Source organism: Methylobacterium sp. 142-1Y, assembly GCF_057747795.1.
Genome location: NZ_CM173224.1, coordinates 3602254 through 3656430 on the forward strand (window position 1 = coordinate 3602254; position 54177 = coordinate 3656430).

The window sequence follows — 54177 nt, forward strand, 5'->3', positions numbered from 1 at the left end:
CAGCATCACCATCGCCGACACCCTGCGCGGCTGGCGGGTGCTGGAGACCTCCCACCCGCCGACCTACTACCTGCATCCCGACGACATCCAGCCAGGCGCACTGGTCCCGGCCGGGGGCGGCTCCGTCTGCGAGTGGAAGGGCCGGGCCCTGTATTTCGACGTGGTCGGGCCGCACAAACGGGCGGAGCGTGTGGCCTGGGCCTATCTGCGGCCGACCCCGGCCTTCGCGGCACTCGCCGGGCACGTTGCGTTCTATGCCGGGCCGATGGACGGGTGCTTCGTCGGCGACGAGCGGGTCACGCCGCAGCCGGGCGGCTTCTACGGCGGGTGGGTCACCAAAAGAATCGTCGGTCCGTTCAAGGGCGAGCCCGGCACGATGGGATGGTGACCCCTCCCCTCACGCCGCCCGATCCGCCGGCCGCTCCTCGACCAACGCCACCACATCCTCCCACCGCGACAGGAACGCCGCGACGCAATCCGGATCGAAATGCGCGCCGGATTGCTCCTCCAGGAAGCGCCGGGCCCGCTCCAGCGGCCAGCCGGGCTTGTAGACCCGGGCCGAGATCAGGGCGTCGAACACGTCGGCCACCGCGGTGATGCGGCCGGGCAGCGGGATCTCGATGCCCTTGAGGCCCTGGGGGTAGCCGGCGCCGTCCCAGCGCTCGTGGTGGGTGAGCGCGATCTCGGCGGCGAGCCGCAGGAGGCGGGACGGGCTGTCGTGCAGCATGCGGTAGCCGCGAAGCGCGTGCTGCATCATCTCGAACCGCTCCGGCTCGGTGAGCGGGCCCGGCTTGCGCAGGATCGAATCGGCGACGCCGATCTTGCCGATGTCGTGCATGGTCGAGGCGAGCGCGATGTCGTTGCCCTCCTCCTCCGACAGGCCGAGCCCGTCGGCGATGGCGAGCACGCAGCCGGCGACGCGGGTCAGGTGGTCGCCGGCCTGGTCGTCGCGGAACTCGGCGGCGAGCATCAGGCGGCGGATGATCTCGCGCTCGCGCTCCTGGCTCTCGGCCGCCGCCCGCTCGACCTCGCGGGACAGCGCGATGGCCTGGCTCTCCACCGCCCCCTGCGCGCGGGCCAGCGCGATCAGGTTGCGGCCGCGGAGCGCCAGGTCCGAGGCGTCGAGGGGCGGCAGCACCACGTCGGTGGCGCCGGCCTCCAGGCCCCGGCGGCGGGTCTCGGCCGGGTCGCCCTCGGCGATGAGCAGGATCGAGGTATGGGCGAGATGCGGCTTCAGGCGAAGCGCGCGGATCAGCGCCGGAGCGTCGAGGTCGGGCCAGGACTCGATCAGCACCAGATCGGCGGTCTTGGTCGTCAGCGCGGCGAGCGCCGCGCCGGGCTCGGGCACCACCAGGGTCGGGATGCCCGCCGCGAACAGCCGTGTCAGCCCACCGGGATCGGGCCGGGCCGTGACGACCACGACGGCGGGATCGGCTGCATTGGTCATGGCCCCGGAGAATCCTTTCCGCACCGGATATGGTCCCAAACTACCGCGACTTGATAAAGCGTTCTTTAAGCTTCCGCACCCTGCCGGTCGGCGGAAGGCCCGAGGCCGAACTGACGCAAAACATTGATCCGGCGTCCTTTCCCCGACGGCATTCGGCCCTCCGGGAAAAACTGCTTAGATGGTGAAATCCGCCCCCGCCCGCGGGCCGGCGACCTTCGCGGCCTCGGCTCGCCCACAGAGATCCTCCACGGTCACCGAATCGAGCACCGCAAGGTACGCTCCAGCCGCCTCCGCCACCAGGGGGGCGACGACGAGGCCGGTCACGTCGTTGCCGGGGACGGCAAGGCCCGCGGCCGCCTCCCGGTCCTGCCCCAGCACCGCCCGGGCGATGTCGCCGGCGCTGATGCGGCGGCGCTCGCGGGCGAGCTCGTAGCCGCCATGCGGCCCGCGCAGGCCCTTGAGCAGGCCGTGATGCACCAGGGCCTGCAGCACTGCCTCCAGGTGCCGGGGCGGCAGGGCGTGACGCGCCGCCAGCGCCTTGGCGCTGACCGGCTGCGGCCGGGCATGGAGCGCGATGTCGACCATCGCGGCGAGCGCGAGGCTCAGCCGCGGCGGGGCCAGAGCCGAGCCCGTCGCGAGTCGCGGGGGATGGACGACCGCGTCCAAAAGCAGCCTCAGCCGCGGCCGGTGGAGCCGAAGCCGCCGGCGCCTCGCGCGCCGACCTCGGCTTCCGGGAAGGCGTCGACGACCCGCAGGGACGGCCGAACCACCCGGGTGAAGACTGCTTGCGCGATGCGCTCCCCCGGCCGCACCGTGAGGGGGGCGGTGCCCGGCGGGTTGCGGTTCCAGGCCGAGATCATCAGCGGGCCCTCGTAATCGGCATCGATCACCCCGACGGTGTTGCCGAGCACCAGCCCGTCGCGATGGCCGAGGCCGGAGCGCGGATGGATCATCGCGCACCAGTCGGGATCGCGGATCGACAGGGCGAAGCCGGCCGGGATCAGGGCGGGCGGGCCCTGCGGCTCCAGGGTGACGGGGGCGTCGAGGCAGGCATGGAGGTCGAGCCCGGCGGCGAGCGCCGAGCCCCATCGCGGAAACCCCCAATCGTGCAGGCGCGGATCGAGGATCCGGACCGCGACGTCGAGGCCGCTCATGCCCTGCTTCCTGCGCGGGCCGCCACCGCCTCGGCGAGGGCGACGAGCCGGCGCGCCTCGTCCGCCTCGCGCCGCAGCACCGTGCGGCCGAGATGGGCGATGCCGGCCTGTCCCCGCGCCTGCGGCGCGTCGAAGGCGGCGACGAGGGCTCTCGCCGCGGCAAGCGCCTCCGGATCGGGCGCGAAGGCCGATTCGGCCCGGCGGGCGCCGGCGGGCGCGGTCACCACCGCCCCGTCGAAGCCGAGCCCGCGGGCGCGGCCGATGTCGAGGCGGTCGGCGGGGTCGAGCAGCACGTCGAGGTCGTGGGCGCGGGCGGCGGCGAGCGCGGTGGCGAGCCAATTGAGGAGCGGGCCGGCCTCCGGCGCGCCGGGCGGCAGCCGGCCCTCGCGGGCGAGCGCCCCGGCATCGACGACGAGGCAGGCGAGCCGCGCATCGACGTCGCGCACCGCGCTCGCCACGGCTTCCGCGGCGAGGATGCCGAGCGGCGTGTCGAGGCAGGCCCAGACCCGCACCCGCTCCGGGGCATGGAGGCGGCGCAGGCGGCTGCCGAGACCGGCGAGGTCTTCCGGCTCCTCGATCCGCGGCACCAGCACCGCATCGGGCCCGGCTTGCGCCACCGCCGCGAGGTCGGCCTCGCCCCAGGGCGTGTCGAGGCCGTTGACCCGCACGACCAGCTCGGCGGCGGCAAACCCGCCTTCCGCGAGGGAAGCGGCGAGGTGGTGCCGCCCCGCTTCCTTCTCGGCGGGGGGCAGCGAATCGGCGAGGTCGAGGATCAGCGCGTCGGCGGGCTCGGATCGCGCCGCCGCGAGGGCGGTCGCGGAGGCCGGCACCAGGAGGGCGCTGCGGCGGGGGCGGATGTCGGTCATCGGTCGCGTGACTCCCCGAATGGCGGCGCATCTATGCCCCGGGGAAGGGCGGGATGGCTATAGGGCACGGGCCGGTGCGAACCCGGGATCCCCTCCGGGCGAGCCACCGGTCGTCAGGCGCGGCCTGCCAGCCAGTCCTGCGTCAGGCGGGCATCCTCCCCCGCCTCGTCCAGGCCGTGGCCGACGGGGAGGATCCGCGCGGCGACGTCGGCTCCCGCCTGCCGGAACTGTTCGGCAAGGGCGGGAGTGTCGGACGGGTGCCGTCGCGCATCGGCGGCGGCGCCGAGCAGCAGGACGGGATAGCCGTCGAGCGCCGGAAACCGCTCTCCCGGGCACGGAGAGAGCGGCCGGAGGAGGACGGCGCCGGACGACAGAGCCGGGGCCGCCAGAAGGGCGGCGACCGCCATGATGGCGCCGTTGGAGAAGCCGACGAGGACGGGCGGCCTGCCGCCGATCGCCCCGAGGTGGCGGAGGACACCGCAGAACTCCGCGCATCGTTGCGCGAGATCGGCCTGATCGAGGGTCCGATCCGGATGGCGTCGGAAGAAGGCGTACCCCTCCTCCCACGGCACCCGGCCGCGCACGAAGAGGCAGGCGCGGCCGCCGGCGACGCGGCGTCCGAAGCCTGTCAGCGACCTTTCGGATCCGCCGCTGCCGTGGAGCAGGACGAGGGGAGCGCGGCCTTGCGCGGCATCGCCGGACCGCACGACGTGGAATCCTGCCGTCTCCGCCATGCCTGTCTCCATCATGCCCGTCTCCATCATGCCCGTCTCCGGGCGCCCGAAGCCGGTCCGGCACCGGCAGCCTTGAACGACGGCTCAAGCCAGCCGCGATGCCAGGGTGCGGGCGAAGGAATCGATATGCGCGGTCATCGCCGCCGCGGCGGCATCGGGGTCGCGCCGGCGCAGGGCGTCGCGGATCGCAGCGTGCTCCTCCGCCACTTCCGCCAGGTGGTGGCCGGTGGCGAGCGACAGGGCCCAGAACCGGACCGAGCGGCCATGCAGCCCGGCCAGCACCTCGGCGAGCACCCGGTTGCCGGAAGCCTCGGCGAGCACGGCGTGGAAAAGCCGGTCCGATTCGAGGATCGCGTCGAGGTCGTCGGGTCGCGCCGCCAGGATGGCGTCGAGCTGCGCCAAGGCCGCCTCGCCGATCCGCCCGGCGGCCAGGGCCGCGCAGGGCGGCTCGGTGAGGCGGCGCACCTCGATCAGGTGGGCGAACTCGTCCATCGAGAGCGGCTGCACCAGCACGCCCTTGCGGGGCAGGATCCGCACCAGCCCCTCGTGCATCAGCCGGTGCAGGGCCTGGTTCACCGGCGTGCGGCCCAGCCCCAGCTCGGCGCACAGGCCGGCCTCGTTCAGCGCGTCGCCGGGCTTCAGCCGCAGCGAGACGATATCGTCCTTCAGCCGCCGATAGGCGCGCTCGTTCTGCGACACAGTTGGGCACGAACCTGCACGCGCTTTGGCCACCGACACCGCTCCGCTCACTCTTACGACTTCCGATCGCTCGCTTCGCGATGCGGAAGTCGGCTCCGCTCAAGCGCCGCGCGGGCTCGTGATCCGGCTCCCGGAAGATACCTCCCGGGAGCCGGATCATCGCCCCCCCTACCACGGGGTACGGCCAACTTGGACCGGCTTGTGAAATATCACAGGCATGGTACTTGCAGAACCACACGCCGGGCGGCCGGTTCGCGGACCGCGGGAGAAGAGCGATGTCGAGGGTGGATGCCGTGAGTGCGCACGAATTGGACGAGGGCTATCGCCGGGCGACGCTCCGGCTGATCCCGTTCCTGGTCTTCCTGTTCATCCTGGCCTGGATCGACCGGGTGAACGTCGGCTTCGCCAAGCTCCAGATGCTGTCGGACCTGAAATTCAGCGAGGCGGTCTACGGCTTCGGCGCCGGCATCTTCTTCATCGGCTATTTCCTGTTCGAGGTGCCGAGCAACCTGCTGCTGGAGCGCATCGGCGCCCGCAAGACGCTGGCGCGCATCACCATCCTGTGGGGGCTCGCCTCGATGAGCCTCGCCTTCGTGCAGTCGGAATGGGCCTTCTACGCCATCCGCTTCCTGCTCGGCGTGTTCGAGGCCGGGTTCTTCCCCGGCGTGGTGCTCTACCTGACCTACTGGTTCCCGAGCGCGAAGCGCTCGCGCATCAACGGCCTGTTCATGACCTCGTTCGCCATCGCGGGCGTGGTCGGCGGCCCGCTCGCCGGGCTGATCATGGGCACGATGGGCGGGGTCTCGGGTCTCGCCAACTGGCAGTGGCTGTTCATCCTCGAAGGCATCCCGTCGCTGATCGCGGGCGCCGCGGTGCTGGCCTTCCTGCCCGACCGGCCGAAGGACGCGCGCTGGCTGTCCCCGAAGGTCGCCGCCACGATGACGGCCATCGTCGAGGCCGAGGGCCGGGCCGCCGGCAAGGAGGCGAGCTTCAAGGTTGCGCTCCGCGACGGCCGGGTGTGGCTCTGCGCCCTGATCTATTTCTGCATCGTCAGCGGCAACGCCACGATCGCGTTCTGGACGCCGTCGATCATCAAGGAGATCGGCGTCTCGGGCGCCATCGCCATCGGCTTCCTGGCGGCAGTGCCGTTCATCGCCGGCACCATCGCGATGGTCTGGACCGGCGCGCATTCCGACCGCACCGGCGAGCGCCGGCTGCACTGTGCGGTTGCCAGCCTGATCGCCGCGGCGGGCCTTGCCGCCACGGGCGCGCTCATCGGCCACGCGGTCTTGGCCTTCGTGGCGCTGACGGTCGCGGCGATCGGTATCCTCGCGGCCTTCCCGGTCTTCTGGTCGCTGCCGCAGACGTTCCTCGCCGGCACCGCGGCGGCCGGCGGCATCGCGGCGATCAACTCGATCGGCAACCTCGCGGGCTTCGTCGCCCCCTACGTGGTCGGGTTGTCGAACACGCTCACCGGCACGTCGAGCAACGGGCTCTACGTCGTCGCCGGATTCGAGTTGCTGGCGGGCCTTCTGGTGCTGGGCTTCGCCCGCTGGCGCGAGGACAGTTCGGCCGATCTGGCGCCGGCGGAGTGACAGGGTCTTCACTCGACCTGTCCGAAGAGATGTAGAGCCCGTCTCGCACGCACATACACGAGAGGGAATCTCACGCTTTACTGATTTCGGAACGGATCAGAGCCTCTTTGACCGACCTCTACGGATCTCACATCCACCGCGTCATGCCGGGGCCGCGCAGCGGAGCCCGGGATGAGGCGGTGGGTGCCAGGACTGTCGAGTGGGTCAAACAGGCTCTCAGACAAAAATTACATAAAAGGATTTCCACACCATGCTGACCTTCCATCGCGAGGCCGCCGGCCGCCGGGACGTGATCGCCCTTTCCCCCGAATCCCTGGTGATCGCCGGCTGGGCCGGGCGGGACGAGGCGGCGATCCGCCACCACATCGACGAACTGGCGGCGATCGGCGTGCCGCCGCCCTCCTCGGTCCCGGTCTATTACCGGGCCGCCGCCGCGACCCTCACGCAAAGTCCCCGCCTCGAGGTGCTGGGACCGGATTCCTCCGGCGAGGCCGAGCCGGTGATCGTGTCGCTGGCAGACGGGCTCTGGCTCGGGCTCGGCTCCGACCACACCGACCGCAAGGCCGAGACGGTCGGCATCGCGCTCTCCAAGCAGCTCTGCGGCAAGCCGGTCGGCACCGGCCTGTGGCGCCTCGACGAGGTCGAGCCGCATTGGGACGAGATGATCCTGCGCGCCTACGCCACCATCGGCGGCGAGCGGGTGCTGTACCAGGAGGGCCGCTTGACGGCGTTGCGCACCCCGGGCGATCTCATGGCGCGCCGTCCCGGCGGTCCGGATCTGCCGCCCGGCACGGTGATGTTCGGCGGGACCCTCGGGGCGATCGGCGGCATCCGCCCGGCCGACCGCTTCGAGATGGAACTGGAGGATCCCGTGCTCGGCCGCAGCCTGACCCACGCCTACGACATCGTCGTGCTGCCCGTGGTGGCCTGACCCCGCGATGGAGGCCGTGACGACGCTCGCGGGAATCCTTGCCGGTATCGGTGCCGCCTTCTGGGCGGCGCTGCTGGCCAAGATGCTGGCGAGCGCCGCGATCGTGGTGCTCGCCTCGCTCGCGGTCGAGCGGACCGGGCCTCTCGTCGGAGCGATGATCGCGACCCTGCCGGTCTCGGCCGGGCCGGCCTACGTGTTCCTCGCCCTCGACCACGATGCGGGGTTCCTGCGCGACAGCGCGGTGGCGAGCCTGCCGGCCATCGCCGCTACCGCCCTGTTCATCGCCGCCTATGCGGGTCTGGCCCGCCGGCACGGCGTCGCGGCCTCGCTGACCGCGGCTTTGGCGATCTGGCTCGCTGCGGTGCTGCTGCTGGGCCGTCTCATGGGTGACGGTCTGGCGAGCGGCGGTCTCGCCGCCATCCTGGTGATCCTGGCTTGCATCGGTGCCTGTTACCGCTGGCGTCGAGGAGGCCCGCCGCCAGCGCGGCGCAAGCGGGCGAGCGACGTGCTGGTCCGGGCCGGCATCGTGATGGCCCTCGTCGTCGCCGTGGTGCTGGCCGGGCGTCTCGCCGGGCCGGGCGCCGCGGGCATCCTCGCCTTCGCGCCCGTCGTGATGGTGAGCCTGGCGGTGATCCTGCATCCGCGCATCGGCGGGACGGCGGTCGCGACGGTGCTGGTCTTGAGCCTGCCGGGGCTCCTCGGCTTCGTGGCGGCCCTGTTCGCCCTCGCCCTCACGGTCGAACGGCTGGGGCCGGTCCCGGCCCTGTCGCTCGCCCTTCTGACGACCTTGATCTGGAACGGCGGAATCCTGCTGGTGAGCCGCCGAGGACCTGCGCCCCTTCCTGCCTCCCTGGAGACGTAAGTGATGAGCACGATCCGCGACGACCTCGAACGCCGCCTCGCCCTGATCGAGGCGCCGGCGAGCCGGCACGTCTTCACCCGGCTCTACCCGGAGGCCGCCCGCGCCGCCGCCGACGCCGCCGACGCCCGGCGCAAGGCCGGCCTGTCGCTCGGGGCGCTGGACGGCGCCATCGTGTCGATCAAGGACCTGTTCGACGTGCAGGGCGAGGCGACCACCGCCGGCTCGTCGCTCCGGCGCAAGGCGCAAGCGGCACTCCAGGACGCACCGATCGTCGCCCGCCTGCGCCGGGCCGGCGCGGTGATCGTCGGCAAGACCAACATGTCCGAATTCGCGTTCTCGGGCTTGGGCCTCAACCCGCATTGGGGCAATCCGGGCAACGCGACCGACCCGAACCTGGTGCCGGGCGGCTCCTCCTCGGGCGCCGGCGTCTCGGCGGCGCTCGGCACCTCCGACATCGCCATCGGCACCGATACCGGCGGCTCGATCCGCATCCCGGCTTCGCTCAACGGCGTGGTCGGGTTCAAGCCGACGGCCAAGCGAGTGCCCCTCGCCGGCGCCTTCCCGCTCTCGCCCTCGCTCGATTCGATCGGCCCGCTCGCCCGCTCGGTCGAGGCCTGCGCGGCGGCCGACGCCGTGATGGCCGGCGAGGAAGTTCGTCCCTTGCGGGCGGCGGCGTTGCGCGACCTGCGGATCGGCGTGCCCCGCGGCCTCCTGTTCACCGAAACCGAGCCGGTGGTGGCGCAGGCCTTCGAGGCCGCCCTGTCGCGCTTGAGCGCGACCGGCGCCCGGATCCACGACACCGAATTCGACGATCTCCTCGCCCGCATGGCCGAGGCGACCGCGGCGGGCCCGATCGCCGCGGTGGAAGCGGCGGAAATCCACGCCGACTGGCTCGATGCGGAAGAAGCCGCCTTCGATCCGCGGGTCCATGCCCGCATCACCCGCGGCCGCACCGTGACGGCCGCTGCCTATATCCGGATGATGCGGACCCGCGCCGCGCTGATCGAGGCCGGCGACGAGCGGCTCAAGCCCCTCGACGTGCTGGCCCTGCCGGCGACCGCGATCACCGCACCGAGCATCGCCGCGGTGGCGGAGGACGACGCGGCATTCTCGCGGCTCAACCTCCTGATGCTGCGCAACACGATGGTGGGGAACCTGTTCGACCTCACCGGCATCTCGCTACCGTTGCCGGGCCAGGCGAAGCCCGTCGGCCTGATGCTGCTGGCGCGCCATGGCCAGGACCGGCGACTCCTGGAGATCGCGGCGGGTGTCGAGGCGGCGTTGAAGGGGTAAGTCTTCCGTTACGCGCTCGACGATCCTCTCACCCTCCTCGTCATTCCGGGGCCGCGAAAGCGGAGCCCGGAATCCAGAACCGCGGCATATTCAGGAAAGTGCGGCCCCCGTTCCGCTTCATTCTCGATCAACCGAGGGTCTGGATTCCGGGCTCCGCTTTCGCGGCCCCGGAATGACAATGAGGGTATGATACGCTTTCCGGTTGATTAGGCCAGCTTGGGCTTTGGCTTTGCGGTTTTGGGCAGCCAGTGGAAGCTTGTGCGTGAGCTGATGAGGCCGGGCTGTTCGCTTAAGGTCGCGCACCGCTGCTCGACCACGCGTTCCAACTCATCCAGGTTGGCGATGTACCGGTTGACCACCGGCTCATCGACCAGCGGCCACAACGTCTCGGCCGGCTGCAGTTCGGGCGTATAGGGCGGCAGGTAGACGAGCCGCACACCCTCGGGCACGCTTAGATTGGGCTGCGTGTGCCAGCCGGCATTGTCGAGCATCACCACCGCCCGGCAGCGCGTGCCGGCTCCGACCTCGCGCGCGAAGTCGGCCAATAGTCGCTCGAAGAACGGCTTGGACAGGCCGTTGGAGAGGTACCACACCGTCTCGCCCATGGCCGGCGCCACGAAGGCGGTGACGTGCAGCCACTTGAAGCGATGCTGGCCCAGCGCCACCGGCCGCTCTCCCGCCGGCGCCCAGACCCGTCGCGTGACCGGCTTCAGGCCGAGGCGGTGCTCGTCCATCGCGTAGACGACGACCGGCAGGCGCGGCTCACGGGCCTCCTCCTCGTCGACGGCCTGCGCCAACTTTTTTTAAAAGCCTGCGCAGCCTCGGGCGTGGCCGCGCGCGGGTTGCGCGGGCGCGGCCGTTGCAGCGACCAGCCCAGCGCCTTGAGCGCCTCCCAGCCGCGCTGCACCGCCACCTGCTCGCGCCCCAGGTCCTGGGCCAGGACGTCCGCCACCGTGCGGCTCGTCCACACGCCCCCGTCCGGCGGCGGCTCGGCCAGGCGCTGACGCAATCGCTCGAGGACATCTGGCGTCAGGAAGCTGGCCGCGGCCCCGTTGTGGCGGCGCCGATCACCCAGCGCCTCGACCCCCTCAGCGTTGTAGCGCTCGCACAAACGGCGCACCCAGCGTTCGCTGAAGGCGGTCGCCGCGGCGGCTTCTGCGAAACTGTGGCCCTTGGCCAGAAGCCAGATCGCCTGGGTCTGGCGGGCGGTGCGCGCGTCACGGCAGGCCGTGAAGCGCTCCGCCAACTCCGACACGCTCAGGTGGGCCACCGGGCCAGCCATCGCCGCCTCCTTCGACAAACAGCATGCCCAACAAATGCGCCAGCACACCCGTCAGTTCACAGCTAAGCTGATCGAATCATACGGAAATCGTATGAAAACCGTGAGAAAACCCCTGGAATGGATCGCCTCAAAAATCTGTCGAGGCAATCACGGGCCGGATGTTGCCTAAAAAATCCAATAAAAAACGCCGCGGACCGATTACGACCCACGGCGCCCAACTTCCGACAGATCAGGCCGCCTGACGGCCCAGATGCGCCGCCACCGTCGCGACCCGCGAGCCGACCAGCTTCACGGCACTGCGCAGTTCATCGCCGCTCACGCCGAAATGTCCCGCCCAATAGGCACGGTCATCCGGGCAATGGATGTCGATATGCTGCGCGAAACGCGGCTTGAGAGCGTCCTGGGAAACGGACATGGTCGAATCCTGAACTGTCGAGTGAGCCAGTCACCGCTGGCACGGGACGCACCGCGTCTTGTATCGGAAGAACGCTCGATTCCTGGAAAAGTTGCCGGCTCGACCTTCGGGCCGCTGCGGCATCGCGCGCAACGCTGGCGGGAACGGCACGAGGCTGGTACCCGCTCGGGCCTTCGATTCCTCCTTGCCAGGCTCCGACCCATGCACCGTCTCCGCCCCGCCCTCGCGGCCCTGATGCTCGCAGGCCTGCCGCTTGCCGGCCCCGCCCTCGCCCGCGAAATGCCGGGAACGGCGACGACCGCGCCGGCCACTCCCGCCAAGGCCAACGTGGTGATCCTCGCCACCGGCGGCACCATCGCGGGGGCCGGCGCCGATGCCAGCAACAGCGCCACCTACCAGGCCGCCAAGGTGCCGGTTGACAAGCTGATCGCCGCGGTGCCGTCCTTGAGCGGGCTCGCCAACGTGCGCGGCGAGCAGGTGTTCCAGATCGCCTCCGAGAGCTTCACCAACGCGCAGCTGGTGCAGCTCGCCAAGCGCGTCTCGGCCCTGTTGAAGCAGGACGACGTCGACGGCGTGGTCATCACCCACGGCACCGACACCCTCGAGGAGACGGCGTATTTCCTCGATCTCGTGGTGAAGAGCGACAAGCCGATCGTGGTCGTCGGCTCGATGCGGCCCTCGACGGCGATCTCGGCCGACGGCGCCCTCAACCTCGCCGATGCGGTCGCCACCGCGGCGAGCCCCGCCTCGAAGGGGAAGGGCGTGCTGGTGACGATGAACGACGAGATCCAGGCCGGGCGCGACGTGACCAAGCGCGTCAACATCAAGCCGAGCGCCTTCACCAGCCAGTGGGGCCCGCTCGGCATGGTGGTCGAGGGCAAGACCTACTGGTTCCGCGCGCCGGTCAAGCGCCACGGCACGGCGTCCGAGTTCGACATCGACGCGATCGACACCCTGCCGGAGGTCGCGATCGTCTACGGCTCGGGCAACATGAACCCGGCCGCCTACACGGCCGCCGTGCAGGGTGGCGCCAAGGCGATCGTCCATGCCGGCACCGGCAACGGCTCGGTGGCGGGCTACGCCGTCGATACCCTCAAGGACCTGCGGGCCAAGGGCACGGTCGTCATCCGTTCCTCGCGCGTCGGCGACGGCTTCGTGCTGCGCAACGCCGAGCAGCCCGACGACCAGTACGACTGGGTCGTGGCCCACGACCTGAACCCGCAGAAGGCCAAGATCCTGGCCGCGGTCGCGCTGACCAAGACCGGCGACACCAAGGAGCTGCAGCGGATCTTCTGGGAGTATTGAGCGCCTGCCGAGTTGCGAGACGCAACCCGCAGGAAATTTTCAGATATCATACCCTCCACCTCATCCTGAGGTGTTAGTCGATCGGAGATCGACTAAGCTTGAAGGAGAGCTTTCAGAGATCGCCGAGATTTCTGGAGCCCTCCTTCGAGGCTCCCGTTGGTCGCACCTCAGGATGAGGTTGCGGGTGGGATCGAGTCCGCGATCGGTCAACCAAGGCCGAGCGCCACCGGCCTTCTACCAACCGTTGATGCGCGGCCACACCGCCGTCACGCGGTTCTCGCGATCGATGACGTGGTAGCGATCGTACTGCGCCCCCGTCGCGCAGGCGTGGTTCGGCAGGATGCGGATTTGCGCACCGATCGGCAGGTCCGGCAGTGTGCCCCTTGCGCCCTTCCGCAGGGCGACGATGCCGTGCTCCTGGTTGGCATCGGCGACGATGAGGTCGGGATAGGGCCGGCCGGCCGTATCGCAGACGATGCCGTAGCCCTGGTCCACGGCTTGCCGCGCCGTGCCGCGGTCGCGCGACATCGCCATCCAGCCGGCATCGACGATGATCCAGCCCTTCGCCCGCTGGTGGCCGATCACGGTGGCGAGCACCGAGACGGCGATGTCCTCGACCGCCACCGAGCCGACCCCGGCCTGGAACAGGTCGCCGAGCATGTAGACGCCGGCCCGGACCTCGGTGATGCCGGTGAGGTCGCGGGCGAATCGCGCCGTCGGGGTCGAGCCGACGCTGACCACCGGGCAGGGCAGGCCCACCGCCCGCAAGGCGTCGGCCGCCGTCACCGCGGCGACCCGCTCGTTCTCGGCGGCTGCCGCCAGGGCTTCGGGATCGCGCAAGGAATAGCTGTCGCCGGCATGCAGCAACACCCCGCGCAACTCGGCGCCGCCCGCAACGAGCGTCCGGCCGATCGCCACCAGGGTGTCGCCGTCATGGGGCGCGACGCCGGAGCGGTGGCCGTCGGCATCGACCTCGATCAGGACCGGGATCGCGTCGCCGGTGGAGCGGGCATGGGCCGCCACGACCTGCGCCTGCTCCAGGCTGTCGAGGATGATCGCGAGGTCGGTGCCGCCGGCCCGGATCGCCGCGACCCGGGGCAGCTTCGCCGGTGCGATGCCGACGCCGTAGATCATGTCGCGCACGCCGCCCTCGGCGAAGTATTCGGCCTCCCTCAGGGTCGAGACGATGGCCGGCCCCTCCGGGGAGGCCATGGCGATGCGGCCGACCTCGAGGGACTTCGCGGTCTTCAGATGGGGGCGCAAGCGCACCCCGAGGCCGGCGAGATGGGCGCGCATCCGCTCGGCATTGGCGCGCAGGCGCGCCTCGTCGAGGAGCAGGCTGGGGGTCTGCAGGGTGTCGAGCGGCTCAGGCATGATCGCGTGCATCCTCCGGTGGCGACGAGTCCGGTTCGCAGGAAGCACGGGACGGGCGCCCTGTGCCATTAACGCCACCTGCCTCCTGCGTTAATGAATACCTTAATGCTCGGACCCGACGACCTCCGCTTCTTCCTCGCCATCGCCGAGGCGCCCTCGCTGGCCGCCGCCTCGCGGACTCTCGACGTGTCGCCGCCGGCGGTCACCCAGCGCCTGCGTGCCCTCGAGGAGCGGCTGGGGGTGCACCTCGTCGACCGGGCCGGGCGTCATCTCGCGCTCACCGACGAGGGCGAGCTGATCGCCGAGCGCGGGCGGCACATCCTGGCCTCGCTCGGCGAACTCGACGAGGCCCTGGCGGCCCGGCGCGGGCAGGTGGTGGGGCACCTGCGGATCGTGGCGCCCCTCGGCTTCGGCCGCCGCCACGTCGCCCCGGTCGCGGCGGCGTTCCAGGCGGCGCATCCGCAGGTCGCGATCGACCTCATGCTGTCCGACCGCCTCGGCGGCGTGCCGGAGGGCACCTTCGACCTCGCGGTCCATGTCGGCACGATCGCCCAGGCGGCGCCCGGCCTGATCGCCCGGCGCCTCGCCCCCAACGACCGGGTGGTCTGCGCCGCGCCGGCCTATCTCGCGGATCGGGGCGAACCGGCGAGCCCGCAAGACCTGCACGCCCATGCCTGCATCGCGCTGCGCGAGAACGACGAGGACGTGACCCTGTGGCGCTTCCGGCGCGGCGGCGCCGAGGCGCGGATCCGCATCGAGCCGCGGCTGGCCAGCAACGACGGCGAGGTGGTGCGCGGCTGGGCGCTCGCCGGCCGGGGCATCATCCTGCGCTCGGAATGGGACGTCGCCGCCGACCTGCGGGCGGGGCGCCTCGTCCGGCTGCTGGCCGACCACGCCCTGCCCGAGGCCCCGGTGATGGCGCTCCTCGGCGCACCCCGCCGCGCCCGCGCCGCCCGCACCAAGCGCTTCCTCGACGCGCTCGCCGCCGCCCTCGACCCCGCTCCCTGGCGGGTGTGAGGGCCGCATCACGCGAACGCGATCCGGCCGGCCTCGCCAGCGCCGCAGAGTCCGGCTAACCCGGACGGATGCCGCTCCGCCGCCTCGCCCTCCTCCTCCCCCTGCTCGCCGCCTGCTTCACCCTCGGCGCCGCCGAGGCGCAGGTGCCGCGGCCGTCGAAATACGCCGACCTCGTCCGGGCCGAGCTGGTGACGCAGGAGAGCGCCGTCGCGCCGGGCGCCACCCTCACCGCCGGCGTGAAACTCACGATGAAGCCGGGCTGGCACGTCTACTGGCGCAATCCGGGTGATTCCGGCCTGCCGCCGGAGATCGCCTGGACCCTGCCCGCGGGCTTTTCCGCCGGCAGCATCGCCTGGCCGGCGCCGGAGCGGATCCCGGTCGGCGACCTGATGAATTTCGGCTACGAGGGCGAGGTGCTGCTGACGGTGCCGCTCACCGCGCCGGAGACGCTCGGCACCGGGCCGGTCCCGCTGAAGGCCAAGGTCTCGTATCTCGTCTGCGAGCGCGAATGCGTGCCGGGCGAGGCGACCCTGTCGGCGAGCCTGCCGGTGGCGCCCGCCGGGAGCAGCCCGCGGCCCGACCCGCGCAACGCCGCCCTGTTCGCGCAAGGCCGCGCGCGGCTGCCCGAGCCGGCCCCCTGGCCGGTCCGGATGCGGGACGATGGCGGCACGCCGGTGCTCGACGTCGACGCGCCCGGCCTCCAGGCCCGCGACGTCGCGTTCTTCCCCTATTCCGAGACCGCCCTGGAACACGCCGCCGCGCAAGGCGCGACGAGCGACGCGACCGGCCTGCACCTGCGGCTCCAGCGCAGCAGCCAGGCCGCAGCCGACGCGCCCGCTCCGCAAGCCGACGGCGTCCTGACCTTCACGGAGGAGACCGGATCGGGCCCGATCCGGCGCGCCTATGCGCTCGGCACGGCGACGCCCGCACCGAGCGCCGTCGCGGCCCCCCCGGTCGCGTCCTCGGCGGTGCCGGTCCCGGTCGTGCCCGCCTCCGGGCCGGGGGGGGCCGAGGGCCTGTGGCAGGCGGCCTTCCTCGCCTTCCTGGGCGGGCTCCTGCTCAACCTGATGCCCTGCGTCTTCCCGGTCCTGTCGATCAAGGTGCTGAGCCTGGTGCGCCATTCCGGCGAGAGCCCGGGCCGGGTGCGGCTGCACGGCCTCGTCTACGCGGCCGGAGTGCTGGCGAGTTTCCTCGGCCTCGCCGGCCTGCTGATCGCACTCCGGTCCGGCGGCGCGCAGATCGGCTGGGGCTTCCAGCTGCAATCGCCCCTGGTGGTGGCCGGCCTCGCCTACGGGCTCTTCGCCATGGGCCTGAGCCTGTCGGGGGTCTGGCATCTCGGCGGCCGGGCGGCCGCCCTCGGCGACGGCCTGACCCGACGGGCCGGGCTCGAAGGCTCGTTCTTCACCGGCGTGCTGGCGACCGTGGTCGCCACGCCCTGCACCGCGCCGTTCATGGGCGCGGCGGTCGGCTACGGCCTGACGCAGGGGGCCCCGGTGGCGCTGACGGTCTTCGCGGCGCTCGGCCTCGGCCTCGCCCTCCCCTTCACGCTGCTGGCGGCCTGGCCCGCCCTGCTCCGGCGCCTGCCGCGGCCCGGCGCCTGGATGGAGACGCTCAAAGGTCTTCTCGCCTTCCCGCTCTACCTCACGGTGGCGTGGCTCGTCTGGGTACTGAGCCAGCAGGTCGGCTCCGCCGGGCTCATGGCCGGGCTGACCGGCCTCGTGCTGGTGGGCTTCTGCGCCTGGGCGATCGAGCGCGGCCGGGTGGCCGGCCCCCTCGCCCGGCGCGGGGCACAAGTGGCGGCACTCCTCGCCCTTCTCGGGCTCGCCGGCCTCGTCGCGGTGCTCGACCGCGACCGCGCCGGCCCGGTCACGGTCGCGAGCGCCGACGGGATCGAGCCGTTCGCCCAAGCCCGGCTCGACGCGCTCCTCGCCGCGCGCCGGCCGGTCTTCGTCAACATGACGGCGGCCTGGTGCATCACCTGCCAGGTCAACGACCGCGCCACCCTGCGGGCGGCCTCGGTGCAGGACGCCTTCAAGGCCCACGAGGTGGCGCAGCTCAAGGGCGACTGGACCAACCAGAATCCGGAGATCACCCGGGTGCTCGAGGCCAACGGCCGCTCCGGCGTGCCGCTCTACCTGCTCTACGACGGCCGGGGCGGCGTCGCGGTGCTGCCGCAGATCCTGACCGAGGCGATCTTGCGCGACGCCCTGGCGGCGCTCCCCGCCGGCACCGGGCCGCGGGCGGCCCTGCCGTGAGGCCCCGGTTCAGGCCAGCCATGCGCGAAACGGCCTGAACCCGGCACGACCTCCCGCCTTATGCTGCGATGCGGCAATGAGGACGGCGATGCAGCAGACGATCGAACGGGCGGTCCCCGCCGCGGCCACCGGGCGTTCCACGGCCCTCGCGCTCCTGGCGCTCGCCGCGGCCTCGTTCGGGATCGGCACCACCGAGTTCGTCATCATGGGGCTCCTGCCCGAGATGGCCGCCGATCTCGGCGTCGGCATCCCGAAGGCCGGCCTGCTGGTCTCAGGGTACGCGCTCAGCGTCACGTTCGGCTCGCCCCTGGTGGCGGTGGCCTTGTCGCGCCTCGACCGGCGCCGGGCGCTGCTGGTGCTGGTCGGCCTGTTCATCCTCGGCAACGCGCTCTGCGCGCTCGCGCCCGATTACCGCCTGCTGATGCTCGCCCGCATCGTCACGGCGCTCTGCCACGGCGCCTTCTTCGGCCTCGGCGCGGTGGTGGCCGCCGATCTCGTGCCGCCGCACCGCAAGGCCAGCGCCATCGCGATCATGTTCACCGGATTGACGCTGGCCAACGTGCTCGGCGTGCCCTTCGGCACCGCGCTCGGCCACGCGCTGGGCTGGCGGGCGACGTTCTGGGCCGTCGTCGGCATCGGCTTCGTGGCAGCCGCCGCCCTGGTGGCCTGGCTGCCGCGCGACCTCGCCCGGGACGGGGGCAGCCTCCTGTCGGAGATGCGGGTCTTGCGCCGCACGCAGGTCGTGCTCGCGATGCTCCTGAGCGTACTGGCCTCGGCGAGCCTGTTCAGCGTCTTCACCTACGTGGCGCCTTTGCTCGCCGCCACGGCGGGCGCCGGTCCCTCGGCGATCACCGGCGTGCTGCTGCTGTTCGGCGTCGGGCTCACCCTCGGCAACGGGCTCGGCGGCCGCCTCGGCGACTGGCGGCTGATGCCCTCGGTGATCGGTCTGGGGTTCGCCCTCGCGGTCGTGCTCATGGCCCTGGTGCCGGGAAGCGCCGCGCTCCTGCCCGCCACCGCGCTCATCGGCCTGTGGGGCATCCTCGCCTTCGCCCTGGTGGCGCCGCTGCAGATGCGGGTGCTCACCGCCGCCGACGGCGCCCGCAACCTCGCCTCGACGGTGAACCAGGGCGCCTTCAACCTCGGCAACGCCATCGGGGCCTGGCTCGGCGGGATCGCGATCACCGCGGGCGTTCCGTACGGCCACCTCCCGGTGATCGGAGCGGTGCTGGCGCTCGCGGTCGCCGGAACCGGCGTGGTGGCGCATCGGCTGGACCGGTGAGCGAGGCACCTCCCGACGAGAGAAGCCCCGCCGGCGGGGGCCGGGCGGGGCGCGAAGTCGAGGTCCAGAGACACGGAGCCTAACGCCGTCGGGAGGGCCGGCGCATCCTCCGTTTGCGGGACGGATCAGGCATGCGGGCGGGGCCGTCGCCGCGGCATCGCCCGCGCCGTCGCGGCCGGCGCACAGCGCCGCCAGCCCCAATGATCGTACTCGGTCGTGGCACGGGCCTCGCACCAGCCCTGGCGGCGCAGGGCGGTGGCGTAGCGGTCGCGATCCTCGCAGGCCTGCTCGGCGAGCGGCGAGGCCGGCAGGCCGCAGGCGGCATCGGCCCGCTGCCAGCGCGCGACGGTATCCTCCGCCGCCAGGGCGGGAGCGGCGCCAGCGACCAGCAGGGCGAGGACGAGGAGCGAACGCAGGGGCGACATCACGCAGGGCCTTCGGTGGAGGACGGGACGATCGATGAGTGTCGATCGTGGCGGTGATCGGACGGACTCGCACAATCCCGTCAAGAAAATACGCACCCTCGACATCAGGCTTAATCCTTTCGGTCGGGAGACCCGGCGTATCCCGGCCGCACTGTCCTAGCCGGACGATGCGGATCGACGCCTCTCCTCTGCCTCGCCGCCCTCCCGTCGGGGGTTATCGCCGATGCCCTCGCCAGCGCCGCAATCCTGTGCTCAAAGGGCCGCGACCTCATCCCGGACGGGTGTTTCCCACGATGCTGCGCCGCCTCTACGAGTGGATCCTCGCGCTCGCCGCGCGCCCCTCGGCCCCCTACGCGCTCGGCGCGGTCTCCTTCGCGGAGAGCTCGTTCTTCCCGATCCCGCCGGACGTGATGCTGGTGCCGATGGCGGTGACCCGGCCCGAGAAGGCCTGGACCTACGCGCTGATCGCGACGCTCACCTCGGTGCTCGGCGGGATCGCCGGCTACGCCATCGGGGCGCTGCTCTACGATTCGATCGGCGCCTGGCTGTTCCACCTCTACGGGCTCGACAAGGGCGCCGACGCCTTCCGGGAGGCCTACGCGCATTACGGGCACTGGGTGATCCTGCTCAAGGGTCTCACCCCGATCCCCTACAAGCTCGTCACCATCACGTCGGGCTTCGCCGGCTACGACCTGTTCTGGTTCATCGTCCTGTCGCTGATCACCCGGGGCTTGCGGTTCTTCATCCTGGCCGGACTGGTCGGCCGCTACGGCGTCGGCATCCGCACCGTGCTCGACCGGCACCTGAACGCCGTGGCGGCGGTCTTCGGGGCGGTCTGCATCCTCGGCTTCGTCGGCTTCCGCTACCTGTTCTGAGGCTTTTCGCCATGGCCCAAGCGATTCCGGCGCCCGCCCTCGCCGCGCGGCTCACCGCCCCCCGGCCGGCGGCCCTGCTGGTTCTCGTCGGCGCCGCCGCGACCGTCGGCGGCGCGCTGATCTTCCAGCACGGCCTCGGCTACGTGCCGTGCAAGCTCTGCCTGACCGAGCGCCAGCCCTACTACCTCGCCCTGCCGCTGCTCGCCGCCGCCCTGCTGCTGCCGCGACGCATCGCGGGCCTGCTGCTGGGACTGGTGGCGGTGATCCTCCTGGTCGGGGCCGGGCTCGGCGCCTACCACGCCGGGGCCGAGTGGGGCTTCTGGCCCGGCCCGAGCGATTGCGGCGGCGGCGCCGGCCCGGCGCCGGCCGGCGTGAACGACTTCCTCAAGTCCCTCGAGGCCACCCACCCGGTCGATTGCACCGCGGCGGCCTGGCGCTTCCTCGGGATCTCGCTCGCCGGCTACAACGTCCTGATCGCGCTGGCGCTGGCGGCGCTCGCAGGCACCGCCGCAGGGCGGGCGCTGCGCCGCGCCTGACGGGCAGTCAGCGCTTCGGCTTCATCACCGTCGGCTCGGCCAGCAGCGCGGCCAGGCGCTCGGAATCGAGGGCCGGCTCGGGCTTCGGCTTCGCGACCTTCTTCGGCTCGGGCTTGGGCTCGATCCTGGGCTCGATCTTGGCGAGCCGGGCCACCTTCGCGGCGGGCGGTGCCGGCACGATCGAGCCGGTGGTGACCGGCTCGTCGAGGGGCATCGGCTTGGCCGCGGCCACGAGCTGGGGCGGGCGCGGCGGCTCCCGGTCGAGTTGCGCCGAGCAGACGGCGCACACCGTGGCGAAGCCGAGGCCGGCCATCGTCGCGAGGGTGAGGTTGGAACGCAAGGACACGGTCGGTTACTCAGGAACGGTTGACCATCGGCGAGCCTAGGCGCCGATCCCTTAACGATCTCCTCGGGCCCTCGGCGAAGCCGTTCAGGATTCGCACACCACACCGGCAGCGCCGAACGAACCTAGCAGAGCTTGACGACTTGCCTCCGGAAGCTGGAGGACGATGGATGTTCTTTACCATGACGGCGGCGATCGGCGCGGCGATGACCGCGGCCGTCTGGTCGATCGACGGCGGCCTGACGGTCGCGGGCCTCGCCGCCGGGGCGGCCGGCCTGGCGAGCGCCGCCGCGGCCTCCCTCGTGATGATCCGGCTCGATCGCCGCGGGCATGCGATCGAGCCGGAGGCCGGCACGTAATTCCGGCCCGTCGATCTCCCGCGCCTGAGGCGCCCGCGTCGCGTGCGGTGCGCCCCGCCGCGGCAGGAGCCATGCGTCCGCGGCGGATGACCTACATCGCTCGCTTCGGCGCGGATTGCAGAAAATCCTGGAGCTGCTGCTTGTAGAAACGGGCGAAACCCGTGGTGCCGTGGCCGGACGTCTCGGGGCTGGCCGGGATCAGGTACAGGCGCCCGTTCTTCAGCCGCTTCATCTCGCGCTCCATGATCCCCGTCTCGGGCGGGTTGCGCTCGTCGTCGGCGGAGTTGATCGCCAGCACGGAGGCCTCGATCCGCTCGAGGCCCGGAGAGGGATTGTAGCCGCGCGACGAATCCCACTGGTAGATGTAGTCGTTGGCATCCGCGTTGAACGGCTGCGCCAGGCGGGCATCCACGAGCTTGTCGGCCAGAGCGCCGGTCGGCGCCTGCTTCTGCAGCGCCAGCGTGCCGCCGCTGGTGGCGAGGGCGAAGAAGACGTTGGCGACCCGCAGCGTGGGCGGCTGGGTCGTGTACTCGCCACCCGCATAGGCCGGGTCGCGCCGGATGGTCTCGGTGAGGAGCCGGCGCAGCATCCAGTTGCGGCTTCCCATCTCGCTCGGCTGCGCCGCCATGGGAACGAGGGCATCCATGAACCCGGGATGTTTCACGCCCAGGATCCAGGTGTGCATGCCGCCCATCGAGTTGCCGATGACGAGGCGGACGTGATTGAGGCCGAGATGCTCCTTGAGCAGCCGGTACTGCGCCTCCGCCATGTCGTCGTAATTGTAGCGCGGAAACTTCGCCTTCAATCCATCCGACGGCTTCGACGATCGGCCGTGGCCGATCGCGTCGGGCAGGACGATGTAGTACTTGGCGGCGTCGAGCGGCTGACCGGGGCCGAACAGCTCGCCGGCGAAACCGGGCGTCAGCATGCTGGCGGCCGAGCCGGTGGTGCCGTGCAGGACGACCACCGGCTCTCCCTTCGGATCCCCGATCGTGGTGTAGTGCAGGCGCAGCTCCGGCAGGACGTCCCCGGTGTGGAACGTGAAGTCCTTGATCGTCCAGTCACCCTCCTTGGGCGCCGGGTAATCGGCGGCGATCGCCGCGAGGGCGATCAACGACAGGGCCGCGCCCGCGGTCGCGGTTCGCAGCAGCCTCAAGGCTCGCATCGGGTTTCCTCCGCAGCATCGTCCTTGTTGGAAGAGTTTTGTTGGACGAGCCCGGCGAGTATCGCGTTCCCGACCCACGCGGGCAACCGGCGCCGGGCAAGCGGAACCGGTCAAACGCCCCCAGGTTGTCGCTCGCTCGAAGCGAGAGGACACGAGAGACCCGCGTGCGAGAGACCAGCGCCCCTCCGCCCTCCCCTCCCGGCGGGCTCGCCCGGCCGAGATTTGGCCGCGTGAGATTTGCCCGAGCGAGCACGGCGCTCTTCGTCCCCGCGACCCTCTCGGCGATCCTCACCGCCGGCACCGCTCAAGGAGCCGGGATCGGCTCGGGCGGCGGCCCGTCCGAGGTGGTGCTCGTCGTCCAGATCGTGCTGCTCCTCACCGTCGGGCGCCTGCTCGGCGAGGCGATGCTGCGGATCGGGCAGCCGGCGGTGATCGGCCAGCTGCTCGCCGGCATCCTGCTCGGTCCCTCCTTCCTCGGGGCGTTGTGGCCGGAGGCGCAACACTGGCTGTTTCCGCCCGGGCGCGACCAGAAGGCGCTCCTCGACGGCATCGCCCAGCTCGGCATCCTGCTCCTTCTGCTGATGACCGGCATGGAGACCGACCTCGCCCTGGTGCGCCGGGTCCGGCGGGCAGCGCTGAGCGTCTCGGTCACCGGCGTCGCGGTGCCGTTCGGCTGCGGCTTCCTGCTCGGCTGGTTCCTGCCCGAAGCGATGCTGCCGCATCCGGAATTGCGCCTCGTCACCGCGCTCTTCCTCGGCACCGCGCTCGCGATCTCGTCGGTCAAGATCGTCGCCATGGTGGTGCGCGAGATGAATTTCCTGCGCCGCAACGTCGGCCAGGTCATCGTCGCCTCGGCGATCATCGACGACACGATCGGCTGGGTCATCATCGCGGTCATCTTCAGCCTGGCCCAAGCCGGCACGATCGACCCGTGGGAGATCGGTCGCAGCCTCGCCGGCACGCTGGTCTTCCTCGGCATCAGCCTCACGGTCGGGCGCCGCCTCGTCTTCAGGCTGATCCGCTGGGCCAACGATTCGCTGCGGAGCGAGGCCGCGGTGATCACCGCGATCCTGGTGCTGATGGGGGTGATGGCGCTCATCACGCAAGCCATCGGCGTGCACACGGTGCTCGGCGCCTTCGTGGCCGGCCTCCTCGTCGGCCAGTCGCCGATCCTGACCAAGCGCATCGACGGGCAGCTGCGCGGCATCGTCACCGCCCTGTTCGCGCCGATCTTCTTCGGGCTCGCGGGCCTGAGCGCCGACCTCACCATCCTGCGCGACCCGCGCCTGCTGCTCCTCACCCTCGGGCTCATCGCCATCGCGAGCCTCGGCAAGTTCGCCGGCGCCTTCGCGGGCGGGCTGATGGGGGGCCTGCGGCGGTCGGAATCCCTGGCGCTCGCCTGCGGCATGAATGCCCGCGGCTCGACCGAGGTGATCGTCGCCTCGATCGGGCTCGGCATGGGGGCGCTGAGCCAGGACCTGTTCACCATGATCGTCGCCATGGCACTCATCACCACCCTGGCGATGCCGCCGACCTTGCGCTGGGCGCTCCACCGTCTGCCGCTGAAGGGCGAGGAGAAGGAACGGCTGGAACGCGAGGCGGCGGAGGAAAGCGGCTTCGTCGCCAACCTCGAACGCCTGCTCGTCGCCGCCGATGACGGCCCGAAGGGGCGCTTCGCCGCCCGGCTCGCCGGCCTCGTCGCCGGCTCCCGCGGGATGCCGGTGACGGTGGTGCGGCTGGGAGCGGCGACGGACGAGGCCGTCCTGGCCGGAGCGGTGACGGAGGCGGCGCGGCGCGCGCGGCAGGGAGACGAGAACGACGAATCCGGGGCGGTCGAGGTGACGGAACTCGTCCGCGAGGCGCCCGCCGCGGAGGCCGTCGGCGAGGAGGCCGCCAAGGGCTACGACCTCCTGATCGTCGGCATCGACCCCACGGTGGCGCCGGATGGCGGCCTCGCCGACGCGGTGGCGGGAGCCGCGGAGCGGTTCGACGGGCCGCTCGCCATCGCGGCGGCGCGGGGGTCCCACCGCGACGATCCGGAGCGCGCCGCCCTCTCGGTCCTGGCGGTGATCGACGGCACCCGGGCCGCCCGGCGCGGTGCCGAGATCGCCGTCACCCTGGCCCGCGGCGCGGGCGCACCCTTGACGGTCCTATTCCTCTCGGAGGCCGCCGGGACGCGGCGCCTCACCGGCTTGGGCACGGGGGAGTCCCAGGCGCTTCGCGACGTGCTCGACCTCGCCGAACAGGCGGGTCTGCAGGCGCACGCCCAGGTCCGCGCCACGCGGGCGCCCGAGCACGAGATCCTGCGCCAAGCCCGGGCCGGCGATCACGATCTGATCGTGATGGGCGTCACCCGCCGCTCCGGCGAGGGTGCGGCGTTCGGGCCGCTGGCCGAGACGGTGCTGGAGGCCTCGGACCGCTCGGTGCTGTTCTTGGCGAGCTGAAAACTTGTTTGACCGATCGGCAGATTTTATCCGCTCCGCGACCTCATCCTGAGGTGTTAGTCGATCGAAGATCGACTGACCTCGAAGGACGGCTCCAGGTCTCGCTGAGATTTCTGGAGCCCTCCTTCGAGGCCGTTACGCGGCACCTCAGGATGAGGTTGTGGCATGGACAGAAATGTACCCGCCGATGCAGTCCGAGTGAGTCAAATAAGCTCTGACAGACCAACGACCCGATCAACTCAATTCCGGTCATCCGGCAAGGACGGCAGCGGCTGTACCGCGATCCCTTCCTCCAGGAGCGAGCGCGCCTCGGTCAGGCTCGCCTCGCCGTAGATCGCCCGCTGCTCGGTCTCGCCGTAATGCATCTTCCGGGCTTCCGTCGCGAAGTTCTCGCCGACATGGTCGGCGGTGCGGGCGACGTGCTCGTGCAGGGCGCGGATCATCGCGCGCAGCTGCCGCTCGGGCTCGGAGACCAGGCTGACCGGCGCCTCGGCGGGGGCCGGCGCCGCGGGCACGTTCGGCGCCTCGACCGGAGCGGGAAGGTTCGCCGTGCGGCCGAGCGACGGCGCCATGATCTGCTTGGCCACCTTCGGGCTGTTGCAGAACGGACAGGTCACGAAGCCGGCCAGCGCCTGCTCGTCGTAGGACTCGCTCGACGGGAACCAGCTCTCGAAGCTGTGGCCGGAATCGCAGGACAGGGCGTAGCGGATCATGCGGAGGATATCGGTGACCGGGCCAGCGGCTGCGAGGGGCTGCGACGCTGCGAACCCTCCGTGTGGCGGAAATCCGGCCGCAAGGGAAGCCTGTCGGCCGTGACGCCGGTCAGGCGCCGGCGGTCTCGATCACGATCGGACGGGCGTGGCGCAGGGCCGGGATGCGGGCGCGCGCATCGGCCACGAGGGCCATGTCGATCTCGGCCAGGATCACGCCGGGTTCGTTGCCGTCGGCCTCGGCCAGGACCCTGCCCCAGGGATCGACGATGAGCGAGTGGCCGTAGGTCTCGCGCCCGTCCTCGTGCCGGCCGCCTTGCGCCGCCGAGATCATGAACGAGCCGGTCTCGATCGCCCGGGCGCGCTGGAGCACGTGCCAATGCGCCTCGCCGGTCTGGCGGGTGAAGGCAGCGGGCGCCGACAGGATCTCGGCTCCGGCCTCGGCGAGCGCCCGGTAGAGGGCGGGGAAACGCACGTCGTAGCAGATCGCGACGCCGAGCCGGCCCCAGGGCAGGTCGGTGACGACGGCCCGGGCGCCGCCGGTATAGGTGGCCGATTCGCGGTAGCTCTCGCCGTTCGGCAGATCGACGTCGTAGAGGTGGAGCTTGTCGTACGCGGCGGTGATCGCGCCCTCGCGGTCGATCACGAAGGCGCGGTTGGCGACCTTGTCGCCGTTCTTCACCGCGAGCGATCCGACATGGACCACGACGCCCCGCTCGCGGGCGACGTCGCGCAGCGCCCCGAGGGTCGAATCGTGCTCGGGCTCGCGGATCTTCTCGAAAAGGCTCGGCCGGTCGCGCTCGAGGAGCGAAGTCATCTCCGGCGTCTGGACGTAATGCGCGCCGCGTTCCGCCGCCTCGCGGATGCCCGCCACCGCGGCGTCGCGGTTCTGCGCGGGGTCGCGGCCGGAGCGCATCTGCACGCAGGCGGCGACGAAGCGGGGAGCGGTCATGGGCTGCAACTCCGGGAAGACCCGGCCAGCTTACGACGGCATGCCAGACGCCGCAAAGGCTTCAGCGCAACGGGCTCAGCCGGCGAGCAGCGGGTCGAGGCGGCCGGAGCGGTCGAGGGCGTAGAGGTCGTCGCAGCCGCCGACATGGGTCTCGCCGACGAAGATCTGCGGCACGCTGGTGCGGCCGCCGGCCTTGTCGGTCATCTCGCGCCGGGCGCCCGCCTTGGCCTCGACGTCGATCTCGGTGAAGGCGGCGCCCTTCTCCTGCAGCAGCGACTTGGCCGCCGAGCAATAGGGGCACCAGCTGGTGGTGTAGATCGTAACCGGCTGCATCCGTCGGCTCGCGCTGCTCGGGAGGGCCCATGATCGGGCTATGCCCGATATAGGCGCCCGCAACGGAGCGCGCCAGCCGCGTTCAGGCCATGATCGAGGCGGGGAAGCGGCCGTCAGGCCGCCATCAGCTTTTCGACCTCGGTGACGAGCTCGCGCAGGTGGAACGGCTTCGACAGGACCTTGGCGTCCTTCGGGGCCTTCGAGTCGGGGTTGAGCGCCACCGCGGCGAAGCCCGTGATGAACATCACCTTGATGTCGGGATCGAGCTCGGTGGCGCGGCGCGCCAGCTCGATGCCGTCCATCTCGGGCATCACGATGTCGGTGAGCAGGAGCTCGAACGGCTCCTCGCGCAGGCGGTTATAGGCCGAGAGGCCGTTGTCGAACGAGGCCACGTCGTAGCCCGCGTTCTGGAGCGCCTTGGCGAGGAAGCGACGCATGTCGTTGTCGTCTTCCGCGAGGAGGATCTTCATGAACGGGAGTCCCGGATACCGATTCGCTGTGTTCATTCCATAAAGCGGCCGCGTGGTAAACAGAGTGTTGACGCGCCGCTCCTCGGAGCGGGTTCCCCACGGGATTCGTCGGGCGGAATCCGGGCCGGACTTGCGGGCGCGCGACACCCTCGCGGCAGTGGACAGGGCCGGGCCGGAGCGCCAGATTAGCCGGATGAAGGTGCGACCGCGTCCCATGCCTCCTCCCCTCCGCTTCCGGACGACCGGATGAGCCGGGTTCCTCCCGCCAGCCTGTTCACGCCGCCCTTCCGGGTCGACGAGCCGGAGCGGCAGACCCTGCCGTTCGTCTACAACACCGGCCATTCGGGAGCCGTCTATCCGGCCTCCTTCGTGGACGCCTCGCGGCTCGATGCGGTGGCCCTGCGCCGCTCGGAGGATGCCTTCGTCGACCGGCTCTACGCCCCCGTCGTCGGTCTCGGCGCGCCGCTGATGCAGGCCGCCTTCCCGCGGGCCTATCTCGACGTGAACCGCGAGCCCTACGAGCTCGACCCGCGGATGTTCGACGGGCGGCTGCCGCCCTTCGTCAACGTGCGCTCGATGCGGGTGGCGGGCGGCCTCGGCACGGTGCCGCGGGTGGTGGCGGACGGCCAGGAGATCTACCGCGGCCGCCTGCCGGTCGAGGAGGCGATCGCGCGGATCGAGGAGCTGTACAAGCCCTATCACCGCACCCTGAAGGAGCTGGTGGCGCGCACCGCCCGGACCTTCGGCCACGCGGTCCTGATCGACTGCCACTCGATGCCCTCGACGAGCCTCGGGCGCGACGAGGGGCCGGCGATCGACGTGGTGCTCGGCGACCGCTTCGGCACGGCTTGCGCGCCCGACCTGATCGACTGCGCCGAGGCCGCCTTCCGCGGCCACGGCCTGCGGGTGGTGCGCAACAAGCCCTATGCCGGCGGCTTCATCACCGAGCATTACGGCGAGCCGGCCTTCGGCCGCCACGCCCTGCAGATCGAGATCAACCGCGCCCTCTACATGGACGAGCGCAAGCTCCTGCCCCGCCCCGGCTTCGACGCCCTGTCGCGGATCCTGACGGCGGTGGCGGAGACATTGGGACATGCCTCCCTCGATCTCGCCCCCCGGCGCATCGCCGCCGAGTAGGCGCCGCCGAGGGCGGGGTTCAGCCCCTGCCCGCCCGTCGCATCGAGACGGTGGCGAGCGCCGCCAGATCCTTCCCGCCGTCGCCATGGGCGAGCGCATCGAGCAGGCCGTCGCGCAGCACGCTGGCGAGCGGCATCGGCACCCGGGCGGCTTCTCCCGCGGCGAGCGCCAGGCGCACGTCCTTGGCGCCGAGCGCCAGCCCGAAACCCGGGGGCTCGTAGCGGCCGGCGGCGATCGAGGCGCCGTAGTTCTTGTAGACCGGGGCGGCGAAGATCGTGTTGGTCAGGAGGTCGAGGAGATCGGCGGCCGCGACCCCATGCGCCTCGGCGAGCGCCGAGGCCTCGCCCATCGCCTCGATCGCCGCGACGATCATCATGTTGCCGGCAAGCTTGACGGCGTTGGCCCGGGCCGGCGCCTCGCCGAAGCGCCAGGTCTTCGCCCCCATCGCCTCGAGGAGCGGCTGCGCCGCCGCGATCGCCGCGTCCGGGCCGGCCGCCAGGATGTTGAGCTTGCCGGCTTCCGCCACGTCGGGCCGGCCGAAGACCGGCGCCGAGACGTAAGCGACACCGGCTCGGCCGTGAACGGCCGCCAGTTCCTCGGCCAGCGCGACCGAGATGGTGCTGGCGCCGAGATGGACCTTGGGCTTGTCGGCCTGGTCGAGGAGGCCACCCTCGACGACGACGGCGCGGAGCGCGGCGTCGTCGGCCAGCATCGTCACGGCGGCATCGCCCCGGAACGCCTCGGCGGGCGTCGCCACCGGCACGGCGCCGTGGACGCGCAGGGATTCCGCCGCTTCGGCCGAGCGGTTCCACACCCGGACCCGATGACCCGCCTTCACCAGGTTGAGGGCCATGCCCCGGCCCATCCGGCCGAGCCCGAGAAATCCGACATCCATCGTCCCGTACTCCCCATCCATCGGGTGGGGAGGGAGATATGGCGGCTTGGCGCCGTGTCAGGCCCTGGCACGCCTGGACGTCACACGCCCAGCAGGACCGCCTTCTCGACGCCGAGAACCTCGGCGATCTCGTCGAGGGCCTTGTGCTCCAGTTCGCTGATGCCGCCCTGGTCGGCGACGTCGGCGGCGATGAGGAAGACGTCCTGGCGCTGCTCCAGCGGACGGTCGGCGATGGCGCCGACGAAGCGCAGGTTCTCCAGCCGCCCGGCCCGGCTCTTCGCCCGGGCGATCGCCTCGTGCAGCTCCTGCTCGAGCTTCAGCACGCCGTAGGACTTGTGCAGGATCGGGTTGTTGCTCAGGTCCGCGAGCGCCGTCTCGATCTCCTCCTCGTCGATCTCCTGGTCGGCCAGGATCACCGTGGCGGCCGCCGAGCAGGCGGCGTGGAGGAAGGCGGTGTCGCCGGCATAGGACATGACGACCCGGCCGAACCGGGAGAAGGCATCCTGAAACAGCCCCATGGCACGTCCTTGAAAGAAGATCCCTCGGGCCGGCAGCGGCGGCCCCGTCGTCGCGGTCGCCCATCGAGGCATGGGCGCGCGGGCCCGACAAGTGCAGCGCCGCCGCGCCGCGCGACGAACGCGGTCGAGCGTCGCGGTTTGCCGAAGAAAAACCCCGGGCGTGCCCTCGCCGACACGCTCGCCTCGATCGCGAACGCCGCCGTGCGGCCGTCCGAGGATCGTGATGCGACTGGCGCCGTGACAACGGAAGCCCTTTCGGTTCTCTCGCCGAAACTGCCAACCTTCCATCGTCATCCTGGGGCCGCGAAGCGAAAAACCGGGATCCATGACCACTGATGATGCAAGATGAAGCGGAACGCTGCCCGCTTTGTCCGGCATCGTCGGCGGTTATGGATTCCGGGCTCCGCTTTCGCGGCCCCGGAATGACCCGGAGGGTGTCATACGCTTTCCGATTGAATGCGTCGCGATGCGGAAAGTGGCTTCGCTCAGGCGTGTGAAGCCTACGGCTTCACCGCGCGGGCTGATGATACGAAATCCAGAAGTGATCTCCCGGATTTCGCATCGGGTTCATCGCGTCGGAGAATCGACCTCTTACATCGCGATCACTTGCCGGATCGCCTCGCCGCGGTCGAGCCGGTCGAAGCCTTCGTTGATCTGGTCAAGGGTGAGGGTGCCGGTCATCAGCTTGTCCACCGGCAGGCGGCCCTGGCGATACATGGCGATGTAGCGCGGGATGTCGCGGGCCGGGACGCAGGAGCCCATGTAGCTGCCGCGCACCACCCGCTCCTCGCCGACGAGGCCGACCGGCGGCAGGGTGAAGCTGTGATTCGGGTTGGCCAAGCCCGCGGTCGCCGTGGTGCCGCCGCGGCGGGTGATGCGGTAGGCGGTGTCGAAGGCCTTGACCGAGCCGGCCATCTCCAGGGCGTAATCGACGCCGCCGTCGGTGGCATCGCGGATCGCCCCGACGGCGTCGGGATCGGAGGCGAGGAACGTGTCGGTGGCGCCGAGCTCGCGCGCGACCCTGAGCTTGTCCTCCGACAGATCGACCGCGACGACGCGGCCCGCTCCGCTCGCCACCGCCCCGATCAGCGCCGAGAGGCCGACGCCGCCGAGACCCACCACGGCGACGCTCTGGCCCATCTGCACCCGGCAGGTATTCACCACCGCGCCGACGCCGGTCATCACCGCGCAGCCGAACAGGGCCGCCTCGACGAGGGGGATGTCGGAATCGATCTTCACGATCGAGCGGCGGGAGATCACCGCGTATTCGCCGAAGGCCGAGACGCCGCTGTGATGGCTCACCTCGACCCCGTCGCACCGGATGCGTTTCGCGCCCGACAGCAGCGTGCCGCGGCCGTTGGCGGCGTTGCCCGGCTCGCACAGGGCGCCGCGCCCCTCGCGGCAGGGCGCGCAGCCGCCGCAGGTCGGCACGAAGGACATCACCACGTGGTCGCCGCGCTTCAGGTCGGTGACGCCGGCTCCCAGTTCCTCGACGATGCCGGAGGCCTCGTGCCCGAGGGCCACCGGCACCGGCCGGATCCGATCGCCGTTGATGACCGAGAGGTCGGAATGGCACAGGCCGGCACCGGCGATCTTCACCAGCACCTCGTCCGGCCCCGGCGGGTCGAGCTCGATCGTCTCGATGCGCAGGGGCCGCGTCTCGGCATAGGGCCGCGCGACGGGGGCATGGTGCAGGATGGCGGCGCGAACGCGTAGGGACACAGGTGGATCCTCCCGGCGGGGCGTCTTCCCGGCCCCGGCGGAAACAGGCTGGCAGCGGGCTCACGGCCGGTCAACCGGCCGCGGATGCAGGCTCAGGCCGCGTCGTCTGCACCCACCCGCCAGAACGGGCGGCGCGCCTCGGCGCAGGCCTCCGCGCGAGTGAGCCCGATATCGGCGAGCGTCTCGTCGGTCATGAACGGCAGGTCGCGGGCCAGATTGCGGCGGGCGGACCAGCGCCGGAACCAGCCCTTCAGGATCGCCACGCCGGCGAGGCGCGGTTCGTGCGCGCGGCTCACGGTCGGCGCCCGCGGGGCGCCGGCGACGCGGTGCAACGGGAACGGGATGACGGTCGCGGCCACGGCAGATCTCCTTCCTGTCCCGAGTCTCCTTCACGTCTCGGGCCCCGTCCTGCTACCCGGGACGAGCGCGGCCGTATATTGAGTTCTTCAGCGCGCTTCGTGCGCGAAACTCACAGATGCCGCCATGCGCCAGCTGCCGCCCCTCTCCTCCTTGCGCGCCTTCGAGGCCGCGGCGCGCCTCGGCTCGGTGACGAAGGCCGCCGAGGAGCTCGGGCGCACCCACGGGGCGGTGTCGCGCCAGGTGCGGGCGCTGCAGGACCAGGCCGGCACCGCCCTGTTCGAGAAGGCCGGCACGGGCCTGCGTCTCACCCCCGCCGGCGAGGCCTTTCGGAACGTGGTGGCAGGGGTGCTGGACGACCTGGAGCGGGGCTACCGGCGCCTGCGCGATGCCGGGGCAGGCACCAACGTTCATCTCGCCTGCGGGGCGACCTTCGCGATGCGCTGGCTGGTGCCGCGCCTGGCGGGATTCTACCGCGAACGGCCGACGGTGCAGGTGCGCCTGTCGATGACCTCGGCCAGGGAAATCCGCGATGACGGCGCCGACCTGGTGCTGAGCTGGGACCGCCTCGCCCATCCGATCCGCGACGAGGCACGGGCGATCCGCCTCGGCGACGTCGCCTTCGGGGTGGTCTGCGCTCCCGGCTACCGAGTCCGGATGGAGGGCGGAGACCTCGCCGCCGAGACCCGGATCCTGCACGAATACACGCCGCATTCCTGGCCGGCCTGGGAGGCGGCGACGGGACGGCGCGTCGCGGCGGAGCGGGACACCGCCTTCCCGCATAACGGCCTGTGCATCGAGGCCGCCCTGTCGGGACTCGGCATCGCCCTGGTGGAGCAGGTGCTGGTGCGCGACGACCTGGCGGCCGGCCGCCTCGTCGCGCCCTGCGGCTTCCACCGTTTCGCCGACGGCTTCGCGGCCGTGCCGGCGGCGGACCGCCCGCTCTCGCCCGCCGCCTCGGCCTTCGTCGATTGGCTGCGGCGGATGCTGGCGGAGGAGGGCTGACCGGCGCGTCCCGCGCCGCCGCGGCGGCGGGTCGGCCGATTCGCGACCGCAGCGGCATCGGGCGCCGAAATCCGGCGTGATCATGCCGGCCTTCCCCAAGGCCATCGCGTGCCGCGACAGGTCCCGTGTTACGTCGGCCAAGTATCCACCCGCGTTGCGCGAAAGACACGGCGCCGGATACACCTTCGCAACGGAGGTCTGGTTGCCCAATTTTTGAGCAAAAGCTCAACAAATGGTTTTGCCACGTTGCCGCCACACTGCCAGCTTGGCCGCAGTTGGCCCCGGCCTCACCCGGCCCCAGATGGACTCCCCGACCGTGGCAATGCGCTTCACCCTCAGCAGCCTGACCGTCGCCCTGCTGTCGTCCGGCTTCGCTCACGCCGCCGACCTGGCCGCCCCGGCCCCGGCCCCTGTGGCGGTGGTCGAGCACTGCAAGGCGACCCTGTCCCTGCCGGCCTATGGCGGCGTCATCAAGCCGAACCCGAACCCGTCCTGCTTCACCCTCGGCGGCTTCGGCGACATCTATGTCGGCGGCGCGATCACCGGCTACGCCTATACCCAGAGCAACCCCTTCCCGTTCTCGGCCGCACCGCTGCCGAGCGACCGGGCGGCGCGGGTCGACTTCACCAACATCCAGGGCTGGATCCAGAAGGCCGACGGGCCGTTCCAGTTCTACGTCCAGGCCGGCGCCTACGCGATCCCGGCCCTGGGCTTTGCCAATTACAGCGCCCTCGACCAGACCGACCTGCTGTTCACGCCCCTGCCGGTCGCCTTCGGCAAGTACGTGTTCAACGACCAGTGGTCGATCCAGGGCGGCCGCATGCCGACCCTGATCGGCACCGAGGCTCCGTTCACCTTCCAGAACCTGAACATCTCCCGCGGCCTCCTGTTCAACCAGGAAAACATCATCAATCACGGCGTGCAGGTGAACTACGCCGACGGTCCGTGGTCGGCCTCGGTCGCCGGCACCGACGGGTTCTTCTCCGGCAACATCAGCTGGCTCACCGGCGCCATCACCTACAAGCTCGACGACAACAACACCTTCGGCATCAACGGCGGCCTCAACCTCGACCGCACCGACGTGCTGTCGCGCAGCATCCGCTACGCCTACGCGACCCCGCTGTTCCAGCAGAACAGCGGTATCCTGTCGGTCAACTACACCTATTCGAACGGGCCGTGGACGATCACGCCCTACTTCCAGTACACGAACGTCGCGCGCGACAACCGGATCGGCATCGTCGAGGGCGCCTCGACCTATGGCGGCGCGGTCCTGGCGGCCTATTCCTTCAACGACAACTTCGCGTTGGCCGGCCGCGTCGAGTACATCACCCAGACCGGCGTGCGGAATGCCGGCTTCACCAGCCTGCTCTACGGCCCGGGCAGCTCGGCCCTGTCCTTCACCGTCACCCCGACCTTCACGTTCGACCGCTTCTTCGTCCGCGGCGAGTATTCGCGGGTCCAGCTCTACGACATCACCCGCGGCGACCTGGCCTTCGGCACGCTCGGAACCGGCTTCGGCCGCACCGGCAACCGCACCTCGCAGGACCGCTACATGATCGAGGGCGGCATCACCTTCTGACGCTTCCCCGATCATCGGCGTCATTCGCGCCCGCCCGGCTTCCCCCGGGCGGGCGCTTCGCGTGTCGGGACGGACGTGCGTCGGAGCTTTTCTCTGCCGACGCCGGAGCTTTTCTGGCTTGCGCCGGCCGGAGGCGCGATGACAGACCCACGGGCGCCTCCCGGAGCCGCCGATGAGCTTCCTCCCCGACACCCCGACGCTGCTCGCCTATCTCGCCGCCTGCCTGGTGCTGTTCGTCACGCCCGGGCCCGACATGAGTCTGACGCTCGCCCGCACCATCGGGTCGGGACGGCGGGCGGGAATCGTGACGGTGCTGGGCACGAGCCTCGGCACCCTGATCCATACGCTCGCCGCCGTGCTCGGCCTCTCGGCGCTCATCGCCGCCTCGGCCACTGCCTTCACGGTGCTGAAGGTGGTGGGCGCGCTCTACCTCGGCTGGCTCGCCATCGACGCCCTGCGGCGCGGCTCGGCCCTGAACGTCCGGGCCGAGACGATGCGGGGCGGCCTGCGGCGCACCTTCTGGCTCGGGCTCGGCGTGAACCTCACCAACCCCAAGGTGGTGCTGTTCTTCCTGACCTTCCTGCCGCAATTCGTGCACGCCGACGCCCCCGACCCGACCGGCCAGCTCGCCTTCCTGGGGCTCACTTTCATCGGACTGTCGCTGCCGCTGGGCGTCCTGATGGTGCTGGGCGCCGCCCGGATCACCGGCGCACTCCAGGCCCGGCCGCGGCTGATGCGGGGGATCGACTGGCTGTTCGCCGGGCTGTTCGGCACCTTCGCAGCCCGCATCCTGCTCACGGTGCGCTAGGGCACCTCACGATCGCGCTGCAATCGCGAAGCTCTCCAGATCGTTGATTTTTCCGCATTTTCTACGACGAACCGGCATCGGCTTCGCCGGAAAACGCTCTGACGACGCCCGCGCCCGCCACCAGCCGCAGATGGGGGATTGCCGGGCGCGCCTCGGCCCGGCAGGTGCGGTTGCGGCCCGCACTCTTCGCCGCGTAGAGCGCCGCATCGGCCGCCCGGTAGAGTTCTCCTTGCGCGCCGCCGGCGGCTTCCGCGAGCCCGATGCTCACCGTCACCGCGCCGGCCGGAAGGCCGATCGAGGCCACCGCCAGCGTCGTCACCGCCGCGTGCAGGCGCTCGGCGACCCGCATCGCCCCCTCCTCGTCGGTTCCGGCCAGGATCACGCCGAATTCCTCGCCGCCGATCCGGCAGAGGAGGTCGCCCGGCCGGTGGAGGCCGGCCGACAGGCAGCGCGCCAGCCCGCGCAGGATCTCGTCGCCGACGGCGTGGCCGTAGCGGTCGTTGAAGCGCTTGAAGTGGTCGGCGTCGACGATCAGCAGGGCGACGGGCCGGTCGCTGCGGGCCGTCGCCAGCGCCTGCCGCAGGGCCTCGTCGAAGCGGCGGCGGTTCGGCAGCCCGGTCAGCCCGTCGGTCAGCGACAGGCGGGCGAGCTCGGCTTCGACCGCCTCGCGACGCCGCAGCTCCCGCGCGCAAAGCAGAGCGAGCCACACCGCGAGGCCGAACAGGGCGAGCAGCGTGGCGCCGATCATCAACGCCTTGGCGCGCCAGCCGGCCTCGATCTCCTCCGTGCTGAGCCCGATCGCCAGAATGAGCGGCAGGTCTCCGACCTGCGTGAAGGTGAAGAGCCGGTGCACGCCGTCGCGGGCGGCGCGGTCGGCGAAGCTGCCGTTGCGCTCCTGGACGGCGCGCCGGAACGTCGGCATCCCGGAGAGGTCCATGCCGACGTCCCGCACGTCGTAGGGAAAACGCACGATCCGGATGCCGTCCTGGCGGGCCAGGTTGATGCTGCTGTCCGGCCCGAGGCCGATCTTGGCCAGCATCTGGGTTAAGTGCGACAGCTTCATGGTGGCGACCACGACGCCGCCGAACGACCCGTCCGGCTTCGACACCCGCCGGCTGAACGCGACCGTGTAGGCACCCGACATCCGCGACTGGAACGGCTTGCTGATGTAGAGCCCGGCCTCCGGATTCCGCAGATGGACCTGAAAGTAGTCGCGGTCGGCGAAGCTCCCGCCGACGCCCGACGGGTAGCGCGAGTTCAGGACGCCGTTGCCGTGCTCGTCGAACAGGACCAGGATGCCCATGCCCTCGGCGGTCACCACCCGGTCGAACAGGATCAGGTGCCGCAGGCCCTCCGGGGCCGCGGCAACGACGGGGTTCTCGATCTTGGCGGCCATGCCCTGCAGCGCGAGGTCCATGATCTCGACGTTGCGCACGATGTCGCTCTCGATCACCTGGAGCAGGCTGTTCGAGGTCTCCTCGGCCCGGGTCCACATCTCCTGTCGCAGCTCGTAGAGCATCAGGCCGGAGACGAGGAGCATGCCGAGGGGGGCCAGCACGCCGAGCACGACCCAGACCCTGACGGTCTGGAGCCCGGCAAGAAGGCGGCGCGGCGACGGCATCGGGACGGATCTCTCGGGAACGACTTCGATTGGAGGCCTACCCCGCGCCCGCGACTCTAAACAAGACTTTCACGGACCGGCCGATACCGGCCTCTTCCACAACCGGACCGTGCCCGCACCTGCGATAACATGTGAGATGATTGACAGGCGCCGGCTCATCGCCGCGGCGGCGCGGCCCACATCGTCGCCGGCCCGCGCCCGGCGAAGCGCCCGGCAGCGAGCCAGTAGACCAGCCCGGCGATCCCGCCGGTGCAGAACAGGAGCGCCGTCACCCGCCCCTCCCCGCTCCCGGCCGGGCCGCCGGCGCCGCGCATCAGCCAGGGCAGCAAAGCCGTGAGGAGGCCGGTGGCACCGCCGTACCAGGCGAGCGCGCGCCAGCCCAGCACCTCGCCGACGACCGCGTTGAGGGCCGGCGGCACCGCGACGAGGAGCAGGATCGCGCGGCCTAAGCTCACCGCGCCCTCGACCATGCCGGGATCGGGCGCGTAGCCCTCCGAAAGATCCGACAGCACGGCCTCCAGCCCCGACAGGCCGAGATGGCCCAGGAGGTCGCGCAAGGTCGGATCCATCACGATGCCGATCCCGAGGGCGAGCGCGCCGCAGGCGATCGCCATCAGGAGCGCGGTCGCGACGGCGAGGAGACGGCCCAGCGACATGGCTCGTTCCTCAGTCGTCGTCGTGGCCCACGGCATAGACGCCCTCGGCGCCGATGCCCTCCTCCAGCATCATCCGGGCGCGGGCGCGCAGCTTCTCGGTCTCGCTCTTGAGCTGGCCGCAGGCCGCCAGGATGTCGCGGCCGCGGGGGGTGCGCACCGGCGAGGCGTAGCCGGCATTGAACACGATCTCGGAGAAGCGCTCGATCCGCTCCCAGTCCGAGCACTCGTACTTGGAGCCGGGCCAGGGGTTGAACGGGATCAGGTTGATCTTGGCCGGGATGCCCTTGAGCAGCCGCACCAGTTCCCGCGCCTCGGCGTCGGAATCGTTGACGCCCTTCAGCATCACGTACTCGAAGGTGATGCGGCGGGCATTCGACACGCCCGGATAGTCGCGGCAGGCCTGGAGCAGGTCGCGGATCGGGTATTTGCGGTTGAGCGGGACGAGTTCGTTGCGCAGGTCGTCGCGCACGGCATGCAGCGAGATCGCCAGCATGGCGTTGGCCTCGAGGCCGAGCCGCTCGAATTGCGGCACCACGCCGGAGGTCGAGACGGTGATGCGCCGGCGCGACAGGCCTAAGCCCTCGTGGTCGCTCATCACGCCGACCGCGTCGATGACGCTGTCCACGTTGTAGAGCGGCTCGCCCATGCCCATGAAGACGATGTTCGAGACGAAGCGCGAGCCGTCCACCGGCACGAAGGCGCCCTTCGGCGGGGTCTTGCCGGGCCAGTCGCCGAGGCGGTCGCGGGCCACCACCAGCTGCGAGACGATCTCCTGGCACGACAGGTTGCGCACCAGGCGCTGCGTGCCGGTATGGCAGAACGAGCAGGTCAGCGTGCAGCCGACCTGCGACGAGACGCAGAGCGTGCCGCGGTCGTTGGCCGGGATGTAGACGCACTCGATCTCGGCGCCGCGATTGTGGTCGTGCTTACCGGTCGGCGGCATGCGGATGAGCCACTTGCGGGTGCCGTCGCGCGACACCTGCTCGCTCACCACCTCGGGCCGGTCGAGGGTGTGGATGCCGGCGAGCTGCCCTTTGAGCACCTTGCTGACGTTGGTCATCTCGTCGAAGGAGGCGGCCCCCCGCACGTTGATCCAGTGCCAGAGCTGGCCGGCGCGCATGCGCTGCTCGCGCTCGGGCACGCCGATGGCGGCGAGCCGCCCCTTCAGCGCCTCGCGGGTCAGGCCGACGAGGGAGGTCGGGCCGGTGGTCTCCAGCGCCTCGGGGCGGATCTCGGGCGTCTTCTCGATCGCCGGGGGGTGTGCTGCTGAAACGGCGCCATCCCCGCGCCGGGCGGTGTCGAACGACGCCGTCGCCATGATCTTACGAACCTTCGAATGAAACTGATGAGGGCCGCATATAGGGGTATTCGGGCCAAAACGCGATGGGCGGGGCCGAATCCAGTGGGAACCGGGAATGCCGACGAAAAGAAGAGGCGCGGGTTCCCCCTTTCCCCGCCCGCGGCTAGCGGATTCACACAACTCCTCTAAGAGCCAACTCTTTGTAAATGTTCGCGCTTTCCCCTCCCCCTTGTGGGGAGGGGCTAGGGGTGGGGGTGGTGCCGGAAGTGCCTCGCGCTCTACGCGGCACCACCCCCACCTCCAACTCCTCCCCACAAGCTTGAGCGATCTCGGGCAAGCCCGGGATCGCCTGGGGAGGAGAGGCGCGCTACCTTCGAGAGGGAGAACGCTCGAACCGAGATGTGTGAATGCGATAGCCGCCCGCGGGGAGAGGAGTATTCCCGCGCCCCTCCTTTCAAGCGATTCTCAAAATATCGTCCGCCTACTTGCACTCTTCCCGCGTACGCTTCATCGCCTCGCCGAAGCCGTCGAGGGCGTATTCGTCGGTCGAGGTGTTGCCGCGCTGCGAGACGGCCTTGACGACGACCTTCTTGCCCCGGGCCATCTCGGCGACGACCTTGCCCTCGTCGGCCGGGTTCTGCACCCAGGCATTGGCGCCCTTCACCACCAGCGCGTAGCGGGCCGAGCCGATCGCCAGGCTCGGATCGGAGGCGCTGGAGGACGGCGCCGGCACCGCGCCGTTCGCCGCCGCGGTCGTCGCCTGGCTGCTGCCCGGCTTGGGCGCGAAGCCGAGCATCACCGCGACCTCGTTGTTGACCTTTTCGCCCTTGCGCACGGTGACGAAGAGATAGGCCGGATCGCGCTTGAGGCTCTTCGGGAGCCGCACCTGCGGCTGGCTGATGGCGTAGCAGATGCGCGACTTGCCCTCGCCGGCGGCGAAGACGTTCCAGTCGCCGAAGGTGCCGATCGGGCTGGCCTGGAGGCTCGGGGGCGCGGCCTCCGCCTTGGGCTTCGGCCGGGCTTCGGCGGGCAGGACGAGGAGGGACAGGCCGGCGGCGGCGAGGAGGGATGCGCGAATCATGCGGGCACTCTAGTCGCGGGGGGTACGCTTGCCCACCCGATTGCCGGAAAATGCGGCGGAATCAGTGGGCTACACACACGTCCCGACGAATTGCTGCGGTGCAGGAATGACCCGCGGCCCCCGGTGGGGCATGGTCCGGCCTTACGGAAACGTATGCCGAGAGGCCGCGAAGGTCGCATGACTGCCCCATCCCCGTCGGACCTGCCCGAGACCATCCCGGTGCGCGAGGCGCACCGCTTCCCGACCGAGGCGCTGGAGGCCTTCCTCGCCGAGCAGGGGCTGGGGCGCCTGCGCGAGCTGCGCCAGATGCGCGGCGGCCAGTCGAACCCGACCTTCCTGGTCATGGCCGAGGCCGGCGAATACGTCCTGAGGAAACAGCCGCCGGGCAAGCTCCTGCCCTCGGCCCACGCGGTCGACCGGGAGTTCCGGGTGCTGCAGGCCCTGTCGCGCACCGACGTGCCGGTGCCGCAGGCGGTGGCCTATTGCGCCGATCCCGCCGTCATCGGCACGCCGTTCTACCTGATGGAGCGGCTGCACGGCCGGGTGTTCTGGGACCCGATGCTGCCCGAATTGCCGCGCGAGGAGCGGGCGGGCATCTATGACGGCATGAACGAGGCCCTGGCGCGCCTCCACCTCGTCGACCCTGCGGCGATCGGGCTTTCCGATTTCGGCCGCGCCGGCAACTACTTCCAGCGCCAGATCGAGCGCTGGTCGAAGCAGTGGACCGCCTCGAAGACCCGCGAGAACGCGGCGATCGACCGCCTCGCCGAGTGGCTGCCGGCCCATGTCCCGGCGGACAGCGACGAGACCCGGATCGTCCACGGCGATTTCCGCCTCGACAACATGATCTTCCACAAGACCGAGCCGCGGGTGATCGGCATCATCGACTGGGAGCTGGCGACGCTCGGCCATCCGCTGGCCGATCTCGGCTACAACTGCATCGCCTACAACACCGACCCGTCCGCCTATCGCGGCATGCTCGGGCGCGACCTTGCCGCCCTGGGCATCCCCACCCAGGACGAGTACGTGCGCCGTTATTGCGAGCGCACCGGGCGCAAGGACGGGATCACGCCGTTCCACGTCGCCTTCGCGCTCTTTCGCCTGGCGGTGATCCTCGAGGGCGTGCTCGCCCGCTCCAAGGCCGGCAACGCGTCGAGCGACGAGGCGAGCCAGAAGGGCGCGCTCGGCATCGCGCTCGCCGAGCGGGGCTGGGAACTGGCGCAGGGGTGACAGCAGGGCTGAGCCGTCGCCCGACGGCCCGTCACGCCCGGGCGGCATCCTCGCGCTCGCGGCGCCGCCGCAGGCGGGTGACGCCGTAGATCGTCGCGAGCCGCAGGCGGGCGGAGCGAACCGGGGGAGCGCTACGCTCGGCCTGCACCGCCGCGATGGTGCGGAGCGCCGCCGCGACGGAGCGCTCCAGAGCCGCGGTGTCGTCGCCGCTGGTGATACGGACGGGCTGCATCGGGATGTCCCCTCCTGCTGTCTTGCTCTGCTGACTTGCCTTCGGTTTGACCCGGACAATCCGGCGCGGGCGGGGCCGGATCGTGGCAAGTCCAGGCCGCGATCAAGACTTTCTTCATGATTCAACAGGGTGTCTTCGCTCGTTCGCCGTCCCGGGGCCTGCATGCCGCCGGGACGGCGGCGCCTCGTTCGGGCGATCAGAGGACCGGCCAGGCCGCCGACGCGGCCACAGCCACGTCGAACACGCCCTCCACACCCTCGCGCCAGAGCGAGAACAGGGTGGGCGGGCTGAGCGCCAGGACGGCGTGGATCTCCCGGCGGCCGGGACGCAGCTCGGCGCCGAGGCGTTTGGCGAGCGCCCGCATCGGGCGATTGCCGGCGAGGCAGCGCAGGTGGAGCCGGCGCGTGCCGCCGTTGCGGGCGGCTTGCGCGAGGCGCGCGCCGAGCGCGGCGCCGAGCCCGCGCCCGCGATGGCTCGGCGCCACCGCGAAGGCGATCTCGGCCTCGGCCGTCGCCCCGGCGGGACGCAATTCGCCGACGCCCCGCAGGGCGCCCTCCGCGAAGGCGCCGAAGACCAGGCCCTCGGCGGAGACGGCATGGACCGCGTAGGCCGCCGCGGCGGCCTCGCTCACCGCGCCCATGAAGCGGTCGAAGCGGGAGTCGGGGTCGAGACCGCGGAACAGGGTGACGACCGCGTCGCGGTCGGTCGACCAGAGGCGCCGGATCTGGAGGTCGGCAGGAAGCCGAATGTCGGGACCGGCGGGCAGTGGGGTTTCTGGCATTCTCGAGGTGCACTCCGGACGGGGGACGGCACGATCTCGAGCGTTTCCTCATCCCAGTCGGCGACCGGGATTGTGCAATGCAGCAGATGGGGACGCCGTTCCGGGGTTGCAGGGCACGACGGCCGTGCCCTCGGCGCATGACGCCGCCATGATCCCACCGCATTGCACAGGCCCGCGCGCCGGGATAATCCCCTCCGCGTGACGCAAAGCTCCGCTTCCGCCGCCCGTGGCCCTGTCGCCACCCGCTACGACGCCCTGATCGAGTCGGGGGCGATCGAGCGCGATTCCGCCCAGACCGACCTCGTCGCCCGCCTCGACGCATTGATCCGCGACCTCGCCGAGGTGCCGCCTCCGGACAAGCCCGGCCTCCTCGGCCGGCTGTTCGGGCGCCAGCCGGAGCCGGTGGCGGGTCCCCGCGGCCTCTACGTCTGGGGCCTGGTCGGGCGCGGCAAGACCATGCTGATGGACCTCTTCCACGAGGCGGCCCCGAACCCGAAGCGCCGGGTGCATTTCCACGCCTTCATGGGCGACGTGCACGAGCGCATCCACCGCCACCGCCAGGCGGTGAAGCAGGGGACAGTGAAGGGCGACGACCCGATCCAGCCGGTGGCCGAGGCGCTCGCGGCCGACGCCCGCCTGCTCTGCTTCGACGAGTTCACCGTCACCGACATCGCCGACGCGATGATCCTCGGGCGGCTGTTCACCGCGCTCTTCGCCCGCGGCGTGGTGATGGTGGCGACCTCGAACGTCGAGCCCGACCGGCTCTACGAGGGCGGATTGAACCGCGCCCTGTTCCTGCCCTTCATCGAGCAATTGAAGGAGCGGGTCGCGGTGGTGCGGCTCGATTCGCGCACCGACTTCCGCCTGGAGAAGCTCGGCGGCAGCCCGGTCTACCACGTGCCGGCCGACGAGGCGGCGGCCACGGCGCTCACGGGGGCGTTCCGGGCCCTGTCGGGCGAGGCGCAGGGCCGGCCGACGACGATCACCGTCAAGGGCCACGAGGTGGCGATTCCCGAAGCGGCCGGCGGCGTCGCCCGCTTCACCTTCCCGGATCTCTGCGCCCGGCCGCTGGGTGCGGCCGACTACCTGGCGCTCGCCGAGCGCTTCCACACCGTGATCGTGGAAGACATCCCGGTCATGGACATGCCCCAGCGCAACGAGGCCAAGCGCTTCATCATCCTGGTCGATGCGCTCTACGACACCCGCACCAAGCTGCTGGCTTCCGCCGCCGCCGAGCCGACCGGGCTGTATCTCGCCGATTCCGGCCGCGAGGCGTTCGAGTTCGAGCGCACGGTCTCGCGCCTGATCGAGATGCGCTCGGAGGAATACCTCGCCCTGCCGCACGGACGGCCGGATTCCGGGGCCTCGGGCAGCACGACGGGGCTGGTGGAGACCTGACCGCCCGCCCGGCGCGCTTCTTGATTGCGCCGCATTTCGCGCGCCGAAGCGGCGGCGCATCCGCGCTGTTAGATCTTTATCACCGAGGCCTCCGATGACCCCCTCCCTCAGTCCGACCGACTTTTCGCCGGAACGCGCCGTCGCGGCGATCTCGCGCTGGCTGGCGGTGGAGAGCCCGACGGACTCGGCTGACGGCGTCAACCGGATGATGGACCTCGTCGCCGGGGAGGCCGCCGGCTTGGGCCTCGCCGCCGAGCGGGTGCCGGGCCGCGACGGCTTCGGCGACAACCTGATCCTGCGGGCGGGGCCGCGGACGGGTGAGCCCGGCATCCTGGTCCTGTCCCACCTCGACACCGTGCATCCGATCGGCACTCTCGCGAACGATCTGCCGATTCGGGTCGAGGGCGACCGCCTCTACGGCCCGGGCGTCTACGACATGAAGGGCGGCGCCTGGCTGGCGCTCCAGGGCTTTGCCGCGGCCTCCCGCTCCGGCCTCGCCCGGCGTCCCCTCACCTTCCTGTTCAGCAGCGACGAGGAGACCGGCTCGGTCTCGACCCGCGGGCTGATCGAGGATCTGGGCCGATCGAGTGCCGCCGTACTGGTGACGGAGCCCGGCCGCGACGGCGGCAAGGTGGTGACCGGGCGAAAAGGCGTCGGGCGCTTCGACGTCCATGTCGAGGGCCGGCCCTCGCATGCCGGCACCCGCCACGCCGACGGCCGCAATGCCATCCGGGAGGCCGCCCGTTTGATCCTGGAGATCGAGGGGCTGACCGATTACGCACGCGGCGTCACCACCACGGTCGGGACGATCAGCGGCGGCACCGCCGAGAACGTGGTGCCGCAGCATTGCCGCTTCGCCGTCGATTTGCGGGTCGTCACCGCCGCCGACGGCGAGGATTATGCCGGCCGGATCCTGGGCTTGCGCGCCAGCCAGGATTTTCGCGTGACGGTGACCGGCGGCATGAACCGGCCGCCCTACGCCTCGCAGGCGGGGGCCGCCCTCTATGCCCACGCCAAGGCGCTCGCCCGCGACGAGCTCGGGCTCGATCTCGGCGAGGTGCCCCTCACCGGCGGCGGCTCGGACGGCAACTTCACCGCGGCTCTCGGCATCCCGACCCTCGACGGGCTCGGCATCGACGGCGACGGGGCGCATACGCTTCAGGAATACGGCCTGATCTCCTCGATCGCCCCGCGGATGCGGCTGATGCAGCGGCTGCTGGAGACGCTGTAAGGAGGGGCGGAGCGATCTTTCGCCCCCGCCCCGCGTTGCCGGCCCGCATCCTGCACGGATGCGGGACCGCCACGGATGACAGGCGCGCATGACCGACCGCCACAACCCCTGGGTGACGCTCTCGCGCGAGCGCCGCTACGAGGACCGCTATCTCGGGCTCGACCTCGACCGGTTGCGCCACGAATCCGGCCGCGAGCATCCCCACGTTGCGCTCCGCTTCAAGGTGTTCGGGGTCGCGGTGCTGCCGGTCGATCCGCAAGGCCGCGTCAGCCTGATCGGCCAGTACCGCTACGTGCTCGACCGCTTCACCTGGGAATTGCCCCGCGGCTCCGGCCCGGTCGCCGACGACGCGCTCGCCACCGCCCGGCGCGAACTGAAAGAGGAAACCGGCGACGAGGCGGAATCCTGGCTCGAATTGCTGCGCCTCGACGCCTCGCCGGGCATCTCGAGCGAGCGGGTGCCGGGCTTCGTCGCCTGGAACCTGACGCGCGGCCCGGCCCATCCCGACCCGCAGGAGAGCCTGCGCATCCGCCGCCTGCCCTTCGCCGCGGCGGTCGGCGAGGCCCTGTCGGGCGCGATCACCGACGGGCCGAGCGTGGCTTTGCTCCTGTGCCTGGCCGAGCGGGCCCGACGGGGGGATTTGCCCGGGGATCTTCTGGAGTTGCTGCGGAGGTAGCGGCTGGGCGCGGGAAGCCCCCTCCCCCCTCTGCGGCAGGGCTGTCCGGAGAAAGGAAAAGGCGCGGGTTTCCCCTCTCCCCGCGGGCGGGGAGAGGGCCGTGTTCCCGTTCAGGGAACACGGCTAGCGAAGGCGAAAGCCGGAGCGAGGGTGAGGGGGTGTTTCCGGAGGAGCCTCACGCGTCGAGACCCCCTCACCCTCGCCCTTCGGGCTCGCCGTGCCTCCTGAACGGCGGCACGGCCCTCTCCCCGCCCGCGGGGAGAGGAGAAAAACCGCGCTTTATCTTTCCCCGGACAGCCCTGCGCAGGGGGGAGAGAGAAACCCGCGCTGTTCTTGTCTCGAAGATTTCCCCAAACAGCCCTGCTCGGGCGGGAGAGGAGAGAACCTGCGCCTCATCTTCCCCGAAAACAGCCTCGCATGGGCAAGGCGAGAGACCACCTCACCGCGCAGCCAATTCCCGCAGCAGCGTCTCATGGAACAGGTCCGGCGCCTCGACCTGCGGCGCGTGGCCCAGGCCCTCGAACGTCACCAGCCGCGCCCCCTCGATCCGCGCCGCGACCTCCGGCCCGAGCTTATCGTAGCGCCCGAGCGTCTCGGCCAGGGCCGGCGCGGCGCGGTTGGCGCCCGGGGCGGTGCGGTCCTTGGTCCCGACCATCAGCACGGTCGGCACGCGCAGCCGGTCGAACTCGTGCACCACCGGCTGGGTGAACACCATGTCCGAGGTCTGGGCCTGGTTCCAGGCCACGCGCTCGGCGCCGGGACCGGCATAGAGGCCGGCCTGCATGTCGACCCAGCGGTCGTAGGCCGGCTTCCACTGGCCATTGTAGTAGAACTTGAGCTGGTAGGCCTTGATGCCGGCCGCACCGGTCTTGCGCTCGGCGGCATAGGCCGCGTCGATCGTCTGGTAGGGCACGCCCTTGGCCTGCCAGTCCTCGAGCCCGAGGGGATCGACCATCACCAGTCGATCGACCGCGTCCGGGAACATCAGGGCGTAGCGGGCCGCCAGCATGCCGCCCATCGAATGCCCGACGATGGTCGCCCGCTCAATGCCCAAAGCCGCGAGGAGTTCGTGCGTGTTGGTGGCGAGTTGGCTGAAACTGAACTGGTAGCCGGCGGGCTTCGTCGACTTGCAGAATCCGACCTGGTCGAGGGCGAGCACCCGGTAGCCGGCCCGCGCCAGCACGGAGGCGGTGTCGCCCCAGGTCGCGGCGCAGAAGTTCTTGCCGTGGAGCAGCACCACGGTGCGGCCGTTCGGACGCTCCGGCGTGATGTCCATGTAGGCCATCGACAGCTCCTGGCCCTGCGACGCGAAGGCGTGGCGCCTGACCGGGTAGGGATAGTCGAACCCTTCGAGCTCCGGCCCGTAGGAGGGGGCGGCCACGGCGGCGGTCGTGGAGAGGAGCAGGAGGGCGAGGAGCGGCAGACGCATGGGGCGGGTCTCCGGTGACGGGGAGGCTCTTACAACGCGCCGCCCGCGCAGAGTCATGCGCGGGGCCTGACCCGCGCTTGCGTTTCGGGACCGGTCCCGCCATATAGGCCTCGGGAGGTTGGCGAGGGACGTTTCACTCGCCAACCGGGTCAGGTCCGGAAGGAAGCAGCCCTAACGAGACCGAGCGGGTTTTCGTCCAGCCTCCCACCCTTTTCCCTTTCAGGAGCGCGTGCGCCCCCGCTCCGGGGGCCTGCCTCACGACCCTGCGAGCGCATGGACGAGACCTCCGGCACGCCCTCGATCGACGAGCCGGGTCTCCCCGGGTTCGGTGCGGTCCCGAACCAGCAGCCCAGCCGGCAGCCGGCCCCCGCCTACCGGGTCCTGGCGCGCAAGTACCGCCCGAAGGATTTCGACGACCTGATCGGCCAGGGCGCCATGGTGCGGACCCTGGCGAACGCCTTCGAGGCCGGCCGCATCCCGCAGGCCTGGATGCTGACCGGCGTGCGCGGCGTCGGCAAGACCACCACCGCCCGCATCCTCGCCCGCGGCCTCAACTACGCGCTCCCCGACGATCCGAATGCCGGGCCGACGATCCGGCTGCCCGCGCTCGGCCTGCACTGCGCCGCCATCATGGAATCCCGGCACATCGACGTGCTGGAGATGGATGCCGCCTCGCATACCGGCATCGACGACGTCCGCCAGATCATCGACGGCATCCGGTACTCGCCGGTCTCGGCGCGCTACAAGGTCTACATCGTCGACGAGGTCCACATGCTGTCCGAGAAGGCGTTCAACGCCTTCCTGAAGACGCTGGAGGAACCGCCGCCGCACGCGAAGTTCGTCTTCGCCACCACCGAGATCCGCAAGGTTCCGGTCACCATCCTGTCGCGCTGCCAGCGATTCGACCTGCGCCGGGTCGAGGCAGGCATCCTCATCGCCCATCTCCAGAAGATCTGCGACGCGGAGGGCGTCTCGGCCGAGGCCGAGGCGCTCGCCGCCATCGCGCGCGCCGCCGAGGGTTCGGTGCGCGATTCGCTCTCGCTCCTCGACCAGGCGATCGCCCACGGCGCCGGCCACGTCACCGCCGAGACGGTGCGCGACATGCTTGGCCTCGCCGACCGCGCCCGGGTCGTCGACCTGTTCGAGGCGGCGATGCGCGGCGACGTGCCGGCCACCTTTTCGGAGCTGCGGGCGCAGCACGAATCCGGCGCCGATCCGGCGGTGGTGCTCTCGGATCTCGCCGAGTTCACCCATCTCGTCACGCGGCTGAAGCTCGCGCCCGATTCGGCCCGCAGCGACACCTCCCTCAGCGAGGTCGAGCGGGTGCGCGGCGGAGATTTCGCCGACCGGCTGTCGGTGCGGGCCCTGTCCCGCGCCTGGCAGATCCTGCTCAAGGCGATCCCCGAGGTCCAGGCCGCGACCCGGCCGCTGGCGGCAGCCGAGATGGCGCTCGTCCGCCTGATCTACGCCGCCGACCTGCCGACGCCGGACGAGGCCCTGCGCCAGGTTCGCGAGGGCGGCAGCCTCGCCCTGCCGGCCCGGGCGCCGAACGCCGCCCCGTCCGGCGCCTCCGCGGTGGCGAGCCCGCCCGCCCGGGCGGCGGCTCCCGCGGTGCAGGCGGCGCCTGCACCGGTCACCGCGATGCGGGCCGTGAGCGGCGCAGCGCCGGCCCTGCGCGACCTGCCGGAGGCGCGCGCTGAGATGCCGCCCGCCGCCGCCCAGGCCCGTGGACCGGCCCCTTCCCCGGCGATGCCGCGCCCGACCCTGGTGCCGTCGGCGCCGGCTCCCCAGCCTGCCCCGCAGGCCGCCGCAGCGTCGAAGCCCGAGACCGGCCCGCGCCTGCGCCGGTTCGAGGACGTGGTGGCGCTCGCCGACGAGCGCCGCGACATCGGCCTCAAGATGGCGCTGGAACGCGACGCCCACCTCGTCCGGTTCGAGGACGGCCGGATCGAACTCCGCCTCGCCGAGGGCGGGCGGGCGACGCTCGCCACCGACCTCGCCAACGCGCTCCATGCCTGGACCGGCCGACGCTGGGTGGTGGCCCTGTCGCAGGAGACCGGCGAGGCGACGCTCGACGCCCAGGCCAAGGCCGCGGTCAAGAGCCGCCACCAGGGCGCGGCGAGCCATCCGCTGGTGCAGGCGGTCCTGAAGAATTTTCCGGGCGCCCAGATCGTCGACGTGCGCGACAAGGCGCCCGATCCGCCCGATCCCGGCGACGCGGCACCCTCGGATTCCGACGATCCGGATCTATAGTCGACGGCCCGCCGGCACCCCACATCCGCCTGACGATTGTCTCACTCACACCGCGAGGACGCCGCCATGGACATCATGGGACTGATGAAGCAGGTCCAGACCATGCAGCAGAAGGCGGCCGACCTTCAGACCGAACTCGACGGCGTGCTGGTCTCGGGCGCCTCCGGCGGCGGCTCGGTCTCGGTGACGATGACCGCGAAGGGCGACGTGAAGGGGCTCAGCCTCGACGCGTCGCTGCTGGTGCCGGACGAGAAGGAGATCCTCGAGGACCTGATCGTCGCGGCACTCAACGACGCCAAGGCCAAGGCCGAGCGGGCCGCCCAGGAGCGGATGCAGGAACTGACCAAGGGCCTGCCGCTGCCGCCGGGCATGAAGCTGCCGTTCTAGCTTTTTTCTGGTCGACCCGGAGTTTCGCACGCCGGATCGTGCGCATTCCCCTCTCCCCGACAGATCCCGGGCTTGCCCGGGATCTGCAAGCGACGGACGAAGTCGGGCAGGCCCGACTTCGTTGCGGGGAGAGGGGAAGGTCCGTGCCTCCGCGTCCTGCGCACCGCACACCACGAAGGTCCCACACCCCATGCCCCAGGCCGTCGCGGGTCCGGAGATCGAACGGCTGATCCAGCTCCTGGCCCGCATGCCGGGCCTGGGACCGCGCTCGGCCCGCCGGGCCGCCCTCCAGCTGATCAAGAAGCGCGAGACGCTGCTGGCGCCCCTCGCCGATGCCATGAAGGTCGCCTCCGACCGGATCGTGGTCTGCCACGAATGCGGCAATGTCGACACGCAGGATCCCTGCACGATCTGCCGCGACCAGAGCCGCGACCCCTCGATGCTGGTGGTGGTCGAGGACGTGTCGGACCTGTGGGCGCTGGAGCGCTCGGGCGCCGTGACGGCGCGCTACCACGTGCTCGGCGGCGTGCTCTCGGCGCTGGACGGGGTGCGGCCGGAGAACCTGAACCTGAGCCGCCTGGTCGAGCGGGTGAGCCAACCTGAGATGCGCGAGGTGATCCTGGCCCTCAACGCCACCGTCGACGGCCAGACCACCGCCCACTACGTCACCGAGCTCCTGACCCACCTGTCGATCAAGGTGACGCGGCTCGCCCACGGCGTGCCGGTCGGCGGCGAGCTCGACTACCTCGACGAGGGGACGCTGTCGGCGGCGATCCGCCAGCGCACCGCGTTCTAGCGTTCGATATCGGGTTTGACCCCGGGGACACGAATCCTTATCTCCCGGAAACTTAGATGGCGCTCCCGCGGCGCCCCGTCCCCCGATCCTGCTGGCGCCCGAATGAGCATCCGTCCCCTCGTCATCCTGCCGGACGCGCGCCTGCGCGAGATCTCGGTCCCGGTCGGTACGATCACCGGCGACGTGCGGAAGCTCGCGGAGGACATGCTGGAGACGATGTACGACGCTCCCGGCGTCGGTCTCGCCGGCATCCAGATCGGCGAGCCGGTGCGCATCGTCACCATCGACACCTCGAAGGAGAAGGACGAGCGCAAGCCCCTCGTCCTGCTCGATCCCGAGATCGTCTGGACCTCGCAGGAGACCCGTCCCTACGAGGAGGGCTGCCTGTCGATCCCCGATTACTATGCCGAGGTGATCCGGCCCGACCGCGTGCGGGTGCGGTTCCGCACCCTCGACGGCGAGACCGTGGAGCAGGAGGCCGATGGGCTGCTCGCCACCTGCCTCCAGCACGAGATCGATCACCTCAACGGCGTCCTGTTCATCGACCACCTGTCGAAGCTCAAGCGCGACCGGGTGATGAAGAAGTTCGCCAAGGCGGCCAAGCGCGAAGCCGCGTAGGATGCCGCTCAAGGTCGTGTTCATGGGCACCCCGGATTTCGCGGTGCCGACCCTGGCCGAGATCGTCGGCGGCGGCCACGAGGTCGTGGCGGTCTATACCCGCGCGCCCGCGCCGGCGGGTCGCGGCATGGCCCTGCGCCCCTCGCCGGTCCAGGCGCTGGCGGAAAAATTCGGGCTTCCCGTCCTGACCCCGACGAGCTTGCGCACCGAGGAGGCCGCCGAGACCTTCCGGTCTCACGAGGCCGACGTCGCGGTGGTGGTCGCCTACGGGATGATCCTGCCGCCGGCGATCCTCGACGCGCCGTCCCTCGGCTGCCTCAACCTGCATGCCTCGCTGCTGCCGCGCTGGCGCGGCGCCGCGCCGATCCAGCGCGCCGTGATGGCGGGCGACACGGAGACCGGCGTCGCGGTGATGCGGATGGAGCCGGGCCTCGATACCGGCCCGGTCGGCATGGTCGAGCGGATGGGGATTACCCCCGACATGACCTCCGGCGAGCTTCACGACCGGCTGATGCCGCTCGGCGCGGACCTGATGGCGCGGGCGCTCGGCGCGCTGGAGCGCGGCAACCTGCAATTCCGGGCGCAGAGCGCGGAGGGCGTCGTCTACGCCCACAAGATCACCAACGAGGAGGCGCGGCTCGACTGGTCGCAAGCCGCCCAGACCCTCCACGACCGGGTGCGCGGCCTGTCGCCGTTCCCGGGCGCCTACCTGATGGCCGATCTCGGCCGCGGGACGGAGCGGGTGAAGGTGCTGCGGGCCCGCCTTGCGGAAGGCTCGGGGGAGCCCGGCACCCTGTTGGATACCGCCGGCACGGTCGCCTGCGGCGAGGGCTGTTTACGCATCGTCACCGTGCAGCCCGCCGGCAAGGGCGCGATGGCGTTCGCGGACTTCGCCCGCGGCCGGCAACTCGTGCCGGGCGCCCGCCTCGCCTGATGCCCCGCTACAAGCTCGTCGTCGAGTATGACGGCACCGCCTTCGCCGGCTGGCAGCGCCAGGCCGCCGACCGCTCGGTGCAGCAGGCGCTGGAAGAGGCGATCGCCCGCTTCGTCGGCGGCCCGGTGCGGGTCCACTGCGCCGGGCGCACCGATGCCGGGGTCCACGCGACGCATCAGGTCGTCCATCTCGACCTCGACAAGCCGTGGCGCACCGACACCGTGCGCGATGCCGCCAATGCCCATCTGCGGCCCGAGCCGGTGGCGGTGATCTCGGCCGTCGAGGTGGGCCCGGATTTCGACGCCCGCCACTCGGCGATCAAGCGCCATTACCGCTACCGCATCCTCAACCGCCGCTCCCCGCCTGCGCTGACCCGCGGCTTCGTCTGGCACGTCCCCTGGGCGCTCGATGCCGGGCCGATGCACGAGGCGGCGCAGCTGATGCTCGGCCGGCACGATTTCTCGGCCTTCCGGGCGGCGGAGTGCCAGGCCAACAGCCCGGTCCGCACCCTCGACCGCCTCGACGTGGCGCGGGAGGGCGAGGAGATCGTGGTCGTCACCGCGGCGCGCTCGTTCCTGCACCATCAGGTCCGCGGCATGGTCGGCACCCTGATGCTCGCCGGCGGCGGCCGGCTCACCCCGCAGGGCGTGCGCGACGTGCTCGATTCCCGCGACCGCACCCGCTGCGGGCCGCTCGCGCCCTCGGGCGGGCTGACGCTGATCGGGGTGGATTATCCGGCGGAGCTGGCCTGACCTTGGGTCAGTGAGACGCTTGTCGGTCTCGGGCGTTTCTGACATCGTCGGCGATGCCGGAGCCGGACCACCGACCATGACCGCCATCGCCTTCGATACCTATGCCATGGTCCGCCGCCTCAAGGCATCCGGCCTGTCGGAGGATCAGGCTGAAGCGATCACGGGTGCGCTGAGGGACGGGCGCGAGTCGGATCTGGCTTCGCTCGCGACCAAGGCCGATTTGCGGGAGACCGAGGTCGCGCTGAAGGCAGACGTCCGGGAGACCGTGGCTGCGCTGCGGACTGAAGTGCGAGAAGACACATCTGCCCTGCGGACCGAAGTGCGGGAAGACATATCTGCCCTTCGGACTGAAATGCGGGAAGACATATCTGCGCTGAAGACAGATTTGCGGGAAACCGAAAGTCGCCTGGACGCGAAAATCACGGATCTTTCCCACAAGGTCACAGACCTATCCCACCGCATGGATCTCAACTCGGCGAGTGCCCAGGCCGAGATGAAGCTCCTCGAACAGCGGATGACCGTGAAGCTCGGCGCCCTGGTCGCCGCCGGCATCGGCATCATGATCGCGGCCTTCCGCTACATGCCGCCCGCCGGCCATTGATACGAAATCCGGAAGATCCCTTCCGGATTTCGTATCACCAGCCCGCGCGGCGCTTGAGCGAAGCCGACTTCCGCATCGCGAAGCGATCAATCGGAAGTCGTATGAGGGTTCCCGGGACGACCAGACGCCCGCTCACACCAGCGCATGCGCCGCACCCGCAAAGGCGAGGATCAGCCCGAAACAGGCGAGCGTGACCAGGGCCGCCGCCGGCCCCGGCAGGCCGAGGATCGCCCTTGAGGCGCGGCCGTGCAGCCACAGCATCACCACCGCGAAGGCACCGGCCTCCAGCGCCGCGAGGCCCGGCGTCGCAAGGCCCAGAAGCAGCAGGCCACCGGGCAGCGCCAGGGCGACGAGGCCCGCCGCCAGGAGCCAGTTGGTCACGACCACGAACGGCACGTAGGCCCGGGTCCGGCCGAGGCGGCGCAGGAGCGCGATCATCAGCAGGGGCACGGCCAAGAATGCCGCCGCCAGCCCGGCGATCAGCGCCACCGTGACGTGGTCGAGCTGGAACGGCGCCGTGCCGGTCCCGCGCTCCAGGAACAGGGCCACCGTCACCGTGGGCGCCGTGAGCCAGACCGCGCCGAAGGAGCGCCAGAACCCGCGCTCGCTCACGTCGAAATGGCGCAGCGCGTCGGGCCGCCGGCCGATCAGCCCGGCGGTGCCGCGCAAGGACCGGGTCACCTCGTCAGCGCTCACGAACATCGGCGGCCTCCCGAACATCGAGGCCGCCAGGTTCAACTTTCGTCTAATGACGGTCAAGCCTGACGCTGCGTCGCAGCGGCCTCGGGGAAATACGCGTCCAGCACCCGGCCGACGATCGCCGCCAGCCGGTCGAGGTCCGCCACCGCCACCCGCTCGTCGATCTGATGCATCGTCTGCCCGACGAGGCCGAACTCGATCACCGGGCAGGCATCCTTGATGAAGCGGGCATCCGAGGTGCCGCCGGTGGTGGACAGCGCCGGCCGGAGGCCGGTCTCGGCCTCGATCGCATCCGCGACCTGCTCCACGAAGGCGTCGGGCTTCGTCAGGAAGGCGACGGAATTGGTCGGGCGCAGGTCGA

The 54177-nt window shown here is 71.1% G+C and carries 58 protein-coding genes and 1 other RNA gene (2 of these 59 cut by a window edge); 29 read left to right on the top strand and 30 right to left on the bottom strand.

Features of this window, described 5'->3' with window-relative positions; all coding sequences use genetic code 11:
* Positions 1–388, top strand: the 3' portion of a protein-coding gene (locus AC3AOF_RS16440) for a DUF427 domain-containing protein (protein WP_488345911.1). Its footprint begins 116 nt before the window's first position; the window shows 388 of its 504 coding nt (coding positions 117–504); its start codon lies beyond the left edge, outside the window; the stop codon is at positions 386–388.
* A gap of 9 nt (positions 389–397) precedes the next feature.
* On the opposite strand, the gene AC3AOF_RS16445 is transcribed toward AC3AOF_RS16440, so the two are convergent.
* The 6 genes from AC3AOF_RS16445 to AC3AOF_RS16470 all read right to left on the bottom strand — a co-directional run bounded on the left by AC3AOF_RS16445 (position 398) and on the right by AC3AOF_RS16470 (position 4900).
* Positions 398–1447: an HD-GYP domain-containing protein gene (locus AC3AOF_RS16445; protein ID WP_488345912.1), complete on the bottom strand. Its 1050-nt coding sequence runs from the start codon at positions 1445–1447 to the stop codon at positions 398–400.
* Between the two features lie 174 nt (positions 1448–1621).
* On the bottom strand, positions 1622–2032 hold the full coding sequence (locus AC3AOF_RS16450) for an Rrf2 family transcriptional regulator (RefSeq protein ID WP_236992769.1): 411 nt from the start codon (positions 2030–2032) through the stop codon (positions 1622–1624).
* Positions 2033–2121: 89 nt separating this feature from the next.
* Positions 2122–2601 carry a dUTP diphosphatase gene (dut, locus tag AC3AOF_RS16455; protein ID WP_236989831.1) on the bottom strand — a complete coding sequence of 160 codons (480 nt, stop codon included), beginning with the start codon at positions 2599–2601 and terminating at the stop codon, positions 2122–2124.
* On the bottom strand, positions 2598–3467 hold the full coding sequence (locus tag AC3AOF_RS16460) for an aldolase/citrate lyase family protein (RefSeq protein ID WP_488345913.1): 870 nt from the start codon (positions 3465–3467) through the stop codon (positions 2598–2600). The genes dut and AC3AOF_RS16460 overlap by 4 nt, the downstream gene beginning before the upstream one ends.
* 113 nt (positions 3468–3580) lie before the next feature.
* Positions 3581–4231 carry an alpha/beta hydrolase gene (locus tag AC3AOF_RS16465; RefSeq protein ID WP_488345914.1) on the bottom strand — a complete coding sequence of 217 codons (651 nt, stop codon included), beginning with the start codon at positions 4229–4231 and terminating at the stop codon, positions 3581–3583.
* A gap of 54 nt (positions 4232–4285) precedes the next feature.
* The gene (locus tag AC3AOF_RS16470) at positions 4286–4900 is read right to left on the bottom strand and encodes a GntR family transcriptional regulator (protein ID WP_488345915.1); all 615 of its coding nucleotides are present in this window, start codon (positions 4898–4900) and stop codon (positions 4286–4288) included.
* Positions 4901–5175: 275 nt separating this feature from the next.
* On the opposite strand from AC3AOF_RS16470, the gene AC3AOF_RS16475 reads away from it, so the two are divergent.
* The 4 genes from AC3AOF_RS16475 (at position 5176) to AC3AOF_RS16490 (ending at position 9581) form a co-directional block, all read left to right on the top strand.
* Positions 5176–6495, top strand: a complete 1320-nt coding sequence (locus AC3AOF_RS16475) for an MFS transporter (protein ID WP_236989827.1) — start codon at positions 5176–5178, stop codon at positions 6493–6495.
* 250 nt (positions 6496–6745) lie between these two features.
* Positions 6746–7426: a DUF2848 domain-containing protein gene (locus AC3AOF_RS16480; RefSeq protein WP_488345916.1), complete on the top strand. Its 681-nt coding sequence runs from the start codon at positions 6746–6748 to the stop codon at positions 7424–7426.
* Between the two features lie 16 nt (positions 7427–7442).
* Positions 7443–8288 (top strand): hypothetical protein, encoded by an 846-nt coding sequence (locus tag AC3AOF_RS16485; RefSeq protein WP_236989825.1) that lies wholly within the window; start codon positions 7443–7445, stop codon positions 8286–8288.
* A 3-nt stretch (positions 8289–8291) separates the two neighbouring features.
* On the top strand, positions 8292–9581 hold the full coding sequence (locus AC3AOF_RS16490; RefSeq protein ID WP_488345917.1) for an amidase: 1290 nt from the start codon (positions 8292–8294) through the stop codon (positions 9579–9581).
* Between the two features lie 206 nt (positions 9582–9787).
* Here the strand turns inward: AC3AOF_RS16490 and AC3AOF_RS16495 are convergent, their stop codons facing one another.
* From AC3AOF_RS16495 to AC3AOF_RS16505, 3 genes are all read right to left on the bottom strand, one after another.
* Positions 9788–10315 (bottom strand): IS630 family transposase, encoded by a 528-nt coding sequence (locus AC3AOF_RS16495; protein WP_236990881.1) that lies wholly within the window; start codon positions 10313–10315, stop codon positions 9788–9790.
* Complete coding sequence (locus AC3AOF_RS16500; RefSeq protein ID WP_488345918.1) at positions 10291–10863, bottom strand: helix-turn-helix domain-containing protein; 573 nt, start codon at positions 10861–10863, stop codon at positions 10291–10293. The genes AC3AOF_RS16495 and AC3AOF_RS16500 overlap by 25 nt, the downstream gene beginning before the upstream one ends.
* Positions 10864–11092: 229 nt before the next feature.
* The gene (locus AC3AOF_RS16505) at positions 11093–11278 is read right to left on the bottom strand and encodes a DUF3606 domain-containing protein (protein ID WP_203154502.1); all 186 of its coding nucleotides are present in this window, start codon (positions 11276–11278) and stop codon (positions 11093–11095) included.
* 201 nt (positions 11279–11479) lie between these two features.
* On the opposite strand from AC3AOF_RS16505, the gene AC3AOF_RS16510 reads away from it, so the two are divergent.
* Positions 11480–12583, top strand: coding sequence for an asparaginase (locus AC3AOF_RS16510; protein ID WP_236989822.1), 1104 nt, complete (start codon positions 11480–11482; stop codon positions 12581–12583).
* A 234-nt stretch (positions 12584–12817) separates the two neighbouring features.
* Here AC3AOF_RS16510 and AC3AOF_RS16515 read toward each other — a convergent pair whose 3' ends face one another.
* Complete coding sequence (locus AC3AOF_RS16515) at positions 12818–13957, bottom strand: DSD1 family PLP-dependent enzyme (protein ID WP_488345919.1); 1140 nt, start codon at positions 13955–13957, stop codon at positions 12818–12820.
* 105 nt (positions 13958–14062) lie between these two features.
* Between AC3AOF_RS16515 and AC3AOF_RS16520 the strand changes: the two genes are divergently transcribed.
* The 3 genes from AC3AOF_RS16520 to AC3AOF_RS16530 all read left to right on the top strand — a co-directional run bounded on the left by AC3AOF_RS16520 (position 14063) and on the right by AC3AOF_RS16530 (position 18508).
* The gene (locus AC3AOF_RS16520) at positions 14063–14974 is read left to right on the top strand and encodes a LysR family transcriptional regulator (RefSeq protein WP_488345920.1); all 912 of its coding nucleotides are present in this window, start codon (positions 14063–14065) and stop codon (positions 14972–14974) included.
* A gap of 68 nt (positions 14975–15042) precedes the next feature.
* A complete protein-coding gene (locus AC3AOF_RS16525; protein ID WP_488345921.1) occupies positions 15043–17229 on the top strand; it encodes a protein-disulfide reductase DsbD family protein in 2187 nt (728 codons plus the stop codon).
* An 88-nt stretch (positions 17230–17317) separates the two neighbouring features.
* Positions 17318–18508 (top strand): MFS transporter, encoded by a 1191-nt coding sequence (locus AC3AOF_RS16530; protein WP_236989818.1) that lies wholly within the window; start codon positions 17318–17320, stop codon positions 18506–18508.
* Between the two features lie 125 nt (positions 18509–18633).
* On the opposite strand, the gene AC3AOF_RS16535 is transcribed toward AC3AOF_RS16530, so the two are convergent.
* Positions 18634–18933, bottom strand: a complete 300-nt coding sequence (locus AC3AOF_RS16535; protein WP_236989817.1) for a hypothetical protein — start codon at positions 18931–18933, stop codon at positions 18634–18636.
* A gap of 293 nt (positions 18934–19226) precedes the next feature.
* Between AC3AOF_RS16535 and AC3AOF_RS16540 the strand changes: the two genes are divergently transcribed.
* The gene (locus tag AC3AOF_RS16540) at positions 19227–19808 is read left to right on the top strand and encodes a YqaA family protein (RefSeq protein ID WP_236989816.1); all 582 of its coding nucleotides are present in this window, start codon (positions 19227–19229) and stop codon (positions 19806–19808) included.
* Positions 19809–19819: 11 nt separating this feature from the next.
* The gene (locus AC3AOF_RS16545; RefSeq protein WP_488345922.1) at positions 19820–20344 is read left to right on the top strand and encodes a disulfide bond formation protein B; all 525 of its coding nucleotides are present in this window, start codon (positions 19820–19822) and stop codon (positions 20342–20344) included.
* 7 nt (positions 20345–20351) lie between these two features.
* On the opposite strand, the gene AC3AOF_RS16550 is transcribed toward AC3AOF_RS16545, so the two are convergent.
* On the bottom strand, positions 20352–20690 hold the full coding sequence (locus tag AC3AOF_RS16550) for a hypothetical protein (RefSeq protein WP_236989814.1): 339 nt from the start codon (positions 20688–20690) through the stop codon (positions 20352–20354).
* Positions 20691–20857: 167 nt separating this feature from the next.
* Here AC3AOF_RS16550 and AC3AOF_RS16555 point away from each other — a divergent pair, with 167 nt between their 5' ends.
* Positions 20858–21046, top strand: a complete 189-nt coding sequence (locus AC3AOF_RS16555) for a hypothetical protein (RefSeq protein ID WP_236989813.1) — start codon at positions 20858–20860, stop codon at positions 21044–21046.
* Between the two features lie 91 nt (positions 21047–21137).
* Here the strand turns inward: AC3AOF_RS16555 and AC3AOF_RS16560 are convergent, their stop codons facing one another.
* A complete protein-coding gene (locus AC3AOF_RS16560; protein ID WP_488345923.1) occupies positions 21138–22211 on the bottom strand; it encodes an alpha/beta fold hydrolase in 1074 nt (357 codons plus the stop codon).
* A 230-nt stretch (positions 22212–22441) separates the two neighbouring features.
* Between AC3AOF_RS16560 and AC3AOF_RS16565 the strand changes: the two genes are divergently transcribed.
* Positions 22442–24655: a cation:proton antiporter domain-containing protein gene (locus AC3AOF_RS16565; RefSeq protein ID WP_488345924.1), complete on the top strand. Its 2214-nt coding sequence runs from the start codon at positions 22442–22444 to the stop codon at positions 24653–24655.
* Between the two features lie 239 nt (positions 24656–24894).
* Here the strand turns inward: AC3AOF_RS16565 and AC3AOF_RS16570 are convergent, their stop codons facing one another.
* The 4 genes from AC3AOF_RS16570 to cpdR all read right to left on the bottom strand — a co-directional run bounded on the left by AC3AOF_RS16570 (position 24895) and on the right by cpdR (position 27120).
* Positions 24895–25368 carry a DUF1178 family protein gene (locus AC3AOF_RS16570; protein WP_488345925.1) on the bottom strand — a complete coding sequence of 158 codons (474 nt, stop codon included), beginning with the start codon at positions 25366–25368 and terminating at the stop codon, positions 24895–24897.
* Positions 25369–25477: 109 nt separating this feature from the next.
* Positions 25478–26317 carry a carbon-nitrogen hydrolase family protein gene (locus AC3AOF_RS16575; RefSeq protein WP_236989809.1) on the bottom strand — a complete coding sequence of 280 codons (840 nt, stop codon included), beginning with the start codon at positions 26315–26317 and terminating at the stop codon, positions 25478–25480.
* Between the two features lie 75 nt (positions 26318–26392).
* Positions 26393–26650 (bottom strand): glutaredoxin 3, encoded by a 258-nt coding sequence (grxC, locus tag AC3AOF_RS16580; protein ID WP_236989808.1) that lies wholly within the window; start codon positions 26648–26650, stop codon positions 26393–26395.
* 113 nt (positions 26651–26763) lie between these two features.
* The gene (cpdR, locus tag AC3AOF_RS16585; RefSeq protein ID WP_048427828.1) at positions 26764–27120 is read right to left on the bottom strand and encodes a cell cycle two-component system response regulator CpdR; all 357 of its coding nucleotides are present in this window, start codon (positions 27118–27120) and stop codon (positions 26764–26766) included.
* A gap of 246 nt (positions 27121–27366) precedes the next feature.
* On the opposite strand from cpdR, the gene AC3AOF_RS16590 reads away from it, so the two are divergent.
* Entirely contained in the window at positions 27367–28257 is an 891-nt protein-coding gene (locus tag AC3AOF_RS16590) for an N-formylglutamate amidohydrolase (protein WP_236989807.1), read from the top strand.
* A gap of 19 nt (positions 28258–28276) precedes the next feature.
* Here AC3AOF_RS16590 and AC3AOF_RS16595 read toward each other — a convergent pair whose 3' ends face one another.
* From AC3AOF_RS16595 to AC3AOF_RS16610, 4 genes are all read right to left on the bottom strand, one after another.
* Positions 28277–29152, bottom strand: coding sequence for an NAD(P)-dependent oxidoreductase (locus AC3AOF_RS16595; RefSeq protein ID WP_236989806.1), 876 nt, complete (start codon positions 29150–29152; stop codon positions 28277–28279).
* Between the two features lie 80 nt (positions 29153–29232).
* The gene (locus AC3AOF_RS16600) at positions 29233–29670 is read right to left on the bottom strand and encodes a tellurite resistance TerB family protein (protein WP_236989805.1); all 438 of its coding nucleotides are present in this window, start codon (positions 29668–29670) and stop codon (positions 29233–29235) included.
* A gap of 591 nt (positions 29671–30261) precedes the next feature.
* Complete coding sequence (locus AC3AOF_RS16605; RefSeq protein WP_488345926.1) at positions 30262–31392, bottom strand: zinc-dependent alcohol dehydrogenase family protein; 1131 nt, start codon at positions 31390–31392, stop codon at positions 30262–30264.
* A 92-nt stretch (positions 31393–31484) separates the two neighbouring features.
* Positions 31485–31751 (bottom strand): DUF1127 domain-containing protein, encoded by a 267-nt coding sequence (locus AC3AOF_RS16610; protein WP_236989803.1) that lies wholly within the window; start codon positions 31749–31751, stop codon positions 31485–31487.
* A gap of 124 nt (positions 31752–31875) precedes the next feature.
* Between AC3AOF_RS16610 and AC3AOF_RS16615 the strand changes: the two genes are divergently transcribed.
* The 3 genes from AC3AOF_RS16615 (at position 31876) to AC3AOF_RS16625 (ending at position 35141) form a co-directional block, all read left to right on the top strand.
* Complete coding sequence (locus AC3AOF_RS16615; protein WP_488345927.1) at positions 31876–32754, top strand: LysR substrate-binding domain-containing protein; 879 nt, start codon at positions 31876–31878, stop codon at positions 32752–32754.
* Positions 32755–33070: 316 nt separating this feature from the next.
* Positions 33071–34333, top strand: a complete 1263-nt coding sequence (locus AC3AOF_RS16620) for a porin (RefSeq protein WP_236989801.1) — start codon at positions 33071–33073, stop codon at positions 34331–34333.
* A 172-nt stretch (positions 34334–34505) separates the two neighbouring features.
* Positions 34506–35141 carry a LysE family translocator gene (locus AC3AOF_RS16625; RefSeq protein ID WP_488345928.1) on the top strand — a complete coding sequence of 212 codons (636 nt, stop codon included), beginning with the start codon at positions 34506–34508 and terminating at the stop codon, positions 35139–35141.
* 61 nt (positions 35142–35202) lie between these two features.
* On the opposite strand, the gene AC3AOF_RS16630 is transcribed toward AC3AOF_RS16625, so the two are convergent.
* The 4 genes from AC3AOF_RS16630 to AC3AOF_RS16645 all read right to left on the bottom strand — a co-directional run bounded on the left by AC3AOF_RS16630 (position 35203) and on the right by AC3AOF_RS16645 (position 39799).
* Positions 35203–36762 (bottom strand): sensor domain-containing diguanylate cyclase, encoded by a 1560-nt coding sequence (locus tag AC3AOF_RS16630; protein WP_236989799.1) that lies wholly within the window; start codon positions 36760–36762, stop codon positions 35203–35205.
* Positions 36763–36917: 155 nt separating this feature from the next.
* A complete protein-coding gene (locus tag AC3AOF_RS16635) occupies positions 36918–37418 on the bottom strand; it encodes a hypothetical protein (protein ID WP_488345929.1) in 501 nt (166 codons plus the stop codon).
* 10 nt (positions 37419–37428) lie between these two features.
* Positions 37429–38736 carry a dual-specificity RNA methyltransferase RlmN gene (gene rlmN, locus AC3AOF_RS16640; RefSeq protein ID WP_236989797.1) on the bottom strand — a complete coding sequence of 436 codons (1308 nt, stop codon included), beginning with the start codon at positions 38734–38736 and terminating at the stop codon, positions 37429–37431.
* A 463-nt stretch (positions 38737–39199) separates the two neighbouring features.
* Positions 39200–39799, bottom strand: a complete 600-nt coding sequence (locus AC3AOF_RS16645) for an invasion associated locus B family protein (protein WP_236989796.1) — start codon at positions 39797–39799, stop codon at positions 39200–39202.
* A gap of 177 nt (positions 39800–39976) precedes the next feature.
* Between AC3AOF_RS16645 and AC3AOF_RS16650 the strand changes: the two genes are divergently transcribed.
* Positions 39977–41029 (top strand): phosphotransferase family protein, encoded by a 1053-nt coding sequence (locus tag AC3AOF_RS16650; protein ID WP_488345930.1) that lies wholly within the window; start codon positions 39977–39979, stop codon positions 41027–41029.
* Positions 41030–41060: 31 nt separating this feature from the next.
* Here AC3AOF_RS16650 and AC3AOF_RS16655 read toward each other — a convergent pair whose 3' ends face one another.
* Together AC3AOF_RS16655 and AC3AOF_RS16660 are read right to left on the bottom strand one after the other, a co-directional pair.
* A complete protein-coding gene (locus AC3AOF_RS16655; protein WP_236989794.1) occupies positions 41061–41261 on the bottom strand; it encodes a hypothetical protein in 201 nt (66 codons plus the stop codon).
* 196 nt (positions 41262–41457) lie between these two features.
* Positions 41458–42042, bottom strand: a complete 585-nt coding sequence (locus AC3AOF_RS16660) for a GNAT family N-acetyltransferase (RefSeq protein WP_488345931.1) — start codon at positions 42040–42042, stop codon at positions 41458–41460.
* A 198-nt stretch (positions 42043–42240) separates the two neighbouring features.
* Here AC3AOF_RS16660 and zapE point away from each other — a divergent pair, with 198 nt between their 5' ends.
* The 3 genes from zapE (at position 42241) to AC3AOF_RS16675 (ending at position 45347) form a co-directional block, all read left to right on the top strand.
* Positions 42241–43440: a cell division protein ZapE gene (zapE, locus tag AC3AOF_RS16665; protein WP_236989792.1), complete on the top strand. Its 1200-nt coding sequence runs from the start codon at positions 42241–42243 to the stop codon at positions 43438–43440.
* Between the two features lie 94 nt (positions 43441–43534).
* Positions 43535–44671, top strand: coding sequence for a M20 family metallopeptidase (locus AC3AOF_RS16670; protein WP_236989791.1), 1137 nt, complete (start codon positions 43535–43537; stop codon positions 44669–44671).
* A gap of 88 nt (positions 44672–44759) precedes the next feature.
* Entirely contained in the window at positions 44760–45347 is a 588-nt protein-coding gene (locus tag AC3AOF_RS16675; RefSeq protein WP_236989790.1) for an NUDIX domain-containing protein, read from the top strand.
* Between the two features lie 439 nt (positions 45348–45786).
* Here the strand turns inward: AC3AOF_RS16675 and AC3AOF_RS16680 are convergent, their stop codons facing one another.
* On the bottom strand, positions 45787–46776 hold the full coding sequence (locus AC3AOF_RS16680; RefSeq protein ID WP_488345932.1) for an alpha/beta fold hydrolase: 990 nt from the start codon (positions 46774–46776) through the stop codon (positions 45787–45789).
* Between the two features lie 112 nt (positions 46777–46888).
* On the opposite strand from AC3AOF_RS16680, the gene ffs reads away from it, so the two are divergent.
* The 8 genes from ffs to AC3AOF_RS16720 all read left to right on the top strand — a co-directional run bounded on the left by ffs (position 46889) and on the right by AC3AOF_RS16720 (position 53117).
* Positions 46889–46985: signal recognition particle sRNA small type (gene ffs / locus AC3AOF_RS16685), an RNA gene on the top strand.
* 64 nt (positions 46986–47049) lie between these two features.
* Positions 47050–49029 carry a DNA polymerase III subunit gamma/tau gene (locus AC3AOF_RS16690; protein WP_488345933.1) on the top strand — a complete coding sequence of 660 codons (1980 nt, stop codon included), beginning with the start codon at positions 47050–47052 and terminating at the stop codon, positions 49027–49029.
* Between the two features lie 66 nt (positions 49030–49095).
* Positions 49096–49416 carry a YbaB/EbfC family nucleoid-associated protein gene (locus AC3AOF_RS16695; protein WP_488345934.1) on the top strand — a complete coding sequence of 107 codons (321 nt, stop codon included), beginning with the start codon at positions 49096–49098 and terminating at the stop codon, positions 49414–49416.
* A gap of 190 nt (positions 49417–49606) precedes the next feature.
* Positions 49607–50212: a recombination mediator RecR gene (recR, locus tag AC3AOF_RS16700; protein WP_488345935.1), complete on the top strand. Its 606-nt coding sequence runs from the start codon at positions 49607–49609 to the stop codon at positions 50210–50212.
* Positions 50213–50314: 102 nt separating this feature from the next.
* Positions 50315–50830 carry a peptide deformylase gene (gene def / locus AC3AOF_RS16705; protein ID WP_236989785.1) on the top strand — a complete coding sequence of 172 codons (516 nt, stop codon included), beginning with the start codon at positions 50315–50317 and terminating at the stop codon, positions 50828–50830.
* 1 nt (position 50831) lies between these two features.
* On the top strand, positions 50832–51764 hold the full coding sequence (fmt, locus tag AC3AOF_RS16710) for a methionyl-tRNA formyltransferase (protein WP_488345936.1): 933 nt from the start codon (positions 50832–50834) through the stop codon (positions 51762–51764).
* Positions 51764–52516, top strand: a complete 753-nt coding sequence (gene truA, locus AC3AOF_RS16715; RefSeq protein WP_236989783.1) for a tRNA pseudouridine(38-40) synthase TruA — start codon at positions 51764–51766, stop codon at positions 52514–52516. Before fmt ends, truA begins: the two co-directional genes overlap by 1 nt.
* Positions 52517–52592: 76 nt before the next feature.
* Positions 52593–53117, top strand: coding sequence for a coiled-coil domain-containing protein (locus AC3AOF_RS16720; protein WP_488345937.1), 525 nt, complete (start codon positions 52593–52595; stop codon positions 53115–53117).
* Between the two features lie 132 nt (positions 53118–53249).
* Here AC3AOF_RS16720 and AC3AOF_RS16725 read toward each other — a convergent pair whose 3' ends face one another.
* Together AC3AOF_RS16725 and dapE are read right to left on the bottom strand one after the other, a co-directional pair.
* Positions 53250–53819, bottom strand: coding sequence for a hypothetical protein (locus AC3AOF_RS16725; RefSeq protein WP_488345938.1), 570 nt, complete (start codon positions 53817–53819; stop codon positions 53250–53252).
* A 53-nt stretch (positions 53820–53872) separates the two neighbouring features.
* Positions 53873–54177: the final stretch of a succinyl-diaminopimelate desuccinylase gene (gene dapE, locus AC3AOF_RS16730; RefSeq protein WP_488345939.1), read on the bottom strand. Its footprint extends 883 nt past the window's final position; only the last 305 of its 1188 coding nucleotides appear in the window; the start codon falls outside the window, past its right edge; it ends in the stop codon at positions 53873–53875.

Coding starts and splice junctions, on each gene's coding strand:
- AC3AOF_RS16500 (WP_488345918.1), bottom strand. CDS start 10,863: ATGGCTGGCCCGGTGGCCCACCTGAGCGTGTCGGAGTTGGCGGAGCGC.
- AC3AOF_RS16690 (WP_488345933.1), top strand. CDS start 47,050: ATGGACGAGACCTCCGGCACGCCCTCGATCGACGAGCCGGGTCTCCCC.
- AC3AOF_RS16445 (WP_488345912.1), bottom strand. CDS start 1,447: ATGACCAATGCAGCCGATCCCGCCGTCGTGGTCGTCACGGCCCGGCCC.
- AC3AOF_RS16515 (WP_488345919.1), bottom strand. CDS start 13,957: ATGCCTGAGCCGCTCGACACCCTGCAGACCCCCAGCCTGCTCCTCGAC.
- AC3AOF_RS16670 (WP_236989791.1), top strand. CDS start 43,535: ATGACCCCCTCCCTCAGTCCGACCGACTTTTCGCCGGAACGCGCCGTC.
- truA (WP_236989783.1), top strand. CDS start 51,764: ATGCCCCGCTACAAGCTCGTCGTCGAGTATGACGGCACCGCCTTCGCC.
- dut (WP_236989831.1), bottom strand. CDS start 2,601: ATGAGCGGCCTCGACGTCGCGGTCCGGATCCTCGATCCGCGCCTGCAC.
- AC3AOF_RS16615 (WP_488345927.1), top strand. CDS start 31,876: ATGCGCCAGCTGCCGCCCCTCTCCTCCTTGCGCGCCTTCGAGGCCGCG.
- AC3AOF_RS16590 (WP_236989807.1), top strand. CDS start 27,367: ATGAGCCGGGTTCCTCCCGCCAGCCTGTTCACGCCGCCCTTCCGGGTC.
- AC3AOF_RS16460 (WP_488345913.1), bottom strand. CDS start 3,467: ATGACCGACATCCGCCCCCGCCGCAGCGCCCTCCTGGTGCCGGCCTCC.
- AC3AOF_RS16525 (WP_488345921.1), top strand. CDS start 15,043: ATGCCGCTCCGCCGCCTCGCCCTCCTCCTCCCCCTGCTCGCCGCCTGC.
- AC3AOF_RS16535 (WP_236989817.1), bottom strand. CDS start 18,933: ATGTCGCCCCTGCGTTCGCTCCTCGTCCTCGCCCTGCTGGTCGCTGGC.
- AC3AOF_RS16450 (WP_236992769.1), bottom strand. CDS start 2,032: ATGGTCGACATCGCGCTCCATGCCCGGCCGCAGCCGGTCAGCGCCAAG.
- recR (WP_488345935.1), top strand. CDS start 49,607: ATGCCCCAGGCCGTCGCGGGTCCGGAGATCGAACGGCTGATCCAGCTC.
- AC3AOF_RS16560 (WP_488345923.1), bottom strand. CDS start 22,211: ATGCGAGCCTTGAGGCTGCTGCGAACCGCGACCGCGGGCGCGGCCCTG.
- rlmN (WP_236989797.1), bottom strand. CDS start 38,736: ATGGCGACGGCGTCGTTCGACACCGCCCGGCGCGGGGATGGCGCCGTT.
- AC3AOF_RS16675 (WP_236989790.1), top strand. CDS start 44,760: ATGACCGACCGCCACAACCCCTGGGTGACGCTCTCGCGCGAGCGCCGC.
- AC3AOF_RS16480 (WP_488345916.1), top strand. CDS start 6,746: ATGCTGACCTTCCATCGCGAGGCCGCCGGCCGCCGGGACGTGATCGCC.
- grxC (WP_236989808.1), bottom strand. CDS start 26,650: ATGCAGCCGGTTACGATCTACACCACCAGCTGGTGCCCCTATTGCTCG.
- AC3AOF_RS16600 (WP_236989805.1), bottom strand. CDS start 29,670: ATGGGGCTGTTTCAGGATGCCTTCTCCCGGTTCGGCCGGGTCGTCATG.
- AC3AOF_RS16495 (WP_236990881.1), bottom strand. CDS start 10,315: ATGGACGAGCACCGCCTCGGCCTGAAGCCGGTCACGCGACGGGTCTGG.
- AC3AOF_RS16555 (WP_236989813.1), top strand. CDS start 20,858: ATGTTCTTTACCATGACGGCGGCGATCGGCGCGGCGATGACCGCGGCC.
- AC3AOF_RS16570 (WP_488345925.1), bottom strand. CDS start 25,368: ATGATCCGCTACGCCCTGTCCTGCGATTCCGGCCACAGCTTCGAGAGC.
- AC3AOF_RS16625 (WP_488345928.1), top strand. CDS start 34,506: ATGAGCTTCCTCCCCGACACCCCGACGCTGCTCGCCTATCTCGCCGCC.
- AC3AOF_RS16475 (WP_236989827.1), top strand. CDS start 5,176: ATGTCGAGGGTGGATGCCGTGAGTGCGCACGAATTGGACGAGGGCTAT.
- AC3AOF_RS16720 (WP_488345937.1), top strand. CDS start 52,593: ATGACCGCCATCGCCTTCGATACCTATGCCATGGTCCGCCGCCTCAAG.
- cpdR (WP_048427828.1), bottom strand. CDS start 27,120: ATGAAGATCCTCCTCGCGGAAGACGACAACGACATGCGTCGCTTCCTC.
- fmt (WP_488345936.1), top strand. CDS start 50,832: ATGCCGCTCAAGGTCGTGTTCATGGGCACCCCGGATTTCGCGGTGCCG.
- AC3AOF_RS16545 (WP_488345922.1), top strand. CDS start 19,820: ATGGCCCAAGCGATTCCGGCGCCCGCCCTCGCCGCGCGGCTCACCGCC.
- AC3AOF_RS16655 (WP_236989794.1), bottom strand. CDS start 41,261: ATGCAGCCCGTCCGTATCACCAGCGGCGACGACACCGCGGCTCTGGAG.
- AC3AOF_RS16680 (WP_488345932.1), bottom strand. CDS start 46,776: ATGCGTCTGCCGCTCCTCGCCCTCCTGCTCCTCTCCACGACCGCCGCC.
- AC3AOF_RS16490 (WP_488345917.1), top strand. CDS start 8,292: ATGAGCACGATCCGCGACGACCTCGAACGCCGCCTCGCCCTGATCGAG.
- AC3AOF_RS16650 (WP_488345930.1), top strand. CDS start 39,977: ATGACTGCCCCATCCCCGTCGGACCTGCCCGAGACCATCCCGGTGCGC.
- AC3AOF_RS16505 (WP_203154502.1), bottom strand. CDS start 11,278: ATGTCCGTTTCCCAGGACGCTCTCAAGCCGCGTTTCGCGCAGCATATC.
- AC3AOF_RS16465 (WP_488345914.1), bottom strand. CDS start 4,231: ATGATGGAGACGGGCATGATGGAGACAGGCATGGCGGAGACGGCAGGA.
- AC3AOF_RS16520 (WP_488345920.1), top strand. CDS start 14,063: ATGCTCGGACCCGACGACCTCCGCTTCTTCCTCGCCATCGCCGAGGCG.
- AC3AOF_RS16695 (WP_488345934.1), top strand. CDS start 49,096: ATGGACATCATGGGACTGATGAAGCAGGTCCAGACCATGCAGCAGAAG.
- AC3AOF_RS16575 (WP_236989809.1), bottom strand. CDS start 26,317: ATGACCGCTCCCCGCTTCGTCGCCGCCTGCGTGCAGATGCGCTCCGGC.
- def (WP_236989785.1), top strand. CDS start 50,315: ATGAGCATCCGTCCCCTCGTCATCCTGCCGGACGCGCGCCTGCGCGAG.
- AC3AOF_RS16540 (WP_236989816.1), top strand. CDS start 19,227: ATGCTGCGCCGCCTCTACGAGTGGATCCTCGCGCTCGCCGCGCGCCCC.
- AC3AOF_RS16645 (WP_236989796.1), bottom strand. CDS start 39,799: ATGATTCGCGCATCCCTCCTCGCCGCCGCCGGCCTGTCCCTCCTCGTC.
- AC3AOF_RS16635 (WP_488345929.1), bottom strand. CDS start 37,418: ATGTCGCTGGGCCGTCTCCTCGCCGTCGCGACCGCGCTCCTGATGGCG.
- AC3AOF_RS16595 (WP_236989806.1), bottom strand. CDS start 29,152: ATGGATGTCGGATTTCTCGGGCTCGGCCGGATGGGCCGGGGCATGGCC.
- AC3AOF_RS16630 (WP_236989799.1), bottom strand. CDS start 36,762: ATGCCGTCGCCGCGCCGCCTTCTTGCCGGGCTCCAGACCGTCAGGGTC.
- AC3AOF_RS16530 (WP_236989818.1), top strand. CDS start 17,318: ATGCAGCAGACGATCGAACGGGCGGTCCCCGCCGCGGCCACCGGGCGT.
- AC3AOF_RS16725 (WP_488345938.1), bottom strand. CDS start 53,819: ATGTTCGTGAGCGCTGACGAGGTGACCCGGTCCTTGCGCGGCACCGCC.
- AC3AOF_RS16660 (WP_488345931.1), bottom strand. CDS start 42,042: ATGCCAGAAACCCCACTGCCCGCCGGTCCCGACATTCGGCTTCCTGCC.
- AC3AOF_RS16510 (WP_236989822.1), top strand. CDS start 11,480: ATGCACCGTCTCCGCCCCGCCCTCGCGGCCCTGATGCTCGCAGGCCTG.